Source organism: Pseudomonas sp. HAR-UPW-AIA-41, from assembly GCF_002304225.1.
Taxonomy (GTDB): domain Bacteria; phylum Pseudomonadota; class Gammaproteobacteria; order Pseudomonadales; family Pseudomonadaceae; genus Aquipseudomonas.
In genome coordinates this window covers 280,893-335,762 of sequence record NZ_NSLB01000004.1, presented here as the reverse complement: position 1 = coordinate 335,762, position 54,870 = coordinate 280,893, and the positions used below count along the sequence as shown (strand labels likewise).

Below are 54,870 nucleotides of genomic sequence, written 5' to 3'. Positions count from 1 at the left end.
GCCGAAGCTGCCGCCAAGGCAGAGAAAGCCGCCGCTGCCGGTCGCGAGTATCTGGCCGAGAATGCCAAACGTGACGGCGTGACCGTGCTCGCCTCCGGCCTGCAGTACGAAGTGCTGGTTGCTGGCGAGGGCGCCAAGCCGTCGGCCGACGATCAGGTGCGCACTCACTACCACGGCACGCTGATCGACGGCACCGTGTTTGACAGCTCCTACGATCGTGGCCAGCCGGCCGAGTTTCCGGTCGGCGGCGTGATTCCGGGTTGGGTTGAAGCTCTGCAACTGATGGGTGCCGGCAGCAAGTGGCGTCTGCATGTACCGAGCGAGCTGGCCTACGGCGCTCAGGCGGTTGGCAGCATTCCGCCGCACAGCGTGCTGGTGTTTGATGTCGAGCTGCTCGACATCCTGTAAGTCACGGCTGTTGTACACAACGGGGCGCTCTGGCGCCCCGTTGTCATTTCAGCCTTCCAGTGTCGGACGCAGGGCGCGGGCGTAACAGTAGAGAAAGAGGTTGCGCACCAGCTCCTTGAGCAGGCCGGGCTCGGTGCAGCTGAGGTCGGCCATGTCCAGTTCACCCTGTTCACGCAGCTCCTCCAGCGCATCTTCGTGGAGCATGGCGCAGACCTCGCCGGTGTCGCTGTTGAGGATGCGCAGATAGGGGTGCGGACGATCCAGCCAGGCATCGATCAGATAGGTCATGTCTCATCTCCTTGAAAAGGTTTAGATGAGAATAATTCCTATTCAAATAATAGCAAGTCGCAATTGGACTTTTCTTCGCCTCAATAAAAAGCCCATCGCGTGGATGGGCTCTTCATGGCTGGCCGGGGCTAGTGCGTGCGTGCGACAGCGAACCGGGTCAGTTCGATCAGTGCGTCGCGGAACTCGTTGTCCGGCAGAACCTGCAGACTGTCGATGGCGCGCTCGGCGTAGTCACGGGCGAGGCGGGCGGTGTAGTCCAGTGCGCCGGCAGCTTCAACGGCGGCGCGAATGCCTTCCAGATCCTGACTGCCGCCTTGCTGGATGGCCTTGCGCACCAGATCGGCCTGCTCGGCAGTACCGTCGCGCATGGTGACGATCAGCGGTAGGGTTGGTTTGCCTTCGGCCAGGTCGTCGCCGACATTCTTGCCGAGGGTGGCAGCATCGCCGCGGTAGTCGAGCAGATCGTCGACCAGCTGGAAGGCGATGCCCAAGTGGTCGCCAAAGGTCTGCAGCGCAGCCTTCTGCTCATCACTGGCCTCACACAGAGCAGCAGCGCTGTGGGTGGAGGCCTCGAAGAGCATGGCGGTCTTGCCGCGGATGACTTCCATGTAGGTTTCTTCGGTGGTGCTGGCATCGCGCACCTTGGACAGCTGCAGCACTTCGCCTTCGGCAATCACCCGGGTGGCCTGGGAGAGAATCTGCATGACCGGCATGGAGCCGAGCTCGACCATCATCTCGAAGGCGCGGGAGTAGAGAAAGTCACCGACCAGTACGCTGGGCGCGTTGCCCCACTGAGCATTGGCGGTGGCACGGCCACGGCGCATGCCGGACATGTCGACCACGTCGTCGTGCAGCAGGGTGGCGGTGTGCAGGAATTCGATGGTGGCGGACAGCAGGTTGAGGTCGTCGCCCTGCTTGCCCAGTGCGCGGCCGACAAGCAGCACCAGCAGCGGGCGCAGGCGTTTGCCGCCGGCGGAGATGATGTAGTCGCCGATCTTTTCCACCAGAGGCACGCGGGATACCAGCTGTTTGCGGATGATGCCGTCAACGGCGGTGAAATCATCTGCCACTACGCGATAAAAGGCCTGGGGTTGCATCGACGCCGGGTACTCCGTTCAAGTTGCGCGGCATGCTAGGTGGCAGGGGGGGAGGTGTCAAGGTAAAGCCCGGTCAGGCTTGCGTTGCAGGCGGCTTTTCCGTAATATCGCGACCCCGAACTTCCCAGGGCAATCCCTGACTTACGCAATTGCCTCGGAGCCCTCCGGCCCCGGGCAGCCATGCCGGCCAATACCTCTTCTTATAAAGAGCCGGGTGAGCAGGCTTAACGGAGATACATCCATGTACGCAGTAATTGTTACCGGCGGCAAGCAATACAAAGTCGCTGAAGGCGAATTCCTCAAGATCGAAAAGCTGGACATCGCCACTGGCGAAGCCGTCACTTTCGATCGCGTTCTGCTGGTTGCCAGCGGTGACGACGTTAAAATCGGTGCTCCGGTTGTTGCTGGCGCCAAAGTGACTGCCGAAGTAATCGCTCAAGGCCGCCACGACAAAGTGACCATCATCAAGTTCCGCCGTCGTAAGCACCACATGAAGCGTCAGGGCCACCGTCAGTGGTACACCGAAGTTAAAATCACCGGCATCCAGGCCTAATTCTTTTTCAGGAGAATTGACTCATGGCACACAAAAAAGCTGGCGGTAGTACCCGCAACGGCCGCGACTCAGAAAGTAAACGCCTTGGCGTGAAGATGTATGGCAGCCAGGCAATCAAAGCCGGCAACATCATCGTTCGCCAGCGCGGCACCCAGTTCCACGCCGGTGTTGGCGTTGGCATGGGCAAAGACCACACCCTGTTCGCGAAAGTGGACGGTGTCGTCAAGTTCGAAGTAAAGGGTGCCTTCGGTCGCCGTTACGTGAGCGTTGTCGCAGCCTAATTGCGACCATGCTGGAAAAGCCCTGTCGCAAGACGGGGCTTTTTTGTTTGTGCGGCTGACGCGGATGCTCCGTGTCTGCCTGTATCCTATGATTCTGTTTTTTCAACCCGCCGCGCTGCGGGAGGCGTCCAGATGAAATTCGTCGATGAAGTATCCATTCACGTCAAAGCCGGTGACGGCGGTAACGGCATGATGAGTTTCCGCCGTGAGAAGTTCATCGAGAAGGGCGGTCCCAATGGCGGTGATGGCGGTGACGGTGGCTCCATCTATATGGAAGCCGATGAGAACCTTAATACGCTGGTGGACTACCGCTATACCCGTCGCTTCACGGCGCAGAATGGTGAAAAGGGCGGTAGCACCGACTGTACGGGTGCCAAGGGCGAAGATCTGATTCTGCCGGTGCCGGTCGGTACCACGGTGATCGATGCGGCTACTCAGGAGGTTATCGGTGATCTGGTCAAGCCGGGTCAGCGACTGATGGTGGCGCATGGCGGCTGGCATGGTCTGGGTAATGCCCGTTTCAAGTCCAGCACCAACCGGGCGCCGCGTCAGACTACGCCGGGTAAGCCGGGTGAGGCGCGGGATCTCAAGCTGGAACTGAAGGTGCTGGCCGATGTCGGGCTGCTGGGTCTGCCCAATGCTGGAAAAAGTACCTTTATCCGTGCGGTTTCCGCCGCCAAGCCGAAGGTGGCGGATTACCCGTTCACCACGCTGGTTCCCAACCTGGGTGTGGTCAGTGTCGGGCGCTACAAGAGCTTTGTTGTTGCCGATATCCCGGGGCTGATCGAGGGTGCCTCGGAGGGTGCGGGGCTGGGGATTCGCTTCCTCAAGCACCTGGCGCGCACGCGTCTGTTGCTGCATCTGGTTGATATGGCGCCGCTGGATGAATCCGATCCGGCGGTGGCGGCCGAGACCATCATTCATGAGCTGAGCAAGTTCAGTCCAGCGCTGGCGGATCGTGATCGCTGGCTGGTGCTGAACAAGGCCGACCAGTTGCTCGATGATGAGCGTGAAGAGCGTCTGCAGGATGTGATCAAGCGTCTGAACTGGACCGGTCCGGTGTTTGTCATCTCTGCGCTGGAGCGTGAGGGGACCGAGGCGCTGAGTCAGGAAATCATGCGTTATCTCGACGAGCGTACCCTGCGCATGGCCGAAGATCCTGAGTATGCTGAGGCGCTGGCCGAGCTGGATCGGCGGATCGAGGACGAGGCGCGTGCCCGTCTGCAGGCGCTGGATGACCGTCGTGCGCTGCGTCGCGCTGGTCTGCGCAGCGTCGATGACGTGGGCGATGACGACTGGGATGATGATTTCGAGGATGATGAAGATGGTCCGGAGATCATCTACGTCCGTGATTGATAGCTGCACACTGGCTGAGGTGCGGCGCGCCGGCGCCGCTTGTCTGAGCGCCGCATGGGCGGCGGCTAAGGTTGAAGAGCATGCGGGATAAGGTAACTGGCGCGCAGCGCTGGGTGGTGAAGATTGGTAGTGCGCTGCTGACCGCCGATGGTCGCGGGCTGGATCGTGGTGCCATGGCGGTATGGGTCGAGCAGATGGTGGCCCTTCGCCGTGCTGGCGTCGAGCTGGTGCTGGTGTCTTCCGGTGCGGTGGCGGCGGGCATGAGTCGTCTGGGCTGGGCCACTCGGCCGAGTGCTATTCATGAGCTGCAGGCGGCTGCGGCTGTGGGACAGATGGGGCTGGTGCAGGCCTGGGAGTCGAGCTTTGGTGAGCATGGTCTGCACACTGCGCAGGTCCTGTTGACCCATGAGGACCTCTCCGACCGCAAGCGCTACCTGAATGCCCGTACCACCCTGCGTACCCTGGTCGAACTCGGTGCCATCCCGGTGATCAACGAGAACGACACGGTTGCGACCGATGAAATCCGTTTCGGTGACAACGATACCTTGGCGGCTCTGGTGGCCAACCTGGTTGAGGCTGACCTGCTGGTGATTCTCACGGATCGCGACGGCATGTTTGATGCGGATCCGCGCAACAACCCTGATGCGCAGCTGATTTTCGAGGCGCGCGCCGATGATCCTGCGCTGGATGCGGTTGCCGGCGGTACTGGTGGTGCGCTGGGTCGTGGGGGTATGCAGACCAAGCTGCGGGCTGCACGTCTGGCGGCGCGCTCCGGTGCTTACACCATGGTCGTGGGTGGGCGTATCGAGCGAGTGCTGGATCGGCTCAAGGCGGGTGAGCGTCTGGGTACGCTGCTGTCGCCTGAGCGTGGTCTGCTGGCGGCGCGCAAGCAGTGGCTGGCCGGGCATCTGCAGATGCGTGGCACTCTGACTCTGGATGCAGGAGCGGTGAAGGCCCTGACCGTGGATGGCAAGAGTCTGCTGCCGGTTGGTGTGCGTGCGGTCGAGGGCAGCTTCCGCCGCGGCGAGATGGTCGCCTGCGTCGGTCCGGATGGTCAGGAAGTCGCGCGCGGGCTGGCCAACTATTCGGCTGCCGAGGCACAAAAGATCGTCGGTCTGCCGACCGACCGTATCGAGGCGGTGCTGGGCTATATCGATGAGCCTGAGCTGGTGCACCGCGACAATCTGGTGCTGGTCTAGCAAGTTGTTGAAAAACTACCTGCGTTGCCATCGCGGCGTTAAAAACAGGCTCAAAATGCTCATTTACCGCTCGTAAACTGCGCTTTTTCGCCTGTTTTTGCCTTGCGCTGGCGGCCTCGCCAACATTTTTCAACAGCCTGCTAGCGCCTGATTCTTGGCTGGGTGCGGTGGCGTTCTGCGGTCGCGCCATTGCCTTCTCTGTCTGACTGGGTGACTCTCTGTGCGGAATGATTCTGCAAGGAGAAGCCTGTGTTCAGTGTTCGTTGCGCCGTTCTGGCGCTCAGTCTTTTGCCTGTGATGGCCTCTGCCGAGGTGATTGGCGAAGTTTCGACCGTATTCAAATGGGTTGGGCCAAACGACAAGATCGTGGTTGAGGCATTTGACGATCCCAAGGTTGAGGGGGTGACCTGTTATCTGTCGCGTGCCAAGACGGGTGGGGTCAAAGGTGGTTTGGGGTTGGCCGAGGATCGTGCCGAGGCGTCGATTGCCTGTCGTCAGGTCGGGCCGGTGCGTTTCGTCGGTCAGCTCAAGGATGGCGAGGAAGTGTTTAAGGAGCGCACTTCGCTGGTGTTCAAGACCATGCAGGTAGTGCGGTTCTTCGATCAGAAGCGCAATACGCTGATCTATCTGGTCTACAGCGACCGGGTGATCGAGGGAAGTCCGCAGAATGCGGTAACCGCGATTCCGATTCTGCCTTGGGTGCACTGAGTGCGGCTGAGGTTTTCTACAGGCACAAAAAAACCGGCTCAAGAGCCGGTTTTTCTGCATCATCGCATCAGGCGGCGGTAGCCATTGCCTTGATGTGAGCGTTCAGACGGCTCTTGTGACGAGCTGCCTTGTTCTTGTCGATGATGCCTTTATCAGCCATGCGGTCGATAACCGGAACAGCCAGAGTGTAAGCGCTCTGAGCTTTTTCCAGGTCTTTAGCGTCGATCGCTTTGACAACGTTCTTGATGTAGGTGCGCACCATGGAGCGCAGGCTGGCGTTGTGGCTGCGACGCTTCTCAGCCTGTTTGGCGCGTTTTTTGGCGGAAGGTGAGTTGGCCACCGTCGAGCTCCTCAAAATCTTGGGAATAGCGAACAAATTAAGGTCGCGAATTATTCCCTTGCGGTTGGGTAGTGTCAAGCGAATTAGCAGCGGCGTTTGCTGGCCTGACCAGCGGCTGCCCGGCTAAACTCGCTGTCTTTGCAAGCGGTGCGCTGCCTGTGGGCAGATGAACGATCACCGCGGTGGCGCATTCTATCCGGTCAGGCTCAATGAATCTGCTGAAATCGCTGGCGGCTGTCAGCTCAATGACTCTTCTGTCGCGGGTGCTGGGCTTTGTGCGCGACACCATTGTGGCGCGCGCCTTCGGTGCCGGCATGGCGACTGACGCCTTTTTCGTGGCGTTCAAGCTGCCCAACCTGCTGCGGCGGATTTTCGCCGAAGGGGCATTTTCGCAGGCTTTTGTGCCGATTCTGGCGGAATACAAGGCGCAGCAGGGCGAGGAGGCGACGCGCACCTTCATTGCCTATATTTCGGGCCTGCTGACGCTGGTACTGGCTCTGGTGACCTTGCTCGGCATTCTGGCAGCGCCGGCCATCATCTGGGCGACGGCACCGGGTTTTGTCGCCGATCCCGAGAAGTTCGCCCTGACCACCGATCTGTTGCGGGTGACCTTTCCTTATATCCTGCTGATTTCCCTGGCTTCACTGGCAGGGGCCATTCTCAACACCTGGAACCGCTTCTCGGTGCCGGCCTTTGTGCCGACGTTGCTGAATATCAGCATGATCGTTTTTGCTCTGTTTCTGGTGCCGTACTTCGATCCGCCTGTAATGGCGCTGGGCTGGGCGGTGCTGGTGGGTGGCCTGCTGCAGTTCGTTTTCCAGCTGCCTGCATTGAAGAGGATCGGCATGCTGGTTCTGCCGCGCCTGAATCTTCGAGATACGGGCGTGTGGCGGGTCATGAAGCAGATGGGGCCGGCGATTCTCGGGGTGTCGGTCAGCCAGATCTCGCTGATCCTCAACACCATCTTTGCCTCCTTTCTGGTGGCCGGTTCGGTGTCCTGGATGTATTACGCCGATCGCCTGATGGAGTTGCCGGCCGGTGTGCTGGGCGTGGCGCTGGGCACCATTCTGCTGCCATCGCTGGCGCGTACCCATGCTCTGGATGACCGCACCAGCTATTCGCAGCTGCTCGACTGGGGGCTGCGGCTCTGTCTGTTGTTGGCGCTTCCGGCCTCTCTGGCGCTGATCGTGCTGGCCAAGCCGCTGGTGGTGACCCTGTTCCAGTACGGCGCCTTCACTGCGCTGGATGCCGACATGACCTGCAGGGCGCTGGTGGCCTATGCCGTCGGTCTGGTCGGGATCATTCTGGTCAAGGTGCTGGCGCCTGGCTTCTATGCCCGGCAGAACATCAAGACGCCGGTGCGTATCGCCATTTTCAGTCTGGTGGCGACGCAGCTGATGAATCTGCTGTTTCTCTTCGTGATTCCGCTGGCCCATGCCGGTCTGGCGCTGTCGATCAGTCTGGCGGCCTGCCTGAATGCCGCGCTGCTCTTCTGGCAGTTGCGCCGTCAGCAGCTGTACCAGGCGCAGGCTGGCTGGCCCGTATTCTTTTTCAAGCTGTTGCTGGCGCTGGCGGTGATGGTCGGTGTGCTGTTGCTGGGCATGCGTTATGTACCGGCTTGGGAGTTGGGTGGCATGCCGCAGCGCATGCTCTGGTTGGGCGTTCTGGTGGTTGCCGGCGCCGGCAGTTATTTCGCTGTGCTGTTCGCTCTGGGTTTTCGTCCCCGCGACTTTGCCCGGCGCGCAGTGTCCTAATGGCTGCGCGCCTGTTGTCGGCGCGTGGCTGTGGGTATAATCGACCACTTTTTAAGCAAGTAGCCTGATATGCAGCTGGTCAGAGGTTTGCACAATCTGAAGCCCGCGCTCCGCGGCTGTGTGGCCACCATCGGTAATTTCGATGGGGTGCACCGTGGGCATCAGGCTATTTTGCAGCGTCTGCGCGAGCGCGCTGCCGAGCTGCAGCTGCCCAGTTGTGTGGTGATTTTCGAACCGCAGCCGCGCGAATTCTTTGCCCCTGACAATGCGCCGGTGCGCCTTTCTCGCTTGCGCGACAAGCTTGAGCTGCTGGCCGCTGCCGGTGTCGACCGGGTGCTGTGTCTGGCCTTCAATCGTCGCCTGCGTGAGCTCTCGGCTGCCGACTTTGTGCGTACCGTGCTGGTCGAGGGGTTGGGTGTGCAGCATCTGGAAGTCGGCGATGACTTCCGTTTTGGCTGTGACCGCGCCGGTGATTTCTCCTTTCTGGAGCAGGCCGGGCGGCAATTCGGCTTCAGTGTCGAGGATGCCATCACCATCGAGCTGGATGGTGAACGGGTCAGTAGCACGCGGGTGCGTAATGCCGCGCAGGTGGCTGACTTTGCCCTGGCTGAGCAGTTGCTGGGGCGGCCGTTCAGCATCAGCGGACGGGTTCTGCATGGCCAGAAGCTGGGCCGTCAGCTCGGTACCCCGACTGCCAATGTGCAGCTCAAGCGCCGCCGTGCTCCGCTCAACGGGGTCTATCTGGTCAGCGTCGAGCTGGATGGGCGTGTGCAGCCGGGCGTGGCCAATATCGGCATGCGTCCGACCGTAGCCGGCGACGGCCGCGCGCACCTGGAAGTGCATTTGCTGGATTTTGCCGGTGACCTCTATGGTCGCCGGTTGACGGTGGTCTTCCACCAGAAGCTGCGGGATGAGCAGCGCTTTGCCTCGCTGGAGGCTCTCAAAGCGGCGATTGATGCCGATATCGCCAGTGCCCGCGCCTATTGGCAGCGCGCCAATTCCTGATCATGAGCCGGACCTAAGATGACCGATTACAAAGCGACCCTGAACCTGCCGGAAACGGCGTTCCCGATGAAGGCCGGCCTGCCACAGCGCGAGCCGGAAGCCCTCAAGCGCTGGGACGGCCTGGGCCTGTACCAGAAGCTGCGGCAGATTGGCGAGGGTCGCCCGAAGTTCGTCCTGCATGACGGCCCGCCCTATGCCAATGGCAACATCCACATCGGTCATGCGGTCAACAAGATCATCAAGGACATCATCATCCGCTCCAAGACCCTGTCCGGCTTCGATGCGCCCTATGTGCCGGGCTGGGACTGTCACGGTCTGCCGATCGAGCACAAGGTCGAAGTGACCCATGGCAAGCATCTACCGGCCGACAAGACCCGCGAACTGTGCCGCGCCTATGCCGCCGAGCAGGTTGAAGGACAGAAAGCCGACTTCATGCGTCTGGGTGTGCTGGGCGACTGGAGCAACCCCTACAAGACCATGGACTTTGCCAACGAGGCCGGTGAAATCCGTGCGCTGGCCGAGATGGTCAAGCAGGGCTTCGTGTTCAAGGGCCTTAAGCCGGTGAACTGGTGCTTCGACTGTGGCTCGGCGCTGGCCGAGGCCGAGGTGGAGTATCAGGACAAGAAGTCCGATGCCATTGATGTCGCCTTCACCGTCGAAGACGCCGACAAGCTGGCCGCTGCCTTCGGCATGAGCGCGCTGAGCAAGCCGGCCGCCATTGTCATCTGGACCACCACGCCCTGGACCATTCCGGCCAACCAGGCGCTGAACGTTCATCCCGAGTTCACCTATGCCCTGGTCGACACCGGTGAGCGCCTGCTGGTGCTGGCCGAGGAGCTGGTCGAGAGCTGCCTGCAGCGCTATGGCCTGAGCGGCGAGATCGTCGCCCGCGCCGAAGGCCGCGCGCTGGAGCTGATCCGCTTCTGCCATCCGTTCTATGAGCGCTTCTCGCCGGTCTATCTGGCTGAGTACGTCGAGTTGGGCGCGGGTACCGGTATCGTTCACTCGGCACCGGCCTATGGTGAGGATGACTTCCGTTCCTGCAAGCACTACGGCATGAGCAACGACGACATCCTCAGCCCGGTGCAGAGCAATGGCGTGTATGTGCCGGATCTGCCGTTCTTCGGCGGTCAGTTCATCTGGAAGGCCAATCCGCAGATCGTCGAGAAGCTGCGTGAAGTCGGCGCGCTGCTCAAGCACGAAGGCATCCAGCACAGCTACATGCACTGCTGGCGCCACAAGACGCCGCTGATCTACCGCGCCACCGCGCAGTGGTTCGTCGGCATGGACAAGCAGCCAGAGTCCGGAGCGAGCCTGCGCGAGCGTTCGCTGGCCGCCATCGAGCAGACCGAGTTCGTTCCCGCCTGGGGGCAGGCGCGTCTGCACGGCATGATCGCCGGTCGTCCGGACTGGTGCATCTCCCGTCAGCGCACCTGGGGTGTGCCGATTCCGTTCTTCCTGCACAAGCAGAGTGGCGAGCTGCACCCGCGCACCGTCGAGCTGATGGAGCAGGTCGCTCTGCGCGTGGAAGAGCAGGGCATCGAGGCCTGGTTCAAGCTCGATGCAGTCGAGCTGCTCGGCGCTGAAGCAGCCGACTATGACAAGATCAGCGACACCTTGGATGTCTGGTTCGACTCCGGTACTACGCACTGGCATGTGATGCGTGGCTCGCACCCGATGGGGCATGAGCAAGGCCCGCGCGCGGACCTTTATCTGGAAGGCTCCGACCAGCACCGTGGCTGGTTCCATTCCTCCCTGCTGACCGGTGCGGCGATTGATGGTCATGCCCCGTACAAGGCGCTGCTGACCCACGGTTTTGTCGTCGACGAAAGCGGTCGCAAGATGTCCAAGTCGCTGGGCAACGTGATCGCTCCGCAGGAAGTGAACGACAGCCTGGGCGCCGATATTCTGCGTCTGTGGGTTTCGGCCACCGACTATTCCGGCGAGATGGCCGTTTCCAAACAGATTCTGGAGCGCAGCGCCGACGCCTACCGGCGTATCCGCAATACCGCACGCTTCCTGCTGGCCAACCTCAATGGCTTCAATCCGGCGACCGACCTGCTGGCCGATGAGCAGATGCTGGCTCTGGACCGCTGGGCAGTGGATCGCGCCCTGCTGCTGCAGCGCGAGATCGAAGAGGCCTACAGCAGCTACCGCTTCTGGAATGTGTACTCCAAGGTGCACAACTTCTGCGTACAGGAACTTGGCGGTTTCTACCTCGACATCATCAAGGACCGCCAGTACACCACGGCGGCCAACAGCGTGGCGCGTCGCTCCTGTCAGACCGCGCTGTACCACATTGCCGAGGCGCTGGTGCGCTGGGTTGCGCCGATCCTGGCGTTCACTGCTGAAGAAATCTGGCAGTTCCTGCCGGGCGAGCGCAACGAATCGGTGATGCTCAATACCTGGTATGCCGGGCTCAGCGAGCTGCCGGCCGACTGCGAGCTGGATCGCGCCTTCTGGGACGACGTGATGGTGGTCAAGGCGGCGGTGAACAAGGAGCTGGAGAATCTGCGCGCGGCCAAGGCTATTGGCGGCAACCTGCAGGCCGAAGTGACCCTGTTCGTGGATGATGAGCTGTCAGCCAAACTGACCAAGCTGGGGGATGAGTTGCGCTTCGTGCTGATTACTTCCGCCGCCCAGGTCGCTCCGCTGAGCGCGGCCGATGCCGATGCGGTGGCCACCGACAATGCCGGCCTGAAGCTGAAGATCGTCAAGTCCGCACATGCCAAGTGCGGTCGCTGCTGGCATCACCGTGCCGATGTGGGCGCGCATGCGGCTCACCCGGAACTTTGTGGCCGCTGCATCGAGAATATCGATGGTGCCGGCGAGGTGCGTCAGCATGCCTGATACCGCCCGTTTCGGCCGGCTGAAGTGGTTGTGGCTCAGTCTCCTGGTGTTCGTGCTGGATCAGGCGAGCAAGCTGTTCTTCGAGAACAGCCTGAGTCTGTACCAGCAGATTGTGATCATCCCTGACTACTTCAGCTGGACCCTGGCCTACAACAAGGGGGCGGCGTTCAGCTTCCTCGCTAGCGAGAGTGGCTGGCAGCGCTGGTTCTTTGCCGCTGTTGCTGTGGTGGTGAGTGTCGTACTGGTGGTGTGGCTGAAGCGCCTGAAAGCCAACGAAACCTGGCTGGCACTGGCTTTGGCGCTGGTGCTGGGTGGTGCCATCGGCAACCTGTTTGACCGCGTGGTGTATGGCCACGTTATCGACTTTATTCTGGTGCACTGGCAGAACCGCTGGTATTTCCCGGCGTTCAACCTGGCGGATAGTGCAATCACCCTGGGTGCGATTCTGCTGGCGCTGGATATGTTCAAACCGCAGAAATCCGGAGAGCCGGCGCATGACTGAGCAACGTATTGGTGCGGCCACGCAGGTAACCCTGCATTTCGCCATCAAGCTGGATAACGGTGATGTGGTCGACAGCACCTTCGACAAGCAACCGGCGACCTTCACGGTTGGCGATGGCAGCCTGCTGCCGGGCTTTGAACAGGCGCTCTACGGGCTCAAGGCCGGTGACAAGCGCAGCCTGCCGATTGGGCCCGAACAGGGCTTCGGTCAGGGCAATCCGCAGAATATTCAGGTCATGCCGCGCGCTCAGTTTGCCGACATGGAGCTGTCCGAAGGTCTGCTGATCATCTTCAATGACGCGGCCAGTGCCGAGCTGCCGGGCGTGGTCAAGGCGTTTGACGCCAATCAGGTGACCATCGACTTCAATCACCCGCTGGCGGGCAAGGACCTGACCTTTGACGTCGAAATCATCGACGTCAAAGCCGCCTGAGTCTGTTGCCCCCGGCGCCTGTCGGGGGCACTCTAATTTCCTCCTGTTTGCGCCTGTCCGAGACTTCCATGCACATCAAACTCGCCAACCCCCGTGGTTTCTGCGCCGGCGTCGACCGGGCTATCGAGATCGTCAACCGTGCCCTGGAAGTATTCGGGCCGCCGATCTATGTGCGTCACGAAGTGGTGCACAACAAGTTCGTGGTCGAAGACCTGCGCGCCCGCGGCGCCGTGTTCGTCGAAGAGCTGGATCAGGTGCCGGACAACGTTATCGTTATCTTCAGTGCCCATGGCGTTTCCCAGGCGGTACGTCAGGAAGCCGAGCGGCGTGGGCTAAAGGTGTTCGATGCCACCTGCCCGCTGGTGACCAAGGTGCATATGGAGGTGGCCCGTTACAGTCGTGACGGCCGCGAATGCATACTGATCGGCCATGAGGGGCACCCGGAAGTAGAAGGCACCATGGGCCAGTATGACCGGAGCAATGGTGGCGATATCTACTTGGTCGAGGACGAGGAGGACGTCGCCAATCTGGTGGTGCGTAATCCTCAGGAGCTGGCCTTCGTCACCCAGACAACCCTGTCCATGGACGATACCAGCAAGGTCATTGATGCCCTGCGCGCCAAATTCCCGAGCATCGGCGGTCCGCGCAAGGATGACATTTGCTACGCCACGCAGAACCGCCAGGATGCGGTCAAACAACTGGCCGCCGAGTGCGATGTGGTGCTGGTGGTGGGCAGCCCGAACAGCTCCAACTCCAACCGCCTTCGCGAACTGGCCGAGCGCCTGAATACCCCGGCCTATCTGATCGACGGTGCAGAGGATCTACATCAGGAGTGGTTCGAGGGTAAGGCGCGGATCGGCATCACGGCAGGCGCCTCGGCCCCGGAAGTGCTGGTTCAGGGTGTCATTAACCGTCTGCGTGAGTGGGGCGGGGATGTGGCGATTGAGCTGGAAGGGCGGCCGGAGAATGTGACGTTCTCGATGCCGAAGGAGCTGCGGGTGCAGATGCTTTAGGGCTCTACTGCGTATCAATACTTAAGCAGTTGCTTAAAAGGCATTGCTGAAAGGGTCGCACGGAGAGAAAAGGACCTAGCGTTAACTGCCAAGCCATTCTGGCCCAAATAATGGTGTCCACCAAATATTGAGTAGACACCATTAACCTCTGTGCTGTTAATGCAAAACGATACTACATCACTTCCAGCAATCGGCCAGTGTTCCGCTGCCAGATTCTCCTTTAGTGCCTGCTTGATTTAGTGTCAGGTTGCCACACTTACTGTCGGTTTGGGCTGGAGTGGCGGTCAGGGTATAGGTGGTTGCTGAAACGTTACTTATTGCCAGTGTGTACTTGCTGCTACTGGAGTTGTTATTCGCATAACCAAGTTTCGCAGCTGTGTCGGCATAGGTGTTGTTTTGGGCGTAATAGCGCTCCTGGCGTGCGGCGGCATCGTTCAGGAAGGCCTGTCCTTCGCTGCGATTACCGCGCAACACGTATTCTTGGTAGCTCGGATAGGCGATAGCCGAAATAATTCCGATGATGGCCACGACTATCATCAGTTCTATCAGGGTAAAGCCCGCCATATGGCGTTTAAACGGGCTGCTGTGCATCCTCAACCTCTTCTGGTGGTTAATCTTCGGGAATAACTCGCCAGCTTTGACGACCGGAGCTTCCCGGGCCTCCGCTGTACTTGACACCACCGCCCTGGCTTGGCGCGGTGAAAATATCGCCGGTATTGGTAGTAAAGCCGCCGGAGCCGGGTTTTTTATAGCTGGATACCACTGTATTGGTGCCGCCAACCGAGGCCATGTCTTGGTTGCTGATTGTCTTGTCATTATTCAGATCGAATACGTTGTAACGGGTGCGCCCGCCAGTTGTTGCATCCAGTCCGTAAAGCCAAGACTCCACGCCTTCCTGGCAGGGGTTGGAGTTGGGTGTAAGGGTGCTCAGTAGTAGTGTTTTGCCACGGGCCGCCATGGGGTTGATCATCATTTCGCCGGCTCGTGTGCTACCAACCTTGAGATCCAGGTACCACCCCTTCTTGGTTGTCCAGTCCACCGCGTTGTCGCTGACAATTCGAATGCCCTGTACGGCATTGTTGCTGCTGAAGGGGTTGCTAGGCTGCGAAGTGATGGTTTGTTGTTGAAGATTACTGCGGTTCAGCGCTGAGCTTGGAGCAGATGTAGGCTGTCTGCGGGTTTTTTCATCCCAGATGCCATACAGGGTCATGGCGCGGGTGCTGTCCACATTGGCGTCGGTACTTTCGAAATACTTGCCGGTGCCGAATGCCACAATGTAGCCCGTGCCGCTGGGGTGGCGTACCAGGGACGGCGGTGCTGTGATGGCCTGGCTAGTCGCGCCGGAAGTGCGATCGTCGAGTGCTGTGTACAGCGGCCGGCCACCGTAGGCGACTGCGAAGCTGCTTGCGTTGATGTTGCCAATCAGAGTTTTGTTGAAGGGATCACCATTGATTGCTGTGCTCAGGGTTGGTACCAGATCAAAGCGCCACAAGTTGCCCTGAAGGTCGCCGGCATATGCATAATCTGCAATGCCGTCACTGTTGTTGTCGGCCAAGCGTGGCGAGGAAAGGCCATTTGCCACAGTGCTATCACCAGTGACGACCATTTCTTTCTCCATCGCGCCGGTCTCTATGTCCAGCACCATCAGCGAAGCAACATCGGCGGTTGCACCATCCTGATTGCCATAGCCATTTCCGGTGACCACTGCCCACTTGCCGGTATGCAGGCGGGCTATGACCGGCTGTGCGAAGGTGTAGCCAAGGTTGGCAAAGCCTGCATCGCTCGAGCTCTTTTCCCAAAGCAGCTTGATACTGCTTGGGTTAGTGATATCCAGTGCAAAGATCGAGCGTCCGCCCGCCCGCAGTGTGCCGACCAGAACCGTGTGCCAGGCATCGTCGTAATACACGTCGGCCACAGTGGGGGTACCGTCGACGAAGAAGTTGTGCTGACCACCTGTGTATCGTTGAGAAGTCAATTTGTACAGGTTGGGCATTACTGCCCTCGGTACGAATGCGAATGCCTCCTGGCCGGTGTTGACATTAAAGCCGTGTAGCATGCCATCGTTAGAACCTACATAGACCATCGGCGTGCGGCTGGCATTGGCGGTTTTGAACGCCTCATAGTCGCCTGCGCTGCCATCAATCTTGTCAGCCAGATAGCTGATGTATTTGGGGGCGGCCACAATTACTGGGGATGAGTTGACAATGTCTCCGAGTACACTGCTGCGGATACGGAAGGCACCGCTGGCAGAGCCTTCTTGGCTTTGATCGCCGCGAATGTACGCAACCCGCTCGCTGCCACGAGTGTCGGCAGGCGAGGTGCTTGAGTCGAAGTTGCGGTTGAGCATTGCTTGCTCAGCGCTGGAGAGGTTATCCCAGCTAAAGTCCTGCAGGTTATTGGTAGCTGTAGCGCTGTAGAACTTGATATTTCGACTGCTTGGCGTTTGCGCATCCACTTGTGTCTGAGCGCTCCACCTTGCTGTGCGCACACCTGCTTCGCTGATGTTGAATTTGGTCAGATCGCCTGACCAGTCCTCGCTGTTGAATTTGGTTTCGTACACTTCGCGGTTGAGGGCATCCTGAACGATGGATGCGGTCACGCCTGGCGCGCCGGCCGAAGTGGTACGGTTGCTGATGCGGCTGATGATGTCTTGGAAGGCTGTCACAATGGCGTCAGGAGTGTCTGCACTAAAAAACTCCCCGCGGCTGTTCAGGGCCGCATGCCACAAGTCATAGACATTGTTGTCGCTGCCGTCGCCTGCTGCAGGCCATGCTGTGCCTGACATAAGAGCTGAATAGCCGCTACCGCCGTGGGTCTCTCCAGTCCACGGGATACTGGCGTTGTTAAGACTGGCGTTTAGCCCGAGTCCAACCGCAAAAGTTGTCAGGTGTTGCCAGGTGGCTGGGTCATTGCGAGGATCCCAGTATTGAGTGCTGGCTGTAGCATTAGGCGCCTGAATAATCGGCTTCAGGTCGTTAGCTAGGCCAGTACGCGCATCTGTTGCCCAGTAGTGAAAAGCCAAGTCTGCAACAGTGTTGTTTGTAGCGTCGTTATAGGGGGCTAACGGGGTATATGTTGTGTTATCTGGAAGTGTTACAGATGTCTGATCTGGTCTGAAGGATGAAGGGGCACTTGCAGCGTTGTTCCAAATACCATCCGTCATCAGGATGTGATAGTTGGCGCGGCAAGAGTACTCGGGCGTTTGTACCGTGCCGCCGCTTTTGTTTGGGTCATATGCCCATGGGTCGTTGCTGGTGGAGATGTAGTCGCCTGCGCGTTTCATCGCTGCGTGCAGGAATGTTCCGCCGGAGTCGAAGGTGATTGTGGGCAGCCAGTTAAAGTAGTTTCCTCTGTGGGTCTGCGAGAATTTACGAAGCTGATTGCTGTTGCATTCGCTATCTGAACCATCAAATGATGAGCAGGAGTTTCTTAGTGTTTGCCAAGTTAAACGAATGCTGCTGGGAAGCCCGATGAAGGAGATGTTGGCAGCGGTTAGCGTTGCCAGATTGCGTGAACGGTAAAAGGAATACCAGCGAGCAAAATTGGTCTGCTCAGAGCTGCTTACTAATTGCAATCTGTAGCAGTTGTCATTGTTCTTTTGCTGTGATGTATTTGTTGGGCAGTTGTTAAGTGTAGTGTCAAAAACATAGTAGTAGGCTGGGACGCCGGCTTGGCGGGCGTCGCTTGTTACTGTGTAGTTGCTGCCGTCTTTGCTACAGGTCGGAGCTGGCATGTAGCTGGGGGCTGAGATAGTCGCCGTACATGTAGAGCTGTTGATGCGGGTTACTGTGAATGTGAAGTTTCCTTCAGTGAAATCCCGTGAGCCTCCATTGCTCAAGCTTATGTTTTTAGTGGTGTTAAGATAAAAGTCGGAGTCCGGGTTTTCAGCAAGTCGGCTTGAGGTAAAGCTTTCGCCGTAATTTGATCCGCGGCCGGCGGCAGTGTTATATGACCAGGAAACCTTATAGTCGTTGCTGAGGTTTACAAAGCCGGTAGTGGTGTTTGCTAGAAAACCATTATTTGGCGCATTCGTAAAAGTGCTCGTGTACTGAGAGTTACTTGCTGCGCGACTGCCGTCGGTATTGAACTTTACCGGCAAGGTATAGGTAACGTTCGGATTGTAATACATGGGGTTGTAATACGAAGATTTAACTCTGCGTGAGGAGCGCAGGGCCGTTCTATTTGCGTCGCTTTCGCTAATACCTTCAGGGTCATCCGGGACGCGTGCGTAAAACATGCTCCCTGAATTGTCGAGGGTTAATATCAGGTTTGGTGCCACGCTTTCGGAGAGAATCAGGGGGGTCTGCGACGGAGTCAGCAGGGTCGCCTGAGCTGACTGCATGGATACGGCCAGCAATGTTGTGCTGATGGTCAGGCTCAGGGCGGTTTTGCAAGTAAAGAGCATGCCGTTCATGGTTACAGTCCTGCGTCAAAAAGTTTGGCCGTAGTGGAGCGCATCAGCAGCTTTGCACCGGTGTCCGTATGCGTGGCTTGGCTGTTGAGCTCGTAACGGAATACGCCGGTGCCCACCAGCATGCTGCCGTATTCCGGGTTTTCCGATTCGCCATCCTCGCTGCCGGATGGGGCAGGCATGGCGTACCAGCTTATCGTGGTGCCGGGGTTGGCGACTGTGCCATTGGCCGGTTTGTAGGGGCGGGATTTGTTTGCGGTGCCAAACAGCATCGCGTAGCTGTACGCGCCGCCAGTCAGATTAAGCAGGCAGGGGGGCGGGTTCGTGCCGCCTGTGCAGTCGGTTGTGGCGGTCAGTGGAGTGATTGGCTTGGTCACTGAGCTCTCACCATCACGCAGGCCCATTTCGGCACTGGCGCTGACATTCTGTTGCAGGGTGTAGGCGCTCACCAGGCGTGTTTCCAGCGTGGCCTCGCGTGTGCTGGACAGGGCTAGCAGTGTCACCACCAGAAGCATAATCAGGGCGATGAATAGCGCTGCGCCATGTTGTTGTGTGCGCATAGTTGTTTTTTTCATGGCATGAGGTTCCTCAGCATCACGGTGTTTTGCGCTACCTGATACAGGTTGCCCTTGTCAGCTGTTTTCATTGCGGTTACTTGTGCTGTTGTGGCACCGGTCAGGGCAATCCAGTTGGCCAGCGCCGTGTCGGCACTGGTAGCGTCGCGCTGAGTTCCGGCCGTGCTGCGGAAAAGGGTGGTGTAGCGCACGGCCAAAACCGGGGCGGTGGTGCTGGCCTTGACGAAGCTGGTGATGGTTTGCGGGTTGCCTGCACTGCCCACGCCCAGTTCAAAGCGCAGATCTGTCAGGTTGTTGACAACCTCTGCGGCATTGCAGGTCAGGGTCTGGTTAGTGCTGTTGAACTGCAATCGTTCCACCTGCACTGTGTTGGTTTTGGTGTAGGGGGTTGTCAGAGTGTTGTCGATCACATTGCCTTGGCAGTTGCGCTCGGTATGGTCGCGGGGCTGGTAGCGGATGCAGATCTCGCTGGTCGAGACAAAAAGCACGCTCTGCCCTGCTGTTGTGAATGTGCAGCCGCCTGCAGTTACGGCCTTGAATACGTCGTCACTGGATTCATCTGGGCGCCGTTTGTAGCCAGCCTTGGCGATGGTTTGTTGAAGGAATATCTGTGCGTAACGTGCGCTTTCCTGATTGCCGCTGAGATTTTGCTGAAATGCGTAGGACCGCTTGTTGTCGATGTAAATCTGAGTCACGCCAAGGATCAGAAAGGTGCTCAGCAGCAGGGCAATCATTAGTTCGACCAGAGACAGTCCGCGTTGTCTGTTTGGGAGCATGGCAGGCCTCAGATTTCCGAGCGCAGTCGGTAGGTGCATTTGGTGTTGGCGTTGCTGCTGTTGTCGGTGCTTTCAAGGCACTCACCGGCCTTGGTGGTCCAGGCCACCTGAATTTCTATCGCCGAGCCGTTGTTGGCACAGGTGCCGGGTGTCGCAGTACGGCAAATGTAGAAATCACTGGTGAGCAAGCCGCTGGCTCCCGGCAACAGGCGGCTGGCGCGATCCGCCCAGCATGCCAATTGTTCGCTGGTGGTAGTGCTGGTGCTGGCGCAGCCGCCACTTGGCAGTCCCGGGAATGCCGTGCCGCTGGCTTTGTAGAAGCCTGAACTAGCAGGCAGGCCTGCCGGATTGGCGCGGATCAACTCCATCAGGTCATTGGCCAGAGCTGCTGCCGTATTGCGCTGAACGCTGTCCTGCGTATAGCTGAGAGTTTTGCCCTGAAGGGCAACCATGCCGAGTATCCCGACAGTAATGAGTAGCAGGGTTACCAGGATCTCGATCATGCTGAATCCGTTGGCTTTGTTCATGGTCAACCTCATGGTGTGCAGGAAGCTAGGGCGTTGCCTGCTACATCTGTTTTACCTTTGGCCAGCAGGCGGATGTTTCCGCTGGCTTCAACGGTCAATTTGTAACCGTTGGCAGCATCGCTGCCTTTGCAGATGATCAAAGTTCTGATGCTGCCCGCAGTGCCTGTCGAAGTGAAGGTGATAGGCAGGGCGCTACTGCTGCTTCTCAGGGTCAGGTCGGTTGGTATCACGAAGTTGCGAAGTTCTGTGCCGGCACAGACATCGCTGCTTGTGCTTTTGCTGCGAACTGTCCATGTGCCAGAGCTCTCGCAGACAACGACGGAGGAGCTTTTCTCTGCTGCCAGGCTGCGCGCGAACTGCAGCAGGCCGGCCAATTCGTTGCTGGCGCCTTGAAGTTTGTTGCTCTGCATGAATGAGCTGAAACTCGGAATGGCCACGGTGACAAAGATGCCGAGTACTGCCAGTGCAATCATTAGCTCGACGAGGGTCAGTCCTCGCTGGTGGTTTGCTTCGTGCATGGTGAAACCTCACTTTTCTTAGTTGCATCATGCCCAGATATCCTCGCGTTGTCGTGACGGGGTGGATAATTGGATGGGAATGCAGGATAACCGGTCAGCGGCAGCGAATATCGGCCGTTTGGGTGGGCTCCATTCCGTTGACAATGCGTGCGCGTCCCTGGCGATTGATGACTAACTGATGTAGTACCTCATCATTGTTGGAACAGATCAGAAAGCGCCCGTTACCCAAGGGGGTAGTGCCATCCGGGTGAAAGCGAATGCGTTGGGTGGCGCCTTGCCACAAGAGGTTGGTTTTCGCTGGCAGGCGTTCAGCAAGAAAGGGTAGGGTGGCTCCCGGATAACGTAGCACCCAGCCGCTGTGCCATTGGTTGTCACAGTTAACTCCGTCGGATGAACCGCAGATTTCCACGTCCCTCTGATGCAGAGCGCTGTGCATTCGAGCCTGTGTTAGGTGTCCGGCAATCAGTTGAGTGAGAGCCAGGCTGCGTTGTGCTTGTAGAAATGCAGCGAAATTGGGCGCTGCCCACATGCCAAGCAAGCTGATAAGACTCAGGGCGATGAGTAGTTCGTTAAGGCTGAAAGCGGCGGAGTTTCGTAGTTTTCTCATGGTAAATAATCCCTTTTGAAGTGGCCGTCCTGGCTGCTCTTGGTGTAGCTGGCGGTGTAAATCTGTCAATTGTTTTGCGGATGAGTGAGCAGATGTCTTGGGATGTGTTGGTGGTGGGTGGTGGAGTCAATGGTTTGCTTACCGCATTGGGGTTGGCTAGGGCAGGGCGGCGGGTTTGTCTGTTGGAGCGTCAGGCGCTCGGACGGGAGTCCTCTTGGGCTGGTGGTGGGATCGTTTCGCCGCTGTATCCGTGGCGTTACCCTCCAGCTATATCGGCTCTTGCAAGCTGGGGGCAGCACTATTACCCGCGCCTGGCTGAGCAGTTGCTGAGGTTGACTGCCGTTGACGCTGAGGTTTTTGTCAGCGGTCTGTACTGGTTGGATTTGCCCGATGAGGCGGAACTCAAAGGTTGGGCCTGCGAGCAGGGAGTGGAGCTGGAACTCTTTGCCGGTGGCGAGCTTAGAAATAGACTGCCTGCCTTGGCCCATGATTACCTCCAGGCGCTGTACTGCCCTGCGTTAGCCAATGTGCGAAATCCTAGGTTGCTAAAGGCCCTGAAGCTGGCAGTCCTGAAGCAACCAAGTTTGGTTGTGCAGGAAAACACTTCGGTAAACAGGTTTTTGCTGGGTTGTTCCGGCATCCGTGGAGTTGAGACTCAAGCAGGACCTTTGCTGGCTGATAAAGTTGTCCTAACCGCCGGCGCCTGGAGTGGCGAGCTGCTGGCAAAGCTCGGTCTGTATCTGCCCGTCGAACCGGTCAAGGGGCAGATGATCCTGTACAAGTGCGAGCCGGATTACCTTCCTGCCATGGTGCTAGCCGAGGGGCGTTATGCCATTCCTCGGCGCGATGGCCACGTGCTGGTGGGCAGCACGCTGGAGCATGTCGGGTTTGATAAAACGCCGACCGGGGACGCGCTGGCTAGCCTCAAGGCGTCTGCCGAGAGAATGCTGCCGGGCTTGGCGCAGCGCGAGGTGGTCGGCCATTGGGCTGGGTTGCGGCCTGGCTCGCCGGATGGGATTCCCTTTATCGGTGAGGTGCCTGAGTTGCCCGGGCTGTGGCTCAACTGCGGGCACTACCGCAATGGTCTGGTGCTGGCGCCGGCATCCTGTGAGCTGTTGAAGAATCTCATGCTGGGCGAGACGCCGATCGTTGATTCGGCGCCTTACTCGCCGGCGGGGCGACTCAGGGCTTTGTGACGGGCAGCGATCAGTCGATGCCCAGTTTCTTCAGGCGGTAGCGCATTGAGCGGAAGGTCAGGCCGAGGCGCTCGGCTGCGGCGGTGCGGTTCCAGCGCGTTTCTTCCAGGGCCTGCATGATCAGCTTGCGCTCGACTTCTTCGAGGTAGTCTTCTAGGTTGTCGATCTGTGCCAGCGAGGCCTCGCCGGAGGCGGCGCTGCAGCTGGCCTCACTCAGGCGCAGGTCATGCGGCTGGATCAGGTCGTTTTCGCACAGGGTGTAGGCACGCTCGAGCATGTTTTCCAGCTCGCGCACGTTGCCGGGAAAGCGATAGCTCTTGAGCTTTTCCAGGGCTTCGGGGGTCAGTCGGGCGGGGCTGAGTCCGCAGGCGTCGGCCAGTCGCTTGAGGGTGACTTCTGTCAGCAGCGGGATGTCTTCGCGGCGTTCGCGGAGTGGCGGTACGCTGAGTTCGATGACGTTCAGGCGGTAGTAGAGGTCCTGACGGAAGCGTCCGGCGGCGACCTCTGCGGCCAGGTCCTTGTGGGTGGCGCTGAGGATGCGCACATCAACCACCACCTCCTGCTGACCGCCAACGGCGCGCACGGCCTTTTCCTGAATGGCCCGTAGCAGCTTGACCTGCATCGGCAGTGGCAGGTCGGCGACTTCGTCGAGGAATAGAGTGCCGCCATTGGCAGCCTGGAACAGGCCCTGCTTGTCCTCGACGGCGCCGGTGAAGCTGCCTTTCTTGTGGCCGAAGAATTCGCTTTCCATCAGCTCGGAAGGAATGGCGCCGCAGTTGACAGGAACGAAGGGGTGCTCGCTGCGCGGGCCCTGTTCGTGGATCAGGCGGGCCACCAGCTCCTTGCCGCTACCCGACTCGCCGGAGATGTACACCGGTGCCTGGCTGCGGGCCAGCTTGGCGATTTGGTTGCGCAGGGTGCGCATGGGCGGAGCGTCGCCGAGCAGACGGTGGTCTACCGGTGCGTCTTCGCTGCTCGGATTGCCCAGGCGCAGAGCTGTGCCGACCAGTTCGCGTAGGCGGGTGAGGTCGACCGGCTTGGTCAGGAAGTCGAAGGCTCCGGCCTTGAGGGCGTTGACGGCGGTGTCAAGGCTGCCGTAAGCGGTGATCATGGCGACCGGCAACTGGGGGTGGCGCTGCTGGATGAACTGCACCAGCTCCAGGCCGGTGCCGTCGGGCAGGCGCATGTCGGTCAGGCACAGATCGAACGGCTCGCGGGCCAGCCATTCGGCGGCTTCCTTGAGATTGCGGGCGCTGCGGGTGTCGAGCTTCATGCGCCCGAGGGTAATTTCCAGCAGTTCGCGAATATCGGGCTCGTCGTCGACGATCAGGGCTCTCTGGCGACTCATGTTCAGCTCAGTCTGCGCGGGTGGGCGAAGGTGATGCGGAAGCAGCTGCCGCCACCTTCGCGAGGTTTGTAGTCGAGGCGTGCCTGGTTGCTTTCGCACAGTTCACGGGAAATATACAGGCCCAGGCCGGTGCCTTTGTTCTCGGTGGTATAGAACGGCTCGAAGATATGCTGTTCCTGCTCCGGAGGGACGCCCGGGCCGTCGTCAAGCACCTCGAGTACCGGCAGGTCGCTTTCCGTGTCGCGGAACAGTTTCATCCATACCTGACCATTACGGTTTTTCTGCGCACTGTAGCGCAGACCGTTCTGCACCAGGTTGCTGAGCACTTGGGTCAGTTGATGCGGGTCCATGCGGGTCTGCAGGCTGCCGCCTTCGGCTTGAATGTGCAGTTGCTGATTGGCCCTGGCGGACTGGCGGAACTCGCTGGCGAAGCGGTGCAGCCAGTACTTGAGGTCAAGCAGCTGGGGTTCGGCCTGGCGGCGGCGTGACAGTTGCAGAATGTTCTCGATGATCAGGTTCATTCGTCGCGACTGATCCTGGATGATCTGTGCCAGGCGCTTGTCGGCCTCCGGTAGCTCATCGGACTCCTGCAGCAGTTGTGCGGCGTGGCTGATGGCGCCGAGAGGGTTGCGGATCTCGTGGGCGATGCCGGCTGTCAGGCGCCCGAGTGAGGCCAGCTTGAGCTGCTGGGCCTGCTGCGCGATAGGGGAAATGTCTTCGAGAAAGATAAGAGTGTTGTTCTGGCCGCCGTCATGCAGGTTGACGAAGCTCGGCTGCAGTACCGGGCCATCCGTGACGGCCTGCAGGCTGTCGGGGCGTAGCGTCGGGTTGCCTTGCCAGTGTTGCAGGCGCTGCACCAGTTCGGGAGTCAGCAGGTCAAGGCGCCGGCCAATCAACTGCGGTTTGCCGAGCAGGCTGAGTGCGCTCTGGTTGGCTTGCAGAACCAAGTGGTTGGCGTCCATGACCAGGATGCCGGTGCGCATACGTTCAAGAATCTGCGCGTTGATGGCCTCCAGGTTGGCAACCTCGGCAGCCCGTTCGGCGGCCAGTTGCTCGCTCTGGCGCAGCTTCTTGCTCAGCCCTTGGACAAACAGGGCTGCGGCAAAGCACAGGGCGCCCAGGGCGCCGACCTGAACGAACTGTCCAGCGGCCGCGGGGCGGCTGAGGCTAAGGTAAAACGTCAGGTAGATCAGTGCCGAAGCGGCAAAGGCGGCAAGCACCAGGCCGATACGGCCGCGTAGCATGAAATTGGCAATCGCTACCGCGACGATCAGCAGGTTGCCGATGCCGCTGGGTGCTCCGCCCGCTGAATAGAACAGCGTCGCCAGCAGGGCGATGTCGCTCAGGGCCAGGGCGAAGGTTTGCGCCAGGCGATCTGGCTGTCGTACCAGCAGGGCGGCGACGGCATTGAAGATCAGGTAGACCCAGCAGCCAATCTCGAACAGTGAGGAGTTGGCCAGGTCGAGCAACTGATCGTGCAGGCTGAGGGAAACCAGTACGGCGAGGACCAGGCCAACAATGATGCGATAGGCATGGTAGAGCCTGAGGATGCGCAGGCTCTGGCTGCTCTCAATGCTGCTGAGCTCAGTCATGCTTGCCCAGGCGTTGGTGCTCCAGGCTGCAGAACCACTGCTCGCCTGTGCTCAGAGCACGGTCCTTGGGCAGATGTGCGTCACAATGAGCGCAGCGCACCGTTGGAGTGGCTTCAGGTTCGGCAGCTGTTTCCTTTCGCGGGGAGGGCTGCTGGAAACGGCGCCACAGCCAGTAGGCCGTTGCAATCAGGGCTATCCAGAAGAGCAGTCGCAGCATGGCAGTTCGTCATGATCGGAGTCGAAGCGGCAGTGTAGCGAAGCGCTTGGGGGGAGCCCAGAGGTCGGGCGTGAAGGCAACAAAAAAGGAGGCCTTGGCCTCCTTTTTGTGCGTCACTCGTCTATCAGTCGAACAGACCGAAGGTCATGTAGCTGAACCAGGAACGATCATCGTTGTTGCCTTCGGCTTCGGCGCCCAGATCTTCTTTGGCTTCGTCGCTTTCATCCTGGTTTTCCGGCTGCAGCTCCTCGGGAATGGCTTCGACAGCATCTTCATACTGCTTGATCACATCCTGGCTGGCGCGGGTCTGGCCCGGCGGCAGCGGTGCATCCGTGTCGATCAGGCCGAGCGTCGCGGTGGCCAGCCAGGAGCGGTTGTCGGCTTCTTCTTCGCGCGGCACAAATGCGCCATCGACCAGGCTCGGGTGGTCCGGATAGTTCTGCTTCAGGGCTTCCAGGCTGGTGGCTGCCAGGTCGTCGAGATGCAGGCGCTGGTAGGCTTCGGTCATGATCGCCAGGCCATCGCCAACGGCAGGGGTTTCCTGGAAGTTTTCCACCACGTAGCGGCCGCGGTTGGCGGCGGCGACATAGGCCTGACGCTTGAGGTAGTAGTTGCCGGCGTGCACTTCATAGGCGGCCAGCAGATTGCGCAGGTAGACCATGCGCGCCTTGGCGTCCGGGGCGTAGCGGCTGTTGGGGTAGCGGCTGGTCAGTTGGGCGAACTCGTTGAACGAGTCGCGGGCGGCACCCGGGTCACGCTTGGTCATGTCCAGCGGCAGGAAGCGCGCCAGCAGGCCGCGGTCCTGATCGAAAGAGGCCAGACCCTTGAGGTAGTAGGCGTAGTCGACGTTGGCGTGCTGCGGGTGCAGGCGGATGAAGCGCTCGGCTGCCGATTTGGCGGCTTCCGGCTCGATGTTCTTGTAGTAGGCGTAGATCAGTTCCAGCTGCGCCTGTTCGGCATAACGGCCGAACGGATAACGCGATTCCAGCGCCTTGAGCTTGGCAATGGCGCTGGAATAGGTCTTATTGTCCAGATCTTCCTGGGCCTGCTGATAGAGCTGCGACTCACTGAGGTTCTCGTCGACCACCTCGTTCGACGAACAGGCAGCGGTAAGTGCCATGAAGGCGATCAGCAGCAGGTGTTTCACTGACATAGCGGCTTGCATCCCTGTGACGGCCGGCTGTCTAGGGGGCCGTCGTCCTGTTATGATGAGCGCCCCAGGTTTCCCGGGGACAAAGACGCCGTATTTAACCACAGCGCACGGCGGTTTCCAAAAGCCGTGCCTCGCCCAGATGTGCCCATGTCCGAGATAATCCAACTACGTGCCGAAGTGCCTTTCGAGATGGGCGGTCAGCGCCTTGACCAGATCGCCGCACAACTCTTTGCTGAACACTCGCGTTCGCGCCTGGCCGGTTGGATCAAGGAAGGGCGCCTGACCGTCGATGGTGCGGTGCTGCGTCCGCGCGATGTGGTGCACTTCGGCTCGGTACTGGAGTTGGAAACCGAGCAGGAGGCCCAGGGTGAGTGGGTGGCGCAGGACATCCCGCTGAACATCGTCTACGAGGACGATGATCTGCTGGTGATCGACAAGCCGGCGGGGCTTGTGGTCCATCCGGCTGCCGGGCATGCCGATGGCACCCTGCTCAATGCCCTGCTGCATCATGTGCCGGACATCATCAATGTGCCGCGCGCCGGTATCGTGCATCGTCTGGACAAGGACACCACAGGTCTCATGGTGGTGGCCAAGACGCTGGAAGCGCACACCCAACTGGTGGCCCAGCTGCAGGCACGCACCGTCAGCCGGATCTACGAATGCATCGTGATCGGCGTGGTCACTTCCGGTGGCACCGTCGATGCCCCCATCGGCCGTAGCTCGGCCAATCGCCAGCGCATGGCGGTGATCGAGGGCGGCAAGCCGGCCGTCAGTCATTACCGCGTGCTTGAGCGCTTCCGCTCGCACACCCATGTGCGGGTCAAGCTGGAAACCGGGCGTACTCACCAGATTCGCGTGCACATGACCTACGCCGGTTTCCCGCTGGTCGGCGATCCGGTATATGCCGGGCGCTTCCGTATTCCGCCGGCGGCCAGCCCGACGCTGGTGCAGACGCTCAGGGAGTTCCCGCGCCAGGCTCTGCACGCCCGTTTCCTGGAACTGAAGCATCCGACCACCGGCAAGCGCATGAAATGGGAATCGCCGTTGCCGGAAGATCTGGTCTGGCTGCTTTCCCTGCTGCGTCAGGATCATGAATCCTTCGTGTGAGCCGCTGAGCCTGGCCGACTGCCTGCTGCCTGAGTGGCCGGCCCCGGCCCGTGTGCGCAGCTGCGTCACCACGCGTGCCGGCGGCGTCAGTCTGCCGCCGTTCGACCGTCTCAATCTCGGTACCCATGTTGGTGACGATGCCGATGCCGTCGCGCAGAACCGCTCCCGGCTGCAGACGTTGCTGGGTTGTCAGCCGACCTGGCTGAATCAGGTGCACAGCCCGGATGTGGTCGAAGCCACGCCTGCTCAGGTGCTCACCGCGGATGCCAGCTGGACGGCCACGCCCGGGGTCGCGGCGCTGGTGATGACGGCCGACTGTCTGCCGGTGCTGTTCTGTGATCGTGCCGGTACCCGTGTTGCCGCCGCCCATGCCGGCTGGCGCGGGCTGGCTGGTGGCGTGCTGGAAAACACGCTCAGGGCCCTGGCGTTCGATCCGGCCGAGACGCTGGTCTGGCTGGGCCCGGCTATTGGTCCTGCGGCTTTCGAAGTCGGCGCCGAAGTGCGCGAGGCCTTTGTGGTCCAGCATGCCGAGGCCGCCTCGGCTTTTGTGCCGGGCGCTCAGGCGGGCAAGTTCATGGCTGATATCTACCAGCTGGCGCGTATCCGCCTGGCGGCCCAGGGCGTCACGGCCGTCTATGGCGGCGGCTTGTGCACGGTCAGCGACGAGCGTTTCTTCTCCTATCGCCGCGCCGCCCGCACCGGGCGTTTTGCCAGTCTGATCTGGCTGGCCAACTGAGCGCCGGGCTGATCCCGGTCAAGATTGGCGGCCTTGAATCGCTGAAAACTGTCCTCATCTAGACTGCAACCCGGCGGGTTTCTGCTCAGGAGTGTGCTGTTGCTCCGGCCCGCCCTACCTAGAGGAAGGATGAATCCATGCGAATCGATCGTTTGACCAGCAAGCTGCAACTGGCCCTTTCCGATGCCCAGTCGCTGGCCGTCGGCCATGATCACCCGGCCATCGAGCCGGTTCACCTGCTGCATGCCCTGCTGGAACAGCAGGGCGGCTCCATCAAGCCGTTGCTGATGCAGGTCGGTTTCGACGTCAATGCCCTGCGTCAGGGGCTGACCAAGGAGCTCGACCAGCTGCCGAAGATCCAGAACCCGACTGGCGACGTGAACCTGTCCCAGGATCTGGCGCGCCTGCTCAACCAGGCAGATCGTCTGGCTCAGCAGAAGGGCGATCAGTTCATTTCCAGCGAGCTGGTGCTGCTCGCCGCGCTGGATGAAAACACCAAGCTGGGCAAGCTGCTGCTGGCTCAGGGCGTGAGCAAGAAAGCCCTGGAAAACGCCATCGCCAACCTGCGCGGCGGTGAGGCGGTGAATGATCCGAACGCCGAGGAGTCGCGCCAGGCGCTGGACAAGTACACCGTCGACCTGACCAAGCGCGCCGAAGACGGCAAGCTCGACCCGGTGATCGGCCGTGATGATGAAATCCGCCGCACCATCCAGGTTCTGCAACGCCGCACCAAGAACAACCCGGTGCTGATCGGCGAGCCCGGCGTCGGCAAGACCGCCATCGTCGAAGGGCTGGCCCAGCGCATCGTCAATGGTGAGGTGCCCGACGGCCTCAAGGATAAGCGTCTGCTGTCGCTGGACATGGGCGCGCTGATTGCCGGTGCCAAGTTCCGCGGCGAATTCGAGGAGCGCCTCAAGGCGGTGCTCAACGAGCTGGGCAAGCAGGAAGGGCGGGTCATTCTGTTCATCGACGAGCTGCACACCATGGTCGGCGCCGGCAAGGCCGAGGGCGCCATGGACGCAGGCAACATGCTCAAGCCTGCGCTGGCCCGTGGCGAGCTGCACTGCGTGGGCGCCACCACGCTGGACGAGTACCGCCAGTACATCGAGAAGGATGCTGCGCTGGAGCGCCGTTTCCAGAAGGTGCTGGTCGATGAGCCGAGCGAAGAAGATACCATCGCCATCCTCCGTGGCCTCAAGGAACGCTACGAGGTGCACCACAAGGTGACCATTACCGACGGTGCCATCATCGCGGCGGCGAAACTGTCGCACCGCTATATCACCGACCGCCAGCTGCCTGACAAGGCCATCGACCTGATCGACGAGGCGGCCAGCCGTATCCGCATGGAGATCGATTCCAAGCCCGAGGAGCTGGATCGTCTGGAGCGTCGTCTGATTCAGTTCAAGGTCGAGCGCGAAGCGCTGAAGAAGGAAGACGATGAGGCTGCCCTCAAGCGTCTGGAAAAACTCAAGGAAGATATTGCCCGCCTGGAGCAGGAGTACGCCGATCTCGAGGAAATCTGGAAGTCGGAGAAGGCCGAGGTGCAAGGCTCGGCGCAGATTCAGCAGCGTATCGAGCAGGCCAAGGCCGAGCTGGAGACCGCCCGACGCAAGGGCGATCTCAACCGCATGGCCGAGCTGCAGTACGGCGTGATTCCCGATCTGGAGCGCAGCCTGCAGATGGTCGACCAGCACGGCAAGAGCGAGAACCAGCTGCTGCGCAACAAGGTCACCGACGAAGAGATTGCCGAGGTGGTGTCCAAGTGGACCGGCATTCCGGTGAGCAAGATGCTCGAAGGGGAGCGCGAGAAGCTGCTGCGCATGGAAGACGACCTGCACAAGCGCGTGATCGGTCAGCACGAGGCGGTGGTGGCGGTGGCCAATGCGGTGCGTCGTTCGCGCGCCGGCCTGTCCGATCCCAACCGGCCCAGCGGCTCCTTCCTCTTCCTCGGCCCGACCGGGGTGGGCAAGACCGAGCTGTGCAAGGCGCTGGCCGAGTTCCTCTTCGATACCGAGGAGGCGCTGGTGCGCATCGACATGTCCGAGTTCATGGAGAAGCACTCGGTGGCTCGCCTGATCGGTGCGCCGCCCGGCTATGTGGGCTACGAGGAGGGTGGTTACCTGACCGAGGCGGTACGCCGCAAACCTTACTCGGTGATCCTCATGGACGAGGTGGAGAAGGCTCACCCGGATGTGTTCAACGTGCTGTTGCAGGTGCTCGAAGATGGTCGCCTGACCGACAGCCAGGGCCGTACCGTGGACTTCAAGAACTGCGTGGTGGTGATGACCTCCAACCTGGGCTCGGCGCAGATCCAGGAGCTGGTCGGTGATCCGGAGGCCCAGCGTGCCGCGGTGATGGATGCCGTCAGCCAGCACTTCCGTCCGGAGTTCATCAACCGCATCGACGAGGTGGTGGTATTCGAGCCGCTGGGGCGTGAGCAGATCGCCGGTATCGCGACTATCCAGATGGCGCGCCTGCGTGCCCGGCTGGCCGAGCGCGAGCTGTCGCTGGAGCTGACCGACGAGGCGCTGGACAAGCTGGTGGCTGTTGGCTTCGACCCGGTCTACGGCGCGCGTCCGCTCAAGCGCGGGATTCAGCGCTGGATCGAGAACCCGCTGGCACAGCAGATCCTGGCCGGCAAGTTCGTTCCCGGCACCGTGATCAAGGCCAAGGTCGACGGCGAGGAGATTGTATTCGCCTGACGCCGCCCGTTAAGCAAAAAGCCCCGCACTGCGGGGCTTTTTTGTGTCTGCAGCTTCAGCTGCGACGGGCGACGATGAACTCCGCCAGTTGCCGCAGCGGCTCGGCGCGCTCATCGAAATCGCGCAGCGCGGCGAGAGCCTGATCGCGCAGTTCGAGGGCATAGGCCTTGGCCGCTTCAAGGCCAAGCAAGGCCGGGTAGGTCGGCTTGTCGTTGGCTTCGTCCTTGCCCTGGGTTTTGCCCAGTGTGGCGGTATCGCTTTCCACATCGAGGATGTCGTCCTGCACCTGGAAAGCCAGGCCGATGGACTGGGCATACTGCTGCAGGGCGTTCAGTTGAATGGCACTGGCCTTGCCGCTGGCCATGGCGCCAAGCACTACGCTGGCTTCGATCAGGGCGCCGGTCTTGTGCCGGTGCATGCGCTCGAGAGCCTGCTGGTCGATCTTGATACCGACGGCGGCGAGGTCGATGGCCTGGCCACCCACCATGCCGGCCGGTCCTGCCGCGCGACTGAGGGTGGCGAGCATGCGCAGGCGCAGGGCGGCATCGGCCGGATTGCCGGCATCACTGCCGAGCACTTCGAAGGCCAGGCTCTGCAATGCATCGCCGGCCAGAATCGCGCAGGCCTCGTCGAAGGCGATATGAGTGGTTGGCTGGCCGCGGCGCAGGTCATCGTCGTCCATGGCGGGCAGGTCGTCATGCACCAGCGAGTAAGCGTGGATCAGCTCCACCGCGCAGGCGGCACCATCGGCCTGTGCCAGATCGCCGCCGAGGGATTCGCAGGCGGCGTAGACCAGTAGCGGGCGCACGCGCTTGCCACCATTGATCACGCTGTAGCGCATGGCGGCATAGAGTCGCTCAAGGTCGCTGGCGGGTGCCTGGAACAGGCGTTCGAGGGCGGCGTCGACGCGCTGCTGGCTGCGTTGCTGGTAGGCGGCGAACATCAGGCGTCTCCGGCCTCGAAGGGGGCTTCCTCCAGCTCGCCATCGCGTTCCAGCAGGATCTGCACCTTCTGTTCGGCCTGGGTCAGGGCGCTCTGGCAGTCCCGGGTCAGGCGGATGCCCTGCTCGAAAGCGCTCAGCGACTCTTCCAGCGGCAGCTCGCTGCTTTCCAGGCGCTCAACCAGTGCTTGCAGTTCGCTCAGGGATTGCTCGAAATCGAGCGTGGCTTTCTTGCGGGCCATGGGGGACTACTTCTCGTGGGCTGTCGGAACCGGCGCGACACTAGCAGAGGGCGGCGCAGCGGGCAAATCAGGCCAGGCTGGCCGCATTGAGCTGCGTAGCCGGTTGCGGGCGACCGTAGTAATAGCCCTGCAGCCGCTGGCAGCCGTTGAGCTGGAGGAAGGCTGCCTGCCGTTCGTTTTCCACGCCTTCGGCTATCACTTCCACGCCCAGTTGCGCGGCCATGGTCAGGATGCCGCGCACCAGTGCTACCGACTGGGTGCTGTCTGGCAGGTCGGCGACGAACTGACGGTCGATCTTGATACCGTCGAAGTGGAATTGCTGCAGGTAGGTCAGCGAGGCGTAGCCGGTACCGAAGTCGTCCAACAGCAGCGGTAGACCGGCCTGCTTCAGGCGTGCCAGGCTGTCACGCACCGCCGGTCCGTCGCTGAGCAGGGCGCTTTCGGTGACCTCCAGCTCGAGCCAGTCGGGGTTGACCTGTTCTTCGGCGAGAATCGCCAGCAGCCGCCCGGCCAGATCGTCCTGGCTGAAATCCAGTGGCGACAGGTTGATGGCCACGCGCCAGTCGAGGCCGGCCAAGTGCCACTGGCGCACCTGACGACAGGCCATGCGCACGATCTTGGGTGTGGTTTCGAGAATCAGGCCGCTGTCCTCCAGAACCGGAATGAATTCGTTCGGCGCGACCAAGCCGCGGCTGGGCGAGTGCCATCGAAGCAGTGCTTCCATCGCCAATGGCTGGCCGGAGGGTGAAACCTGAGGCTGGTAGAACAGTTCGAACTCGTCGCGCTGGATGGCGAGTCGTAGTTCGGCTTCAAGCATCTGTCGAAGCTCGGTGGCTTCGCTCAGTCTCGGACTGTAAAGCGCCATGTTGTTACGCCCGCTGTCTTTGGCTGCATAAAGCGCAAGGTCTGCCTGCTTGAGCAGTTCGCTGGCATTGCTCGGCTGGCCACCGTGCAGCGTCAGGCCAATGCTGGGGGTGATGTTGAAATGGTACTGGCGAACCTGAAAGGGAGCTTTGAAGGCGGCGAGCAGGGCTTCACCAAGGGCTTGAGCGCTGCTGCGTTCGGCACCTTCGAGCAGGCAGACAAATTCGTCTCCACCACTGCGGCCAAGCAGGCAGTGGGGGGGCATGAGTGGCTTGAGTCGCTCGGCGATTTCTACCAGCAGGCGGTCACCCAGCTCGTGGCCATGGATGTCGTTAATGCGCTTGAAGTGGTCGATATCGAGGAACAGCAGGGCCAGGCGGCTGCCGGCGGCGAGCAGTTGCTCCAGACGCTGCTGCAGCTGGTGGCGGTTGGCCAGTTGAGTCAGTGGATCGAAGTGGGCCAGAAAGCGCAGGCGCTGTTCGGCCAGTTTGCGATCGCTGATATCACGTAGCAGTACCAGATAATGCTTTTCTCCTTCGCGCAGGAAGGGCGTCATGGAGATTTCCAGGGAGGTTTCGTGGCCATTGCGCAGCGTGGTGAATTCAAGATTACTGCTGGCCGGAGCCTGGATCAGCCGCTCCCAGCAGCCACCCCCGAGCAGTCGATCCTGTGGCAAGTTGCCTTGCAGGTCCCTAGGCGTACAGGCGAACAGCTTGGCTGCCGCCGGATTAGCCTGCTCTACCCGTAGTTCGTGATCGACCACCATCATGCCGATCGGTGCGGTGTCGATCAGCGTGCTCAGCAGTTTCTGGCTCTCGCGCAGCGTGTGCTGCTGGCGCTGCAGTTGCTCGAACATGAGGTTGAAGCTGCTGGCCAGCTGGCTGATCTCATCGTTGCCAGAGATTTCGGCGTGGGCATCCTCTGCGCCGAGAGCAAAACGCTGGGTCGCCTGCTCGATAGCTGCCAGGCGGCGAGTCACCAGCAGGTGGTACAGGGCGTTGAGTACCAGCCCGAGGGTCAGTAGCAGGAGCAGAACTTGCCCTATGAACAGCCAGGTGTTGTGACTGGTTAGTCGCAGTTGTTCGGCAAAGTCGAAACTGACCAGTAATACATGACTGCCCTGGCGGTCGAGCGGGTAGATTGCGAGAAAACGCTCGTCACTTTGGGCAATCCAGTGGGCCTTGGTGCTGGCGCCATGGCGGGCCAGGTCGGCGTGGCTGAGGCCGGTCAGACTGGTCAGCTCAAGGCCTAGACGGGTTGCCGCGACAATCTGTTGCTCGGCATCGATTACCATGGCCCAGCGGACATTGGCCAGGCTGCCCAGGTCAGCTAGCTCGGTTTGCAGCTCTTCACTGCGACCTTGGCGCAAGTGATCGGCCAGGCTGCTCTGCAGCAAGGCCAGGGTCTGTTCGCTGTGTTGGCGCCAGTTGCGCATTTCGGCACTGCTGCGTAACGGCAATTCGATACTCAATAGCAGCAGGCTGAACATCAGGGCAAAAAGGCCGAGCAGCAGGGGTAAAGAGCGACGCAGCGATAGTTGAGTCAGCATGCATCACCCTGACAGCTGTTGGGGAGCATCTGGCGGATATTCGCCGGTTTGCTCTGAAGTTGGCGGCTGAAGAGGTACTGGTTGAGGCGCTGCATGCTGCGCTGTAACTCGCCGTCCTTGACCAGTTGCTGATTGAGGGTGGCATCTCCCATCTGCAGGCCTGAGAGCGTCACTTCCAACTCATTCTGACTAAGGCCCAGACGACGCTCCAGGCGTTGATCATGGCTGGCCCGTTGGTGCTGCCACTCCTTGAGACTGGTGAACCACAGTGCGCGCAGCCGTTTTGCCTGCTCAGAGGTGATGGTATGTGGGTTGATCACCAGTACATCGACGATTTCGTTTGGTAGCGCGCGACTATCCAGCAGTCGGTGGGCATTCAGCTCCGCGAAATCCAGACTGGCCGAGGCAAAGTTGATTGCTGCATCAATCTGGTCATTCTGCAAGGCAGTCAGATGTTCGTTGATCGGCATGTCCAGTACCCGCACATCCGTGCGGTTTAGCTTGGCCAGATCCAGAGTGCGGGAGAGGAAGTAGGCACCCAATGCACTATTTTCCACGCCGATCTGCTTGCCGCGTAGTTCACTCAGCTGCGTGATAGAGCGTTTGGCGAACAGCACATCGGCGCCGGTCGAGACGTCTGCTACTAGAAGTATTTCTACGGGCTGACCGCTGCTTTGCAGGATCAAGGCTTCGTCGAGGGTCAGCAGAGCGGCATCCAGCATGCCATTTCGGTAGCCGCGAAGTACGCCTGTGGCGTGGGGATATTCGACTAGGCGTAAGTGACCTTGCTGCATCCAGCCGAGATCATCAGCCAGATACAGTGGCGCATAGCCGAGCCAGCGATTGGCGCCTATGCGCACGGTATCTTTCGGCTCGCTACAGCCTGCCAGCAGACCAAGGATCAGGGCGATGGCAACAAAACGAGGCATCCTGCCGCTCCGCGGAGATCAGCCTGCACCTTAACCCATGAAGTTAGTGGGGGGAACATCCATAACAACCGCGAGCCTCAGATTTTTCGGCTAGAGCCGGTTAATGCTGATGTTATCCAGGAACAGCGATTGGTCTGAGCGAGTTCCAAGCACAAGCAGTTCCATGCGTCGATAAGTACCAGCCGGCACCTGGAAACTCTGCTGCAACTGACTCCAGACCCCGCCCTTGGTATTCACCACGCCGAGTGACAGCGTACGAGCATTGCCGGACGTATCTTCAAGGTAGAGGTAGGCATAGGACAGCGCCGTGACGCTGGCAGTGCGGCTTACCATCACGTCAGCACTAAAGCGATACGACAAGCCTGGCTGCACCTTGCCGGCTAGCAACAGGCTGGCTCCAGTACCGTCGGCCTTACGCGCATAAACCTCCAGCGACTTGCCCGTTGCCGCCAGCGCAGTGAGCCGATTGCTGCCGTAGAATCCGGTCCATTCCCCCATCACGCTGTCGAACGTCCAGATAAATGCCGCTGGTGTCACTGGCTTGATTGCGGTGGTGGGCGTTATTTCGTCGAGCTGGACTTCATCCAGAAGTACACCCAGGCGGTTCATGCTTAGTAGGCCCAGGTAGGTGTTACGGATGACTGTTGGTGGCGGCTGGTAGATAAAGGTCATCTCGATGGGCGTGAACTCGCTACTGGTCACCGACTTGATCGTACCGTTGGCGCTGTTGTAGCTGATGCCGGCATTATCTTCGTGGACCATGCCCAGGAAAACATTGCCGCGCACGTTGGTGCCCTTGAGCATGACCTTGGCTTTCAACCGGTAGGTGGCGCCAACCTTGAGCACGCCGACAGAGGTGGCGAGCATGTCGTCGCGACCAGCCGGAAGGTCGAATTGCAACGCGTCGTCACGACAATTTTTACCTACGTTTAGTTGGCTCAGCTTGGCCACATTAAGCAAGGTTTTCCAACCATCCAGAGTGCGAAATTCGCTGTTGGTTACCAAGCCGGTGAGGGTTGGTTTGGTACACCAGGCCGTTATCGGCGGTGTTACGGGCGTGGCCGGTGTGGTTGGTTTAGTGGGTGTGGTCGGCGTGCTGGTCGGGTTGATCGTTTCGGGTACTTTGGTCGGACGCAGTGAGGCGATCTGTGTGGCCATATCGTTGAGCGCGCGAGCGGCGTCAGCAAAGCTGGCGCGGCCACATGCCTGGTTGGCACAGGTACTGTCGCTCAGGGCGGGAGTGGAAAATAACGGCGCTTGCACCGGAGCATTAAACGCTTGAGGGTAGGCCATGATGGTCGCGAAGCGACCCTGTATACCGTAGCCGCGCCCCCATTCAAAGGTTCCTTGGTGAATGCCACGGGCCAGGTAGGTGTAGTAACCCTCGGTTTGATCCTGCTCGTACGAGTGACGCAATCCCAGATTGTGGCCGATCTCGTGAGCCATGGTGCTAAGACTGCAATCCACGCCGGTAATGCCGTAGGCACTTGCCCAGGCGCCACTCTGGAACGTGCTGCTGTTCTTCGGCCCGGAGAGCACGTAGCCGATGCCGCACACGCCATAGCCCTGACCCACTTGGGTGCGGCTGATCAGTTGTACTACGTCGGCACCGTAGGTTTCACGAAGTTGCTGTACCCGTGGGTCGGCAGCGAACGCAGACAGATCTTTCGCAGAGATGGTCGGGTAACTGGCCCAGGTTAGCTGTTGCCGGTTGACCAAGCGCAGACGCAGGTTGACGTTGCTCTTCTTGAATGCGTTGTTGGCGAATTCGATGTAGCTGGCGATGCGGGCGTCAATGTCGCGTCCATTAGGCAGGGCTTGCGCCTCTTTGGTGTAGAGCACCAGCAGATCGACGGTGCGCAATTCGGTGGCAGCTTGAGTGGCTGGGGTCAGCAAGAGCATGGCCAGGCAGGCGAATAGTTTTTTCATGGTTTCTAATCCTGTAGCGCTCAGCCGCGGGTTGGCGGTGGGAGTGGCTGCAACGGCGTGGATTCAGGGGTAATGAGGGCGTCTGGGGTGGCGCGCAGCAGTAGCTCGTTCTGGTCAGTCATCAGCGTGCTGCCCGTGGCGTTGTCCACTACAAATGACAGGGTCTTATCGCGTGTGGCGACGGTGATATGGGTCTCAACCTGACCGCGTACGACGGTCAGCGAGTCCTCTGGCTGCCCCCCTTGTACCGATCCACTCCAAACTGCGACGCCGGTGTTGTGGGTCTCGTCCAGTTTGGCTCGCAGCGGCTCTTTGCGACCTGGAACGGCCAGCTGCAAGGTCTTGCCGACGGCCAACATGCCAAGGACGGAAACCGGCATGCGGGTGTGGTACAGGGTCATTTCATCTTGCTGCTCGGGTACCAGCGAGCTGCTGTCCCAAAGCTCAATCACATCGTCGGTCTGTGCGGCCGCGCTTGACGTTACTTCTTGGAATGATGTGCTCGCGAGCGACTCCGCTGCGCCAGCCGATGGCATGACTAGCGGTTTGGATGGCGGTAAACCGGTTGCTGACGCATTGGTCTGGGCTGGTGGTAGCCGATCAGGGGAAACAGCAGCGACGTTGGTCGCAGAAGAATCGTGCAGTAAGAGTGCAACCGTTGCAGTTGAGGCAAGCACGGCTACCGCTAGATAGAGCAGGGTTCGAGGCATGGGCCACCTTCCTACGTTCAGCCCGCTGTAGCGGGTTGGAGCGAAACCACGGAAGAGCATCTCTGACAACCGCGGAACAGGTTAAACCGTCATACAACAACGGTTGGCTGTTCATTTTATTGACGCCAAAATATTGATAGCACAATGCCTTCATTGCTAATAAAGATGAATTCGCTATAGGAGAGCCCTTGCAGCGAGATCTATAAGCTTATAAGGCTGTATGTCACTTCGTATCCGCTCTAGATTGAGTGCCAGCAAGGCCTTGAGCATGGGCAAGGGCAGCCCTCCTGCGTGTGTCGACTGCGCAGATCATTGGGTATGCGGTCGGTAGCCAGGACATGAAAGCGCACCATCCAGATTCTTTAGTCGGCTGCTGTAAACATTGATGCTCTGGATGTGAAATCCACCCTGCCGCCCCTTCGCGACGTACCGCCAGCCCTTCGGTCAGTGCTTCGCTGCAGTTCGCTCAGTGATGAGTCTTGCGCAACTAGGTTCATCACTGTCTGTCAGCGGGATGCTGCTACGAAAACGTGCTCGGTAGCGCAGCCCGCGTAGTTCATGACTCCAGACTCAAGGGCAGCTGTCGTGCTTTCGTCTGGAAATGTGGCCACTGGCACAGTGCAGGAAGGGGGCGTTTAGGCAGTTTGGTGGTCCCGGCTTCGGGAAGTGCTGGCGGAGCAGTGCACTTTGGCGAGACGTTAAGTGGCTCGGTTAAGCCTGCTGGTGGCAAAGGCTTGTCCATCGCAGGCTGTCTTGCGAGATGCCTGCTGGCTTCAATAACTGGCAAAGTCATAGGCATAAAAAAGCCGGCTTGTGGCCGGCTTTTAGGGGGTGGTTCAGGCTTATTTTTGGTAAGCCGCAACCGCCTTGGTAATTGCTGTGCGGGCTTCTTCGGCGTTGCCCCAGCCTTCGACCTTGACCCACTTGCCCTTCTCGAGATCCTTGTAGTTCTCGAAGAAGTGCTTGATCTGCTCCAGCAGCAGCGGAGGCAGGTCGGTGTATTCCTGTACGTCTTTGTAGATCTGAGTCAGCTTGTCGTGCGGTACGGCGATCAGCTTGGCATCACCGCCTGCTTCGTCGGTCATGTTCAGCACGCCGACCGGACGGCAGCGGATGACCGAGCCCGGGGCAACCGGATACGGGGTTACGACCAGCACGTCGAGGGGATCACCGTCGTCGGCCAGGGTGTGCGGGATGAAACCGTAGTTGGCCGGGTAGAACATCGGGGTGGCCATGAAACGATCGACGAACAGGCAGTCGGTGTCGTGATCGATTTCGTATTTGATCGGCGCGTGGTTGGCCGGAATTTCGATGGCCACGTAGATGTCGTTCGGCAGGTCTTTGCCGGCCGGGATCTTGCTGAAGCTCATGGGGCGTCTCCTGAGAGGCTGGCCAAAAAAGTGGCGGGATTATAGGCACATTGCCTTGGGGCGGCTAGTCAGACTTTCGTGGGCTGGCGTAGGCCGGATGGCTGGCCTGCAGTTGCTGCAACCGCTGCAGCGGGTCCTGACGATAGAACAGGCTGAGCTGCTGGTAGACCTCGGCGAAAGCCTGGTGCAGCAGGTCGGGGGCGCTGAAGAAATACTCGCTGGTGACGGCGAAGAACTCCGCCGGGTCTTCCGCGGCATAGGGGTCGATGGCCGTGTGGGCATGCGGGTTTGCGTCGAGCTGGGCATTGAGTCGGTCATAAGCGTGCTGCATGGCACCGGCCCAGTCGCTGATGCGCATATCGGCGTGCAGCGGGGGCAGGCCGTTGGGCGAGCCGTTGAGCATGTCCAGCTTGTGCGCCAGTTCGTGGATCACCAGGTTGTAGGCATCCCAGCCGCCGCTGCCGGTGACACCCGGCCAGGCCAGGATCACCGGCCCCTGCAGCCAGGCTTCGCCGCTGTGTTCGGCGTCCCACTGGTGTTCGACGCCGCTGGCATCGCGATGACGCTGCGGGCTGACGAAGTCGTCCGGGTACAGGACGATTTCGTGAAAGCCCTGATACCAGTCCAGCTCCGGCAACTCCAGGATCGGCAACTGGGCCATGGCTGCCAGGCACAGGCGGTCGGTCGGGTCGAGCTGCAGGCCGCCGAGGCAGGTCAGGTGTTTATCCAGCAGGAACAGCGCGCTGCGCTCGCGCAGGCGCTGCAGGGCGTCCGGCGTCAGCCCGTCGAGTATCGGCAGGCGCTGCAGGACAGCCTGCCAGTCGGCATCGCTGACCGGGTAGCGGCGCAGGCGCCGCTGCCGCCACCACTGGCGCAGCGCGTGGAGCATCTCAGGCCGCCTTGGCCTGCTGGCGACGGTGCTGCAGCCAGCCGATCAGCATGGGCAGCAGGGAAAAGCCGATCACGCCGATGATCATCAGGGTCAGGTTGTCGCGGATGATCGGCAGGTTGCCGAAGAAGTAGCCCAGGGTGCACAGGCCGCCGACCCACAGCAGCGTGCCGGCCACGCTGAAGAACACGAAGCGGCGATAGGGCATGTGGCCCAGACCGGCGACGAAGGGGGCGAAGGTGCGCACGATCGGCAGGAAGCGGGCGATGGTCACTGTCTTACCGCCGTGGCGGGCATAAAAGGCCTCGGTGTAGACCAGGTACTCGCGGCGGAAGATTTTCGAGTCGGGGTTGGCGAACAGGCGCTTGCCCAGCTTGCGGCCGACCCAGTAGTTGGTGCTGTCGCCAAGGATGGCGGCGACGCACAGGCTGCCAATCAGGATATTGATGTCCAGACCGCCCATGGCACCCAGTGCGCCAGCGAGGAACAGCAGCGAATCGCCGGGGAGGAAGGGCATGACCACCAGACCGGTTTCACAGAAGATCACTGCGAAGAGGATGAAATAGATCCAGGTACCGTACTGGGTGACCAGCATCTCCAGGTAGGTGTCCAGGTGCAGGATCAGGTCGATGGGGTTGAATTCCATGTGTTTTCCAAGCGTGAAGTCGGCGCGACAAAGCGCGCGAGTATAGCGGCTGTTAAGGGCTGAGCGGCTAGGCACAAAGGATGCAAAGTTTTACCTGCATCGCTGAGCTGGAGGGCATGCCATGACGATTCACTGCCTGGAACATTCGGCCTTGCACTCGGCTGTAGGGCACGGCCCAGACCTGCCTGAGCAGGCTGCGCGTATTGAAGCGCGATGGCTGGCTGGACGAAGCGGACGGCCTGCCGTGCTGCTGCTGGCGCTGCTGTGGGGACGTCGTTGCCCTGAAGTGGTGCATTTTCTTGAGCGGAGCCTATCAGCGCTATTTGCCGATTATCAGGCGACCCCGCAGGCGTGGAGTGAAACCCAGGCATTGCGCCAGGTGTTGTCCGCGCTCAATCAGCAGCTGTTCACTCAGCGTGGCAGCGGTGCCCTGCTGCCGGAGGTCAGTGCCGGCGTGTTGTTGCTGCAGGGCGATGAGGCCACCTTTATGCAGGTGGGCGATTGCGGCCTGTTGCGCTGGCGCGAGGGGGTGTTGCAGAGCCTGAATGGGCGCGAGAGCGCGCCGCTGGGTGTGCAGGCCGAGCTGGGCCTGATCCAGCACAGCCTGCCGCTCAGTTCGGGTGAGTTTCTCCTGCTGGCGCCACAGCCCTTGCTAGCGGTGGCCGATCTGGAACTGTTCAGTGCCGGCTGCCGGACGGCTACCCCGGCCGGTCTGACGGCGCTGCTGCAACCCCTGCTGGTGGCCCCCGGTGCTGCCGCGGTGGTGCGTACCGGTTCGCTGGCTCCCGTCCAGTTGCCGGCTCCGGTTGAGCCTCTGCCGGTGCTGGCGCCGCTTGCGCCGGGCGAGTCGGTTGAAGGCTGGACGGTACTGGCGCCGGTAGAGTCCGGCCCTTCTGGGCGCCTCTGGTGGGCGGAGCAGGAGGGCGAACGTGTCTGGCTGTGGCTGGCCGAGCAGCCGGTGGACGAGCTGTTTCGTCAGCGCGAGTGGGTGCTGCGGCGTGCGCCCTGTCCCGGCCTGCCCGTGTTACTGCCGCGGGCCGAGCCGCGCCGTCATGCCCTGCAGGTGCTGCGGCCGTTGCCCGGGCGGGTGTTGTCGCTGGCGCAGTGGCGCCGAGAGCATGCCCGCCCGTCGGCAGCGCAGGTGCTGGCTCTGCTGCGTCCCCTACTCACGGCGGTGCGTGCATTGCAGCGGCGTGGCGTGCTCGGGCTGGTGCTGGACCCGCAGCTGATCCTGCTCAATGAGCAGGGGCGGGTATGTCTGCTGCCGGAGCAGGCGGCCTGCTGGCCCGGGGTGCCTCGGCAGAGTGTGGCGTCTACGCCATTGCCGTTGGCGCCCGAGGTGCGTAACGGACAGCCGCTGGACGGGCGTTGCGACCAGTTTGCTCTGGCCGCCCTGTGCTATTGGCTGCTGGGTGGCGAGTGGCCGTCTCTGGCGCTGGTAGATACACCTCAGCAGGTTCGCTATGAGCCGCTGGCGGAGGCTGGGCGGCAGTTGCCCAATGGCTGGGATGGCGTGCTGGCGCGTGCTCTGGCGCCACAGCCGCGGGCGCGCTTTGATGCCTTGTCGGAGTTCTTGCAGGCGCTGGAGCGACCGCTTAACGATGCGGGCCGGAGCGAGCCGCAGGTATGGCCGCAACCATGGCGCTTTGCTCTGCTCGGGGTGCTGATGGCGCAGCTGCTGTTGGCCCTGCTGGTGACGCTGATATGAGGCGGATATGAAAAAGGCGGGGCATCAGCCCCGCCTTTGGTGTTAACCGCTCAGGTTCAGTCGCCCAGTTCCAGGGTGTAGTTCTTGAATACCGTGTCTTCGCGGAAGCCGATCGACTCGTAGGTCTTCTGCGCAGCCAGGTTGTTCTGGCTGGTGGCAACGCGCAGACGGATGGCGTTGGTGTCCTTGGCCATCTTCTTGGCGGTCTGCAGCAGGCGGTCGGCTACCAGCTGGCGGCGGGCATCTTCGGCCACATAGATATCGTTGAGAATCCACACGCGCTTGAGCGACAGCGAGGAGAAGCTCGGGTAGAGCTGGCAGTAGCCGAGCAGGCGGTCTTCCTCGTCGGCCAGGGCCATGTAGATCACCGACTCCTTACGCTTGAGGCGGTTCTCCAGAAACTTGCGCGAGGAGTCCGGCAGGGCCAGCTCGCCATAGAACTCGCGGTACTTGATGAACATCGGTGTGAGCAGGTCCAGATGTTCCAGGGTGGCTTGGACTATGCGCATGGCTACCTCGTTGTAGTGTTATCCGCTTCAGATGAAGCATGGCTTATGCCAGCTTTGGCGCAATTGAGCGTGCTAGATACTTGCTGGAAAAGACAATCCAAGCAAGCGTTTGATTCATGGAGCGCCCGCGTCTTTCACTGCAGACCCTGTGATAACCTGCCGCGAGCATCTGGGGCCACGGCGGCCCGCCCTGCGAGGACATTCATGCATATCCATATTCTCGGCATCTGCGGCACCTTCATGGGCTCGCTGGCGGTGCTGGCCAAAGAACTCGGTCACCGTGTCACCGGCTCCGACGCCAATGTCTACCCGCCCATGAGCACCCAGCTCGAAGCTCAGGGTATCGAACTGATGCAGGGCTATGAGCCGGCGCACCTGCAGCCCGCGCCGGATCTGGTGGTGGTCGGCAATGCCCTGAGTCGCGGCAACCCGGCGGTGGAGTACGTACTCAATCAGGGCCTGCCCTATGTGTCCGGCCCGCAGTGGCTGGCCGACCATGTGCTGCAGGGCCGCTGGGTGCTGGGCGTGGCCGGCACCCACGGCAAGACCACCACCACCAGCATGCTGGCCTGGGTGCTGGAGCATGCCGGCATGAGTCCTGGCTTTCTGATCGGCGGCGTGCCGCAGAACTTCGGTGTATCGGCCCGGCTGGGCGGCACGCCGTTCTTCGTGGTCGAGGCCGACGAGTACGACAGCGCCTTCTTCGACAAGCGCAGCAAGTTTGTCCACTACCGCCCGCGCACGGCCATCCTCAACAACCTGGAGTTCGATCACGCGGATATCTTCCCCGATCTGGCCGCCATCGAGCGGCAGTTCCACCACCTGGTGCGCACCGTGCCGGGCGATGGCCTGATCATCCATCCTCAGACCGAAGAGGCGCTGGCGCGGGTGATCGGCATGGGCTGCTGGACACCGGTGCAGACCACCGGCACCGCCGGCCAGTGGCAGGCGCGTCTGCTCAGCGAGGACGGCTCGCGTTTCGAGGTGTACATCGATGAGGCCCTGCTGGGCGTGGTCGAGTGGTCGCTGACCGGCCAGCACAACGTCGCCAACGCCCTGGCCACGATGGCCGCCGCCCGCCATGTGGGAGTGGTGCCGGAGGTGGCGATTGCCGGACTGTCCGGTTTCAAGAGTGTCAAGCGGCGCATGGAGAAGGTCGCCGAGGTGAAGGGCGTGACCATCTATGACGACTTCGCTCACCATCCGACGGCGATTGCCACCACCCTGGATGGCCTGCGCAAGCAGATCGGAGATGCGCCGCTGATTGCGGTGATCGAGCCGCGCTCCAATTCGATGAAGCTCGGCGCCCACCGCGACGGCCTGCCCGGCTCGGTGACTCAGGCCGACCGCGTGTTCTGGTACGCTCCGGCCAATCTGGGCTGGGACCTGGCCGCCACGGTGGCCTCGTCCAGCGTGCCGACCGAGGTCTGTGATTCGCTGGAGGCCATCATCGCGGGGGTCAAGGCGCATGCTGTGCCCGGTACTCAGGTGGTGGTCATGAGTAATGGCGGTTTCGGCGGCCTGCACGGCAAGCTGGCGAAGGCACTGGAAGAATAGACAGCGGAAAATTCGCTCTCAATGCGTCGTGAGCGCAGGTTAGGCAAGGCGGAAACCTGCGAAAAAGCGCAGTTTACTGCGCGTAAATGAGCATTTTGAGCAGGGTTCCAACGCGGCATAACCCAGCGCAACAGCAGTGAGAGTGAATTTATGGTTGGACCAGAACGCATCACCTTGGCCATGACCGGCGCCTCCGGCGCGCAGTATGGCCTGCGTCTGCTCGACTGCCTGGTGCAGGAGGACCGCGAGGTGCACTTCCTCATCTCCAAGGCGGCGCAACTGGTGATGGCCACCGAGACCGATGTGGCTCTGCCGGCCAAGCCGCAGGCCATGCAGGCCTTCCTCAGTGAATACACCGGCGCTGCGCCGGGGCAGATCCGCGTGTACGGCAAGGAAGACTGGATGGCGCCGCCGGCTTCCGGCTCGGGCGCGCCGAGCGCCATGGTGGTGGTGCCGTGCTCGACCGGCACCCTGTCGGCCATTGCCACCGGAGCCTGCAACAACCTGATCGAGCGTGCCGCCGATGTGGTGCTCAAGGAACGTCGTCAGCTGATTCTGGTGCCGCGCGAGGCGCCGTTCTCCAGCATCCATCTGGAGAACATGCTCAAGCTGTCCAATCTGGGCGTGACCATCCTGCCGGCGGCGCCGGGCTTCTACCATCAGCCGCAGACGATCGATGATCTGGTCGACTTCGTGGTCGCGCGCATCCTCAACTGCCTGAACATTCCCCAGGACATGCTGCCGCGCTGGGGCGAGTATCACCTGGCCAGCGATGACTAGTAGGCTGTTGAAAAGCGTTGGCGAGGCAGCCAGCGCAAGGCAAAAACAGGCGAAGAAGCGGAGTTTACGAGTGGTAAATGAGCATTCTGAGTCTGTTTTTAACACTGCGATGGCAACGCAGGTAGTTTTTCAAAAGCCTGCTAAGGCGCTGCCAGCCCTGCTGCTGGCCTGCAGCATGCTGCAGGGGTGCGCCAGCATCAGCACGCTGAATGCGGCCAAGGCCGATGCTCCGGTGATCTATGCCGGCACGCGGCTGGACTGGTACGCCATCAATGGCGGCTGCTGCCCGACCGAGCGCTTCGGCACGCCGGCGCCGGCTTACCCGCAGGCTGATCTGCCGTTCAGTGCGCTGCTCGATACCCTGCTGCTGCCGTTTGCCGTGGCTGCCGAGCTGGGCGTGACGCTGGGCGTAAGCGGTGGCCTCTGATACTCAGTTGGCCCAGCCGCGGTAGACCCAGGTCATCGGGCGCGGGCCCTTGAGGTAGCTGGTTTCCAGCTGTCCGATGGTGAAACCGCCGGCTTCGAGCAGTGCCGGAATATCGCGGTTGAGGTGGCAGCCGCCGGCTAGGGGCTTCCACAGCGGGGTGAGGCGGTTCTGCCAGCGTACCACCGGCGCATCGGGGGCCAGGCCATGTTCGCTGAACAGCAGCTTGCCGCCGGGCTTGAGCACCCGACGCATCTCGCGCAGGGCGGCGACAGCGTCGGGGATGGTGCACAGGGTAAAGGTGCAGACGATGCTGTCGAAGCGGGCATCCTCTGCCTGAATCTGTCCGAGCTCCAGGGCAATCATCTCCACCGGGATGCTGATCTGCTCGGCGCGCTGGCGGGCCAGCTTCTGCATGTCGGCGGAGGGGTCGACGCCGACGATGCGGCGGACTTTGGCCGGGTCATAGAAACTCAGGTTGAGACCGCTGCCGATGCCGATTTCCAGCACCTCGCCTTCGGCCAGTGGAACAACCTGGGCGCGGGTTTTCATTACCGCGCCCATGCCACAGGCGTAGTCGATCAGGTGCGGCAGCACATGGCGCTCGTACAGGGCCTTCATCTCAGCGTCCCAGGTGGCGCAGCTCGGCGGATTCGACGATGCGCACGCCTTTGCCTTCCTCCAGGGCCAGGCGCCACAGGGCGCGGGCCAGGGTGCAGGCTTCGATGGCGCGGTAGTTGCCGGGGATCAGGCGCATCAGTGGGGCGGCCAGGCCTTCGCCGGCGCGTGGCTGGCTGCGGTTGCCCAGCAGCAGCGAGGGGCGGGCGATGGTCAGCTGCTCGAAGCCGAGGGTTTGCAGGGCCTGCTCCAGCTCGCCCTTGACCCGGTTGTAGAACACCAGCGAGCGGGCATTGGCGCCCAGCGCGCTGATCACCAGCAGATGGCGCACGCCGAGGGCTTTGGCACGCTCGGCAAAGGCCAGCACCAGTTCATAGTCGACCGCGCGGAAGGCTTCCTGCGAGCCGGCCTGCTTGATCGTGGTGCCCAGGCAGCAGAAGGCAGTGTCCAGCGGGCCTTGCAGCTTTGGCAGCAGGTCGGCCAGTTCACCGACGGGGTTTTCCAGATGCAGGTGTTCGGCCAGCGGCCGGCGGCTGGGGGCAAGCACGCGCTCGACGGTGCGCTCGTTGAGCAGACGGTCGAGCAGGTGTTCGCCGGTCAGGCCGGTGGCGCCGGCAAGCAGAATGCGTTGTGGCGTCAGATACATGGTGAACTCCCTGGTGCCTGTTCTGAAGGCTTATGTGGGCTCATGGCGCGCTCTCCTGGCGGCTGTTCTGGGCCAGCGCGGCGCGTTGCTGCTGGCGCAAGGTATTCCAGGCTTTCTGCACGGCGGGGGCGTCGGCCAGTTGCGGCTCGGAGGCCTCGAAGTCCTCGGCTTTTTCACGCTCGCTCACGTAGCGCTTGGCCAGCGCGAAGGCCTCACCGAGGTTGTCGGTTTGCTGCAGGGCCTGCTCGAACAGAGCGCGGCCGAAGTAGGTGAAGTCGTTTTCTTCGGAGCAGCCGAAGGAGACCCGGTCGGCACGGGCAGCCGTCATGATCAGGGTCTTGTCGTCCTGCAGCGGGGCAATGAAACCGCCGGAGAAGCAGGCGGAAATCACCAGCACCTTGTGCCGTTCGCGCAAGGGCTTGAGCAGCTCGGCCAGCTCGGCGGCCGGCAGGTTGTTGAGTTCCAGACCGGGCTGTTGCAGCACCAGCTGGTGGTCGTGCGAGCCGTGGCTGGTCAGGTAGAGGAAGATCAGGTCTTCGTTTCCGCTGCGTTCGGCCAGTGTCTGGATGGCCTGGCGCAGGCTTTCGCGGCTGGCCAGCGGGCGTCTGGTGAACTGCTCGCGGTGGTTGATCAGGGTGATGTTGCCCCGCGCGCCGAAGCGCTCGCGCAGCAGCCGGCTGACGTAGTCGGCCTCGCGCAGGAAGACGCTCTGCTGGCCGTCGCCGGCCAGGGTCAGGCTGTACAGCTCGCTGGCCGGGGTGGAGGCAGGCACCGCCGCGAGGGCCTCCTGCAGCAGTTGCCCCTGCCTGAGGATGCCCTGCTCCAGCGGGTCGGCCAGTGATTGGCCATCAGCATCACGCAGACGCACGCCGTTCAGCCAGTGGCCGGCCTCGATCTGGCCATCGGCCAGGGTCAGGTGACCCTCGCCCTGATACTGGCCGTGGGCGAACTGGCCCTGATAGCGGCTGCCGTCGGTCAGGCGCAAGTCACCCGGTCCGTGGTACTGCCAGTTGCGCAGCTCACCGACGTAGTGTTCACCGTCGGCGCTGCGGAACTCGCCCTGGCCGCGCAGTTCGCCGTGGCGGAAATGGCCGCTCCACACATCGCCCTCGGCGCTTTCATAGCGGCCCTGGCCGTGAAAGCGCTGATCCTTGAACTGGCCGCTGTAACGGCTGCCGTCACTGCCGACAAAGCTGCCTTCGCCGTTCAGGCGGCCGCGCTTGAACAGGCCGCTGAACTGATTGCCATCGCCGTCCACCAGCACGCCCTGGCCGGTCGCTTCGCCCCTGACGAACTGTCCCTGATGGCGGCTGCCGTCGGCTAGTTCGAGGGTGCCGTAACCGTGGAAACGATCGTTGCGAAAGCCACCGCTGTAGCTCAGCTCGCCCTGGGTCAGGCGCCCCTCGCCGTGCATGCGCCCGTGCTTGAAAGCGCCTACATACTCGCTGCCGTCGGCATAGGTCAGGCGACCCTGGCCGGAAAATTCGCCCTCGACGAATTCGCCCTGATAGTTCGCCCCCTTGGGATCGCGCCATTCACCCGGGCCGTTGAGCTGGCCGTTGACGAAGCGGCCGCTGAGCCAGCTGCCGTTGGGGTAGTCGAGACGGCCCTGGCCTTGCAAGAGCCCGTCGACGACTGCGCCGCGGTAACGCGCGCCGTCTGGCAGGCGGGCATCGGGCGGTGTCAGCGGCTCACCGTCGCCGCAGGCGGCGAGCAGAAGCGCAAGGCTCAGTGGTAGTAGGCGGTGCATGGCAGGTCCTTGGCGGTATTGCTTCCATTCTGGCGCAAAAAAGCCCGCCGGAGCGGGCTTTTCGGAGCGGCCGGACTCAGACGAAGCAGAGAGTCAGCGGCTCGGCGATGTAGGCCGGTTTTTCCTGACCTTCGATCTCCAGCACCGCCTTGGCTTTGAGCAGCCATTGGCCGGGGTTCTTCTCGTTGGCGTCGGTCAGGGTGACGACCAGGCGCACCTTGGAATTGACCTTGACCGGTTGGATGAAGCGCACGCTGTCCAGACCATAGTTGACGGCCATTTTCAGACCCTCGGGCATGATCATGATTTTTTCCATGAGCATGGGCACCAGCGACAGCGAGAGGAAGCCGTGGGCAATGGTGCCGCCGAACGGGGTCAGCTTGGCTTTCTCGGGGTCAACGTGGATGAACTGATGGTCGCCGGTGCACTCGGCGAACTGGTTGATGCGTTCCTGATCGATGGTCAGCCACTCCGAGCGGCCGAGTTCCTTACCGATATAGTTCTTGATGTCTGCAACTGCTACGAACGGCATACGTCCTCCATGAGGGGCGGGTTGTTATTCTTATTGGCCCCGGTCTGCCAGCTTGGCTGTGCGGTCCTGCTCAGCCTCGGGTGCTGGATCGCCCGGTGCGCTATGGCCCTAGATCATCACGCGGCTGCGCCTTGGTCAAGCGCATCAGTGCGCGAAATCATCGTTTATCCACCCGGCGACGAACTGCCATAATGCCGCGGCATGCTTGCAGGAGATTTCCATGCTGCTCCGTGGCCTGACCGCGCTGGTGCTGTTCCAGTTGCTCGGCACTCTGCTCAATGTGCTGTGGCTGAGTTTTCTGCCCGGGCCGATCATCGGCCTGGTGCTGCTGTTCATCTTCCTGCTCTGGCGCGGTGAGGTGGACGAACCGCTGGCCGTGGCCTCGACCAGCCTGTTGCGCTACCTGCCCTTGCTGCTGGTTCCTGCGGCGGCCGGGGTGATGCTGTATGGCCCGGTGCTGAAGGCCAATTTCTGGGCGCTGGCAGCGGCGCTGTTGCTGTCGCTGGTGCTGGCCCTGCTGTTTACCGGCTGGCTGATGCAGCGCCTGATCGAGCGTCAGCAGCGCCGGGAGGCACCATGAGCGCCGACTGGCAGGCGGCCTGGCAGGCTGTCATCCACCACCCGCTGTTTGCCTTCGGCCTGACCCTGGGTAGTTACCAACTGGCCATGGCCGCCTACGAGCGCACGCGCTGGGTGTTCCTGCAGCCGGTACTGGTGTCCATGGCGCTGGTGATCGGCAGCCTGTGGCTGCTGGATATCGGCTTTGAGGAATACCGTCGCCATAGCGAGCTGCTGACCCTGTTTCTGGGACCGGCCACGGTGGCTTTGGCTGTGCCGCTGTTCATGAACCTCAAGCGCATCCGCCTGCTGTTCTGGCCGGTGTTGATCACCCTGGTGCTGGCCGGCGTGGTTGCCACCGTACTGGGTGTCGGTCTGGGCTGGCTGTTCGGTGTCGACCAGCAGATGCTCATGACCCTGGCACCCAAGTCGGTGACCTCGCCCATCGCCATGCTGGTGGCCGCCGAGATCGGCGGCGTGGCTGCGCTGGCGGCGGTGTTCGTGCTGCTTACCGGGGTGCTGGGTGCGATGTTCGGTCCCGAGCTGCTGCGTTTGGTTGGCGTCCGCCATCCGGCGGCGCAGGGCATGGCTCTGGGCCTGGCCGCCCATGCGGTGGGCACGGCGCGGGCGCTGCAGGAGGGCGAGGAGTGCGGCGCCTTTGCTGCGCTGTCGATGAGTCTGATGGGGGTGGCCACCGCGGTGCTGTTGCCGTTGGTCGTGGCACTGATTGTGTGAGGAGCCTTCTGTGAGCCTGCCGTTGTTTCCTCTCAATACCGTGCTGTTTCCCGGCTGCCGTCTCGATCTGCAGATTTTCGAGGCGCGCTATCTGGATATGGTGTCCGCATGTATGAAGCGCGGCGAAGGTTTTGGCGTGGTCGGCATCCTTGAGGGGCGCGAGGTGGGCGAGGCTCCCGGGCGTTTCGCCTGGCATGGCTGCGAAGCGCTGATCCGCGACTTTCACCAGCAGGGCAATGGTCTGCTCGGCATACGGGTTGAGGGTGGGCGGCGTTTTACCGTGCAGTCCTCCCGGGTGCAGCCTGATCAGTTGCTGCTGGCCGAGGTGCAGTGGCTGGACGAAGGCGAGGACCGCCCGCTGCTGGCCGAGCATGTCGACCTGGCAGCCCTGCTGTTGGCGCTGGCCGAGCATCCCATGGTGGCGGCGCTGGGCATGGGGGGTGTGGTCGAGGGCCAACAGGCGCTGGCGCATCAACTGGCCTATCTGCTGCCGCTGAGTCAGGAGCAGAAGCTGGAGCTGCTTGAGGAGGCGGATGCCGCGCAGCGCCTGGCGCGCATACAGACCTTTCTCAGTGCCCTGCAGGGCGAACTGATTGCCTGAAGGCGCTCAGCGGTAGCGGTACAGCTCGATGGCTGCCGGCAGGGCCCAGGTGGCGAAGGCACCAAACAGCGCCAGCAGGGCTGGTAGCAGCAGCCACCAGACTTTGGCCGGCAATGCCGGCATCACCTGATGACGCTGCATGAGCGCCAGGCTGAAGGCGCACCAGGTGCTGGCCAGCAGGCCGCCAGCCAGCAGATCGCTGGGCCAGTGCACGCCGAGATACAGGCGCGATACGGCAATGGCCAGGGCCGGCAGGCAGGCGAGCAGCAGCCAGGCCAGGCGTGAGCGTCCCGGCAGGCCACGTCCGGCGAGAATCCCCAGTACCAGAAAGAAAGCAAAGGCAGCAGAGCTGTGCCCGCTAGGCAGGCTGAAGGTGTGCAGTGGCTCCAGCAGCACCTCGGGGCGTGCCCGCTCAATCAACTCCTTGAGCAGGCCGTTGCTGACGGCTGTGCCGAGCAGTGCAATGGCAGCAAACATCAGGGCACGCCACTGCCGGGCCAGCGCCAGCAGTGCGATCAGCAGCGTGCCGGCGGCAACCTGGGTGGTCAGGTCGCCGAGGCGGGTGATCACCACCATCAGACCATCCAGTGTTTCATGGCGTTGCTCCTGCACCAGGCTGAGCAGGCCCTGATCCAGATCGGCCAGGCCGCGCCAGCCAATCAGCAGGGCGATCAGCAGGGCGAGGCTGAGCAGGGCGCTCATTGGCGTGGTCCGGCGCTGTTCGCGCAGGGTACCGTGGATCGTCAGGCCCAGCAGCAGTGCCAGGCCGCCGGCGACCAGCGCGGCGTTCTGCCAGAAGTCTTCCGGCAGCGGCAGGCGCAGGGCGGCACCGGTGGCCCAGCCGGGCAGCAGGTAGGCAACGGCCCAGCCGCTGCCGGCCAGCAGGCTGACGGCAGTGAAACGCCCGAATGGCATGTCGAGCATGCCGGCGACCATGGGCAGCATCGGGCGCAGCGGGCCGATGAAGCGCCCCGCCAGCAGGCTGATCACGCCGTAGCGCTCAAAGTGCTGTTCGGCGCTGGCCAGCCATTGTGGATGGTCGCGCAGTACCGGCAGCCCGCGAATGTTCTGGTGGAAGCGGCGTCCCAGTGCGTAGCTGCACAGGTCGCCGAGCATGCCGCCGACAAAGCCCAGCAGCAGGGTTTCCCACAATGGCAGGGCGCCATTGCCGGCCAGCACGGCGACGGCAAACAGCAACACGGTGCCGGGAATCAGCAAGCCAACAATGGCCAGGCATTCGCCGAAGGCGAGCAGGAACACGGCCAGACCCAGCCAGTGCGGATGGGCCGCCAGCCAGGCGGTGAGTGTGTCGAGCCAGGCCATCAGTGGGCAATCTCCAGTGAGTCGGGGTTGTTCAGGCAATGGTAGTCGCGCCCGGCCACCTGCCCGCGGCGCAGCGGATTGCGGGTGCAGTGACGGGCGTACTCGGCTTCGACCAGACGGTAGGGCAGATGTTCGTCTCGCCCGGTCGGGATGCCCAGGCGGGTGGTCTGGATGATGGAGGCCGGGCGCGCGCCGATGTCGTCGACAAACAGCCGTTGCGGGTCGAAGCTACGGGCATCCCAGTCCGGCACCTTGAGGCCAAGGGCGCGACAGAGCAGGGTCTGGCCGCTGCACAGCGTCTGCAGTGAGCGTGGCCGGCCCTGGCGGTCGGGATTGTTGTGCAGCATGCGGGCAATGGCGTCAGCAGTGCAGCGGGTGTCCGGCCAGACCAACGCCGATTTGATCAGTACGGCATTGCCCGGGCCGGCGGCACTGAAGTTCAGCGAGTCGCCACCGCGGGCGTAATACATATAAATGTGGCCGCCCTCGAGGAAAAGGGCGCGCCGCTTGTGGGTGTAGCCGAGTGAGGCATGGCTGCCTTTTTCCGCGCCGTAGTAAGCCTCGGTTTCTATGATGCGGGCGCTCAGCCAGAGTCCGTCGACACGGTGGCGGATCACCTTGCCCAGCAGGTCGGCGGCGACTCGTAGCGCATCGCGCTGAAAGAAAGCACCCTCCAGTGGGCGCGCTTCCGGCCAGGGCAAACTTAGGGTGGGTTCATCGCGCATGGGGCTGTCGTTGGGCTCGCTGGCGGCATAGGCTGGCCGATTATAGGGGGAGCGCCGGGCCTGCCGGGGCTGCCGACAAACACAGAAAAACAATAAGAGCCGCCCATGCCTCGCACCGATAGCGCCCATATCAGTCCCAGCGCGCATTACACCGGCTATGTCTGGTACCGCCATCAGTTGTCCAATCCGGCCTTCGTCACCGATTTCGGGCGCTTTGCCCATGCTGTGCTGAGCCCAATCACCTGGGCAGCGCGGCGCTTCGATATCGATCTGGAGCGCCTGCTGCTGCAGCGTCATCTGCTGATCGACGCCTTGCTGACGGAGGCCATCGAGCAGCGTGGCGTGACCCAGGTGGTGGAAATTGCCTGCGGTCTGTCGCCTCGTGGACGGCGCTTCTGTCAGCGTTACCCGCAGTTGCATTACGTTGAGGCTGATCTGCCGCCAATGGCCGCCCGCAAGCGCCGTCTGCTGGCCAGTCAGGGCTGGCTGGGCGAACAGCATCAGGTGCAGGCGGTGGACATCCTCGCTGAGGGTGGCGAGCACAGTCTGGCGGCCCTGTTCGCGCGGCTGGACCCGGCGCAGCCGGTGCTGGTGATTACCGAGGGGCTGGTCAACTACTTCGAGCTGGCGGTGATTGAAGGGTTCTGGGCGCGCCTGGCTGAGCAGCTCAAAGGCTTTGTCCGGGGCAGCTACCTGACCGATCTGTACCCCGATCTGCAGGAGCATCCCAGCTATCGGCAGTTGCGCTGGGGAGTGGGGCTGGTGGGGCTGCTGACCCGCGGCAAGTATCCGCTGCATTACCGCGATCAGGCGGCCATCGAGGCTGGCTTCGCCCGCTGCGGATTCAGTCAGGTCGCCGTGCTCGACCCGCATGAGGAAAGTCTGCGCCGTCAGTTGCCGCGCGGGCGTCTGCCGGGGCTGGTGCGGGTGATCGACGCCCGCGTCTGATCAGGCGCAGGCGGACAGTGGCGCAGGCTGCAGTTGGGCTGCGAGGGCGCCGCTGGCATCGGCATCGCTGTGCAGGGTGACGAAGCTGAAGCCCTGACCGTTGTGCTGCAGGGGCAGAATTTCCAGGGCAGGTCTGTCA

55 protein-coding genes (2 of these 55 running past the window's edge) are annotated in these 54,870 nt (G+C 61.6%); 24 read left to right on the top strand and 31 right to left on the bottom strand.

Features of this window, described 5'->3' with window-relative positions; all coding sequences use genetic code 11:
- Window positions 1-408, top strand: partial view of an FKBP-type peptidyl-prolyl cis-trans isomerase gene (locus CK486_RS10815; RefSeq protein WP_095940300.1) — the 3' portion only. 210 nt of this gene lie to the left of the window's left edge; only the last 408 of its 618 coding nucleotides appear in the window; the start codon falls outside the window, past its left edge; its stop codon occupies window positions 406-408.
- Window positions 409-456: 48 nt separating this feature from the next.
- Here the strand turns inward: CK486_RS10815 and CK486_RS10810 are convergent, their stop codons facing one another.
- Both CK486_RS10810 and CK486_RS10805 read right to left on the bottom strand, forming a co-directional pair.
- Window positions 457-696, bottom strand: coding sequence for a hypothetical protein (locus CK486_RS10810; protein WP_095940299.1), 240 nt, complete (start codon window positions 694-696; stop codon window positions 457-459).
- A 128-nt stretch (window positions 697-824) separates the two neighbouring features.
- Window positions 825-1,793 carry a polyprenyl synthetase family protein gene (locus tag CK486_RS10805; protein WP_095940298.1) on the bottom strand — a complete coding sequence of 323 codons (969 nt, stop codon included), beginning with the start codon at window positions 1,791-1,793 and terminating at the stop codon, window positions 825-827.
- A gap of 241 nt (window positions 1,794-2,034) precedes the next feature.
- Here CK486_RS10805 and rplU point away from each other — a divergent pair, with 241 nt between their 5' ends.
- The 5 genes from rplU to CK486_RS10780 all read left to right on the top strand — a co-directional run bounded on the left by rplU (window position 2,035) and on the right by CK486_RS10780 (window position 5,890).
- The gene (gene rplU / locus CK486_RS10800; protein ID WP_095940297.1) at window positions 2,035-2,346 is read left to right on the top strand and encodes a 50S ribosomal protein L21; all 312 of its coding nucleotides are present in this window, start codon (window positions 2,035-2,037) and stop codon (window positions 2,344-2,346) included.
- A gap of 23 nt (window positions 2,347-2,369) precedes the next feature.
- Window positions 2,370-2,627: a 50S ribosomal protein L27 gene (gene rpmA / locus CK486_RS10795; protein WP_095940296.1), complete on the top strand. Its 258-nt coding sequence runs from the start codon at window positions 2,370-2,372 to the stop codon at window positions 2,625-2,627.
- 132 nt (window positions 2,628-2,759) lie between these two features.
- Window positions 2,760-3,983, top strand: coding sequence for an Obg family GTPase CgtA (gene cgtA / locus CK486_RS10790; protein ID WP_095940295.1), 1,224 nt, complete (start codon window positions 2,760-2,762; stop codon window positions 3,981-3,983).
- An 80-nt stretch (window positions 3,984-4,063) separates the two neighbouring features.
- Window positions 4,064-5,182, top strand: a complete 1,119-nt coding sequence (gene proB, locus CK486_RS10785; protein ID WP_095940294.1) for a glutamate 5-kinase — start codon at window positions 4,064-4,066, stop codon at window positions 5,180-5,182.
- A gap of 297 nt (window positions 5,183-5,479) precedes the next feature.
- Complete coding sequence (locus CK486_RS10780) at window positions 5,480-5,890, top strand: CreA family protein (protein ID WP_095940360.1); 411 nt, start codon at window positions 5,480-5,482, stop codon at window positions 5,888-5,890.
- A gap of 67 nt (window positions 5,891-5,957) precedes the next feature.
- On the opposite strand, the gene rpsT is transcribed toward CK486_RS10780, so the two are convergent.
- A complete protein-coding gene (gene rpsT / locus CK486_RS10775; RefSeq protein ID WP_095940293.1) occupies window positions 5,958-6,230 on the bottom strand; it encodes a 30S ribosomal protein S20 in 273 nt (90 codons plus the stop codon).
- 209 nt (window positions 6,231-6,439) lie between these two features.
- Between rpsT and murJ the strand changes: the two genes are divergently transcribed.
- The 6 genes from murJ to ispH all read left to right on the top strand — a co-directional run bounded on the left by murJ (window position 6,440) and on the right by ispH (window position 13,784).
- Window positions 6,440-7,984: a murein biosynthesis integral membrane protein MurJ gene (murJ, locus tag CK486_RS10770; protein ID WP_095940292.1), complete on the top strand. Its 1,545-nt coding sequence runs from the start codon at window positions 6,440-6,442 to the stop codon at window positions 7,982-7,984.
- A 69-nt stretch (window positions 7,985-8,053) separates the two neighbouring features.
- The gene (gene ribF, locus CK486_RS10765; protein WP_095940291.1) at window positions 8,054-8,989 is read left to right on the top strand and encodes a bifunctional riboflavin kinase/FAD synthetase; all 936 of its coding nucleotides are present in this window, start codon (window positions 8,054-8,056) and stop codon (window positions 8,987-8,989) included.
- A gap of 18 nt (window positions 8,990-9,007) precedes the next feature.
- Window positions 9,008-11,839, top strand: a complete 2,832-nt coding sequence (gene ileS / locus CK486_RS10760; protein ID WP_095940290.1) for an isoleucine--tRNA ligase — start codon at window positions 9,008-9,010, stop codon at window positions 11,837-11,839.
- A complete protein-coding gene (lspA, locus tag CK486_RS10755; RefSeq protein WP_095940289.1) occupies window positions 11,832-12,341 on the top strand; it encodes a signal peptidase II in 510 nt (169 codons plus the stop codon). Before ileS ends, lspA begins: the two co-directional genes overlap by 8 nt.
- Complete coding sequence (gene fkpB, locus CK486_RS10750) at window positions 12,334-12,771, top strand: FKBP-type peptidyl-prolyl cis-trans isomerase (RefSeq protein ID WP_095940288.1); 438 nt, start codon at window positions 12,334-12,336, stop codon at window positions 12,769-12,771. Before lspA ends, fkpB begins: the two co-directional genes overlap by 8 nt.
- 68 nt (window positions 12,772-12,839) lie before the next feature.
- Complete coding sequence (gene ispH / locus CK486_RS10745; protein WP_095940287.1) at window positions 12,840-13,784, top strand: 4-hydroxy-3-methylbut-2-enyl diphosphate reductase; 945 nt, start codon at window positions 12,840-12,842, stop codon at window positions 13,782-13,784.
- Window positions 13,785-13,961: 177 nt separating this feature from the next.
- Here ispH and CK486_RS10740 read toward each other — a convergent pair whose 3' ends face one another.
- The 7 genes from CK486_RS10740 to CK486_RS10710 all read right to left on the bottom strand — a co-directional run bounded on the left by CK486_RS10740 (window position 13,962) and on the right by CK486_RS10710 (window position 21,198).
- Window positions 13,962-14,375, bottom strand: a complete 414-nt coding sequence (locus CK486_RS10740; RefSeq protein ID WP_095940286.1) for a type IV pilin protein — start codon at window positions 14,373-14,375, stop codon at window positions 13,962-13,964.
- 19 nt (window positions 14,376-14,394) lie between these two features.
- Window positions 14,395-18,198 carry a pilus assembly protein gene (locus tag CK486_RS10735; protein WP_218192099.1) on the bottom strand — a complete coding sequence of 1,268 codons (3,804 nt, stop codon included), beginning with the start codon at window positions 18,196-18,198 and terminating at the stop codon, window positions 14,395-14,397.
- A 2-nt stretch (window positions 18,199-18,200) separates the two neighbouring features.
- The gene (locus CK486_RS10730) at window positions 18,201-18,770 is read right to left on the bottom strand and encodes a PilX N-terminal domain-containing pilus assembly protein (RefSeq protein ID WP_256574404.1); all 570 of its coding nucleotides are present in this window, start codon (window positions 18,768-18,770) and stop codon (window positions 18,201-18,203) included.
- On the bottom strand, window positions 18,767-19,546 hold the full coding sequence (locus CK486_RS10725; RefSeq protein ID WP_095940284.1) for a PilW family protein: 780 nt from the start codon (window positions 19,544-19,546) through the stop codon (window positions 18,767-18,769). Before CK486_RS10725 ends, CK486_RS10730 begins: the two co-directional genes overlap by 4 nt.
- A gap of 8 nt (window positions 19,547-19,554) precedes the next feature.
- Window positions 19,555-20,073 (bottom strand): type IV pilus modification protein PilV, encoded by a 519-nt coding sequence (pilV, locus tag CK486_RS10720; protein WP_095940283.1) that lies wholly within the window; start codon window positions 20,071-20,073, stop codon window positions 19,555-19,557.
- Between the two features lie 8 nt (window positions 20,074-20,081).
- Window positions 20,082-20,591, bottom strand: a complete 510-nt coding sequence (locus CK486_RS10715) for a GspH/FimT family pseudopilin (RefSeq protein ID WP_095940358.1) — start codon at window positions 20,589-20,591, stop codon at window positions 20,082-20,084.
- A gap of 94 nt (window positions 20,592-20,685) precedes the next feature.
- A complete protein-coding gene (locus tag CK486_RS10710) occupies window positions 20,686-21,198 on the bottom strand; it encodes a GspH/FimT family pseudopilin (protein ID WP_095940282.1) in 513 nt (170 codons plus the stop codon).
- 92 nt (window positions 21,199-21,290) lie between these two features.
- Here CK486_RS10710 and CK486_RS10705 point away from each other — a divergent pair, with 92 nt between their 5' ends.
- Window positions 21,291-22,394 carry an NAD(P)/FAD-dependent oxidoreductase gene (locus tag CK486_RS10705; RefSeq protein ID WP_371915496.1) on the top strand — a complete coding sequence of 368 codons (1,104 nt, stop codon included), beginning with the start codon at window positions 21,291-21,293 and terminating at the stop codon, window positions 22,392-22,394.
- Between the two features lie 10 nt (window positions 22,395-22,404).
- Here the strand turns inward: CK486_RS10705 and CK486_RS10700 are convergent, their stop codons facing one another.
- The 4 genes from CK486_RS10700 to CK486_RS10685 form a co-directional block, all read right to left on the bottom strand.
- On the bottom strand, window positions 22,405-23,742 hold the full coding sequence (locus tag CK486_RS10700) for a sigma-54 dependent transcriptional regulator (protein WP_095940280.1): 1,338 nt from the start codon (window positions 23,740-23,742) through the stop codon (window positions 22,405-22,407).
- Window positions 23,743-23,744: 2 nt separating this feature from the next.
- Window positions 23,745-25,334 (bottom strand): PAS domain-containing sensor histidine kinase, encoded by a 1,590-nt coding sequence (locus CK486_RS10695; protein WP_095940279.1) that lies wholly within the window; start codon window positions 25,332-25,334, stop codon window positions 23,745-23,747.
- The gene (locus tag CK486_RS10690; protein ID WP_095940278.1) at window positions 25,327-25,551 is read right to left on the bottom strand and encodes a PP0621 family protein; all 225 of its coding nucleotides are present in this window, start codon (window positions 25,549-25,551) and stop codon (window positions 25,327-25,329) included. Before CK486_RS10690 ends, CK486_RS10695 begins: the two co-directional genes overlap by 8 nt.
- Before the next feature lie 124 nt (window positions 25,552-25,675).
- Entirely contained in the window at window positions 25,676-26,704 is a 1,029-nt protein-coding gene (locus tag CK486_RS10685) for an outer membrane protein assembly factor BamD (RefSeq protein WP_095940277.1), read from the bottom strand.
- 147 nt (window positions 26,705-26,851) lie between these two features.
- Between CK486_RS10685 and rluD the strand changes: the two genes are divergently transcribed.
- The 3 genes from rluD to clpB all read left to right on the top strand — a co-directional run bounded on the left by rluD (window position 26,852) and on the right by clpB (window position 31,249).
- Window positions 26,852-27,811 (top strand): 23S rRNA pseudouridine(1911/1915/1917) synthase RluD, encoded by a 960-nt coding sequence (rluD, locus tag CK486_RS10680; RefSeq protein ID WP_095940276.1) that lies wholly within the window; start codon window positions 26,852-26,854, stop codon window positions 27,809-27,811.
- Complete coding sequence (gene pgeF / locus CK486_RS10675; RefSeq protein ID WP_095940275.1) at window positions 27,795-28,547, top strand: peptidoglycan editing factor PgeF; 753 nt, start codon at window positions 27,795-27,797, stop codon at window positions 28,545-28,547. The genes rluD and pgeF overlap by 17 nt, the downstream gene beginning before the upstream one ends.
- 137 nt (window positions 28,548-28,684) lie before the next feature.
- Complete coding sequence (gene clpB, locus CK486_RS10670; RefSeq protein ID WP_095940274.1) at window positions 28,685-31,249, top strand: ATP-dependent chaperone ClpB; 2,565 nt, start codon at window positions 28,685-28,687, stop codon at window positions 31,247-31,249.
- A 55-nt stretch (window positions 31,250-31,304) separates the two neighbouring features.
- Here the strand turns inward: clpB and ispA are convergent, their stop codons facing one another.
- The 9 genes from ispA to CK486_RS10625 form a co-directional block, all read right to left on the bottom strand.
- The gene (gene ispA, locus CK486_RS10665; protein WP_095940273.1) at window positions 31,305-32,192 is read right to left on the bottom strand and encodes a (2E,6E)-farnesyl diphosphate synthase; all 888 of its coding nucleotides are present in this window, start codon (window positions 32,190-32,192) and stop codon (window positions 31,305-31,307) included.
- A complete protein-coding gene (locus CK486_RS10660; protein ID WP_095940272.1) occupies window positions 32,192-32,431 on the bottom strand; it encodes an exodeoxyribonuclease VII small subunit in 240 nt (79 codons plus the stop codon). The genes ispA and CK486_RS10660 overlap by 1 nt, the downstream gene beginning before the upstream one ends.
- Window positions 32,432-32,498: 67 nt before the next feature.
- On the bottom strand, window positions 32,499-34,844 hold the full coding sequence (locus CK486_RS10655; RefSeq protein WP_095940271.1) for a bifunctional diguanylate cyclase/phosphodiesterase: 2,346 nt from the start codon (window positions 34,842-34,844) through the stop codon (window positions 32,499-32,501).
- Window positions 34,838-35,773: an ABC transporter substrate-binding protein gene (locus CK486_RS10650; RefSeq protein WP_095940270.1), complete on the bottom strand. Its 936-nt coding sequence runs from the start codon at window positions 35,771-35,773 to the stop codon at window positions 34,838-34,840. Before CK486_RS10650 ends, CK486_RS10655 begins: the two co-directional genes overlap by 7 nt.
- 90 nt (window positions 35,774-35,863) lie before the next feature.
- A complete protein-coding gene (locus CK486_RS10645; RefSeq protein WP_095940269.1) occupies window positions 35,864-37,702 on the bottom strand; it encodes a zinc-dependent metalloprotease family protein in 1,839 nt (612 codons plus the stop codon).
- A 20-nt stretch (window positions 37,703-37,722) separates the two neighbouring features.
- Window positions 37,723-38,412 carry a hypothetical protein gene (locus CK486_RS10640; RefSeq protein ID WP_141248898.1) on the bottom strand — a complete coding sequence of 230 codons (690 nt, stop codon included), beginning with the start codon at window positions 38,410-38,412 and terminating at the stop codon, window positions 37,723-37,725.
- An 842-nt stretch (window positions 38,413-39,254) separates the two neighbouring features.
- On the bottom strand, window positions 39,255-39,782 hold the full coding sequence (ppa, locus tag CK486_RS10635; protein WP_095940267.1) for an inorganic diphosphatase: 528 nt from the start codon (window positions 39,780-39,782) through the stop codon (window positions 39,255-39,257).
- Window positions 39,783-39,846: 64 nt separating this feature from the next.
- A complete protein-coding gene (locus CK486_RS10630; RefSeq protein WP_095940266.1) occupies window positions 39,847-40,671 on the bottom strand; it encodes a zinc-dependent peptidase in 825 nt (274 codons plus the stop codon).
- 1 nt (window position 40,672) lies between these two features.
- Complete coding sequence (locus CK486_RS10625; RefSeq protein WP_095940265.1) at window positions 40,673-41,317, bottom strand: DedA family protein; 645 nt, start codon at window positions 41,315-41,317, stop codon at window positions 40,673-40,675.
- Between the two features lie 121 nt (window positions 41,318-41,438).
- Here CK486_RS10625 and CK486_RS10620 point away from each other — a divergent pair, with 121 nt between their 5' ends.
- Window positions 41,439-43,025, top strand: coding sequence for a protein kinase (locus tag CK486_RS10620; protein WP_095940264.1), 1,587 nt, complete (start codon window positions 41,439-41,441; stop codon window positions 43,023-43,025).
- Between the two features lie 56 nt (window positions 43,026-43,081).
- Here CK486_RS10620 and CK486_RS10615 read toward each other — a convergent pair whose 3' ends face one another.
- Complete coding sequence (locus CK486_RS10615) at window positions 43,082-43,534, bottom strand: N-acetyltransferase (RefSeq protein WP_095940263.1); 453 nt, start codon at window positions 43,532-43,534, stop codon at window positions 43,082-43,084.
- A gap of 204 nt (window positions 43,535-43,738) precedes the next feature.
- Here CK486_RS10615 and mpl point away from each other — a divergent pair, with 204 nt between their 5' ends.
- From mpl to CK486_RS10600, 3 genes are all read left to right on the top strand, one after another.
- The gene (gene mpl / locus CK486_RS10610) at window positions 43,739-45,091 is read left to right on the top strand and encodes a UDP-N-acetylmuramate:L-alanyl-gamma-D-glutamyl-meso-diaminopimelate ligase (RefSeq protein WP_095940262.1); all 1,353 of its coding nucleotides are present in this window, start codon (window positions 43,739-43,741) and stop codon (window positions 45,089-45,091) included.
- A gap of 150 nt (window positions 45,092-45,241) precedes the next feature.
- Window positions 45,242-45,871: a flavin prenyltransferase UbiX gene (gene ubiX / locus CK486_RS10605; protein ID WP_095940261.1), complete on the top strand. Its 630-nt coding sequence runs from the start codon at window positions 45,242-45,244 to the stop codon at window positions 45,869-45,871.
- 175 nt (window positions 45,872-46,046) lie between these two features.
- On the top strand, window positions 46,047-46,298 hold the full coding sequence (locus tag CK486_RS10600) for a YceK/YidQ family lipoprotein (RefSeq protein WP_256574403.1): 252 nt from the start codon (window positions 46,047-46,049) through the stop codon (window positions 46,296-46,298).
- Window positions 46,299-46,301: 3 nt separating this feature from the next.
- Here the strand turns inward: CK486_RS10600 and CK486_RS10595 are convergent, their stop codons facing one another.
- From CK486_RS10595 to CK486_RS10580, 4 genes are all read right to left on the bottom strand, one after another.
- Window positions 46,302-46,916 (bottom strand): class I SAM-dependent methyltransferase, encoded by a 615-nt coding sequence (locus CK486_RS10595; protein WP_095940259.1) that lies wholly within the window; start codon window positions 46,914-46,916, stop codon window positions 46,302-46,304.
- A 1-nt stretch (window position 46,917) separates the two neighbouring features.
- A complete protein-coding gene (locus tag CK486_RS10590; protein WP_095940258.1) occupies window positions 46,918-47,559 on the bottom strand; it encodes an oxidoreductase in 642 nt (213 codons plus the stop codon).
- 40 nt (window positions 47,560-47,599) lie between these two features.
- Window positions 47,600-49,309, bottom strand: coding sequence for a C13 family peptidase (locus CK486_RS10585; protein WP_095940257.1), 1,710 nt, complete (start codon window positions 49,307-49,309; stop codon window positions 47,600-47,602).
- A gap of 76 nt (window positions 49,310-49,385) precedes the next feature.
- Complete coding sequence (locus CK486_RS10580; protein WP_095940256.1) at window positions 49,386-49,841, bottom strand: MaoC family dehydratase; 456 nt, start codon at window positions 49,839-49,841, stop codon at window positions 49,386-49,388.
- 220 nt (window positions 49,842-50,061) lie between these two features.
- Here CK486_RS10580 and CK486_RS10575 point away from each other — a divergent pair, with 220 nt between their 5' ends.
- The 3 genes from CK486_RS10575 to CK486_RS10565 are packed head-to-tail and all read left to right on the top strand — an operon-like array spanning window position 50,062 to window position 51,735.
- Entirely contained in the window at window positions 50,062-50,421 is a 360-nt protein-coding gene (locus tag CK486_RS10575; protein WP_095940255.1) for a CidA/LrgA family protein, read from the top strand.
- Window positions 50,418-51,134: an LrgB family protein gene (locus tag CK486_RS10570; protein WP_095940254.1), complete on the top strand. Its 717-nt coding sequence runs from the start codon at window positions 50,418-50,420 to the stop codon at window positions 51,132-51,134. Before CK486_RS10575 ends, CK486_RS10570 begins: the two co-directional genes overlap by 4 nt.
- Window positions 51,135-51,144: 10 nt before the next feature.
- Window positions 51,145-51,735 carry an LON peptidase substrate-binding domain-containing protein gene (locus tag CK486_RS10565; protein ID WP_095940253.1) on the top strand — a complete coding sequence of 197 codons (591 nt, stop codon included), beginning with the start codon at window positions 51,145-51,147 and terminating at the stop codon, window positions 51,733-51,735.
- Between the two features lie 6 nt (window positions 51,736-51,741).
- Here the strand turns inward: CK486_RS10565 and CK486_RS10560 are convergent, their stop codons facing one another.
- Both CK486_RS10560 and CK486_RS10555 read right to left on the bottom strand, forming a co-directional pair.
- Window positions 51,742-53,061 (bottom strand): bifunctional DedA family/phosphatase PAP2 family protein, encoded by a 1,320-nt coding sequence (locus tag CK486_RS10560; protein WP_095940357.1) that lies wholly within the window; start codon window positions 53,059-53,061, stop codon window positions 51,742-51,744.
- Window positions 53,058-53,783: a DNA-3-methyladenine glycosylase gene (locus CK486_RS10555; RefSeq protein ID WP_095940356.1), complete on the bottom strand. Its 726-nt coding sequence runs from the start codon at window positions 53,781-53,783 to the stop codon at window positions 53,058-53,060. The genes CK486_RS10560 and CK486_RS10555 overlap by 4 nt, the downstream gene beginning before the upstream one ends.
- Window positions 53,784-53,888: 105 nt before the next feature.
- On the opposite strand from CK486_RS10555, the gene CK486_RS10550 reads away from it, so the two are divergent.
- The gene (locus CK486_RS10550) at window positions 53,889-54,731 is read left to right on the top strand and encodes a class I SAM-dependent methyltransferase (protein WP_095940252.1); all 843 of its coding nucleotides are present in this window, start codon (window positions 53,889-53,891) and stop codon (window positions 54,729-54,731) included.
- On the opposite strand, the gene CK486_RS10545 is transcribed toward CK486_RS10550, so the two are convergent.
- Window positions 54,732-54,870, bottom strand: partial view of an alpha/beta fold hydrolase gene (locus CK486_RS10545; RefSeq protein WP_095940251.1) — the 3' end only. 1,085 nt of this gene lie beyond the right edge of the window; only the last 139 of its 1,224 coding nucleotides appear in the window; its start codon lies off the right edge, out of view; it ends in the stop codon at window positions 54,732-54,734.

Excerpts from the sequence above, each read along its gene's own strand:
- CK486_RS10640 (WP_141248898.1), bottom strand. The coding sequence starts at position 38,412 with ATGCCTCGAACCCTGCTCTATCTAGCGGTAGCCGTGCTTGCCTCAACT.
- CK486_RS10630 (WP_095940266.1), bottom strand. The coding sequence starts at position 40,671 with ATGCTCCACGCGCTGCGCCAGTGGTGGCGGCAGCGGCGCCTGCGCCGC.
- CK486_RS10695 (WP_095940279.1), bottom strand. The coding sequence starts at position 25,334 with ATGACTGAGCTCAGCAGCATTGAGAGCAGCCAGAGCCTGCGCATCCTC.
- CK486_RS10660 (WP_095940272.1), bottom strand. The coding sequence starts at position 32,431 with ATGGCCCGCAAGAAAGCCACGCTCGATTTCGAGCAATCCCTGAGCGAA.
- proB (WP_095940294.1), top strand. The coding sequence starts at position 4,064 with ATGCGGGATAAGGTAACTGGCGCGCAGCGCTGGGTGGTGAAGATTGGT.
- CK486_RS10550 (WP_095940252.1), top strand. The coding sequence starts at position 53,889 with ATGCCTCGCACCGATAGCGCCCATATCAGTCCCAGCGCGCATTACACC.
- rluD (WP_095940276.1), top strand. The coding sequence starts at position 26,852 with ATGTCCGAGATAATCCAACTACGTGCCGAAGTGCCTTTCGAGATGGGC.
- ribF (WP_095940291.1), top strand. The coding sequence starts at position 8,054 with ATGCAGCTGGTCAGAGGTTTGCACAATCTGAAGCCCGCGCTCCGCGGC.
- CK486_RS10555 (WP_095940356.1), bottom strand. The coding sequence starts at position 53,783 with ATGCGCGATGAACCCACCCTAAGTTTGCCCTGGCCGGAAGCGCGCCCA.
- CK486_RS10585 (WP_095940257.1), bottom strand. The coding sequence starts at position 49,309 with ATGCACCGCCTACTACCACTGAGCCTTGCGCTTCTGCTCGCCGCCTGC.
- ubiX (WP_095940261.1), top strand. The coding sequence starts at position 45,242 with ATGGTTGGACCAGAACGCATCACCTTGGCCATGACCGGCGCCTCCGGC.
- mpl (WP_095940262.1), top strand. The coding sequence starts at position 43,739 with ATGCATATCCATATTCTCGGCATCTGCGGCACCTTCATGGGCTCGCTG.
- murJ (WP_095940292.1), top strand. The coding sequence starts at position 6,440 with ATGAATCTGCTGAAATCGCTGGCGGCTGTCAGCTCAATGACTCTTCTG.
- CK486_RS10730 (WP_256574404.1), bottom strand. The coding sequence starts at position 18,770 with ATGAAAAAAACAACTATGCGCACACAACAACATGGCGCAGCGCTATTC.
- rplU (WP_095940297.1), top strand. The coding sequence starts at position 2,035 with ATGTACGCAGTAATTGTTACCGGCGGCAAGCAATACAAAGTCGCTGAA.
- CK486_RS10735 (WP_218192099.1), bottom strand. The coding sequence starts at position 18,198 with ATGAACGGCATGCTCTTTACTTGCAAAACCGCCCTGAGCCTGACCATC.
- CK486_RS10575 (WP_095940255.1), top strand. The coding sequence starts at position 50,062 with ATGCTGCTCCGTGGCCTGACCGCGCTGGTGCTGTTCCAGTTGCTCGGC.
- CK486_RS10645 (WP_095940269.1), bottom strand. The coding sequence starts at position 37,702 with ATGAAAAAACTATTCGCCTGCCTGGCCATGCTCTTGCTGACCCCAGCC.
- pilV (WP_095940283.1), bottom strand. The coding sequence starts at position 20,073 with ATGAACAAAGCCAACGGATTCAGCATGATCGAGATCCTGGTAACCCTG.
- CK486_RS10740 (WP_095940286.1), bottom strand. The coding sequence starts at position 14,375 with ATGCACAGCAGCCCGTTTAAACGCCATATGGCGGGCTTTACCCTGATA.
- CK486_RS10710 (WP_095940282.1), bottom strand. The coding sequence starts at position 21,198 with ATGAGAAAACTACGAAACTCCGCCGCTTTCAGCCTTAACGAACTACTC.
- CK486_RS10625 (WP_095940265.1), bottom strand. The coding sequence starts at position 41,317 with ATGGAATTCAACCCCATCGACCTGATCCTGCACCTGGACACCTACCTG.
- CK486_RS10805 (WP_095940298.1), bottom strand. The coding sequence starts at position 1,793 with ATGCAACCCCAGGCCTTTTATCGCGTAGTGGCAGATGATTTCACCGCC.
- fkpB (WP_095940288.1), top strand. The coding sequence starts at position 12,334 with ATGACTGAGCAACGTATTGGTGCGGCCACGCAGGTAACCCTGCATTTC.
- CK486_RS10615 (WP_095940263.1), bottom strand. The coding sequence starts at position 43,534 with ATGCGCATAGTCCAAGCCACCCTGGAACATCTGGACCTGCTCACACCG.
- clpB (WP_095940274.1), top strand. The coding sequence starts at position 28,685 with ATGCGAATCGATCGTTTGACCAGCAAGCTGCAACTGGCCCTTTCCGAT.
- CK486_RS10725 (WP_095940284.1), bottom strand. The coding sequence starts at position 19,546 with ATGCTCCCAAACAGACAACGCGGACTGTCTCTGGTCGAACTAATGATT.
- CK486_RS10620 (WP_095940264.1), top strand. The coding sequence starts at position 41,439 with ATGACGATTCACTGCCTGGAACATTCGGCCTTGCACTCGGCTGTAGGG.
- lspA (WP_095940289.1), top strand. The coding sequence starts at position 11,832 with ATGCCTGATACCGCCCGTTTCGGCCGGCTGAAGTGGTTGTGGCTCAGT.
- rpmA (WP_095940296.1), top strand. The coding sequence starts at position 2,370 with ATGGCACACAAAAAAGCTGGCGGTAGTACCCGCAACGGCCGCGACTCA.
- CK486_RS10600 (WP_256574403.1), top strand. The coding sequence starts at position 46,047 with ATGCTGCAGGGGTGCGCCAGCATCAGCACGCTGAATGCGGCCAAGGCC.
- CK486_RS10685 (WP_095940277.1), bottom strand. The coding sequence starts at position 26,704 with ATGTCAGTGAAACACCTGCTGCTGATCGCCTTCATGGCACTTACCGCT.
- CK486_RS10595 (WP_095940259.1), bottom strand. The coding sequence starts at position 46,916 with ATGAAGGCCCTGTACGAGCGCCATGTGCTGCCGCACCTGATCGACTAC.
- ileS (WP_095940290.1), top strand. The coding sequence starts at position 9,008 with ATGACCGATTACAAAGCGACCCTGAACCTGCCGGAAACGGCGTTCCCG.
- CK486_RS10715 (WP_095940358.1), bottom strand. The coding sequence starts at position 20,591 with ATGCACGAAGCAAACCACCAGCGAGGACTGACCCTCGTCGAGCTAATG.
- pgeF (WP_095940275.1), top strand. The coding sequence starts at position 27,795 with ATGAATCCTTCGTGTGAGCCGCTGAGCCTGGCCGACTGCCTGCTGCCT.
- CK486_RS10700 (WP_095940280.1), bottom strand. The coding sequence starts at position 23,742 with ATGAGTCGCCAGAGAGCCCTGATCGTCGACGACGAGCCCGATATTCGC.
- CK486_RS10810 (WP_095940299.1), bottom strand. The coding sequence starts at position 696 with ATGACCTATCTGATCGATGCCTGGCTGGATCGTCCGCACCCCTATCTG.
- ispA (WP_095940273.1), bottom strand. The coding sequence starts at position 32,192 with ATGTTCGCCGCCTACCAGCAACGCAGCCAGCAGCGCGTCGACGCCGCC.
- CK486_RS10655 (WP_095940271.1), bottom strand. The coding sequence starts at position 34,844 with ATGCTGACTCAACTATCGCTGCGTCGCTCTTTACCCCTGCTGCTCGGC.
- CK486_RS10650 (WP_095940270.1), bottom strand. The coding sequence starts at position 35,773 with ATGCCTCGTTTTGTTGCCATCGCCCTGATCCTTGGTCTGCTGGCAGGC.
- CK486_RS10690 (WP_095940278.1), bottom strand. The coding sequence starts at position 25,551 with ATGCTGCGACTGCTCTTCTGGATAGCCCTGATTGCAACGGCCTACTGG.
- CK486_RS10590 (WP_095940258.1), bottom strand. The coding sequence starts at position 47,559 with ATGTATCTGACGCCACAACGCATTCTGCTTGCCGGCGCCACCGGCCTG.
- CK486_RS10780 (WP_095940360.1), top strand. The coding sequence starts at position 5,480 with ATGGCCTCTGCCGAGGTGATTGGCGAAGTTTCGACCGTATTCAAATGG.
- CK486_RS10705 (WP_371915496.1), top strand. The coding sequence starts at position 21,291 with ATGTCTTGGGATGTGTTGGTGGTGGGTGGTGGAGTCAATGGTTTGCTT.
- CK486_RS10570 (WP_095940254.1), top strand. The coding sequence starts at position 50,418 with ATGAGCGCCGACTGGCAGGCGGCCTGGCAGGCTGTCATCCACCACCCG.
- CK486_RS10580 (WP_095940256.1), bottom strand. The coding sequence starts at position 49,841 with ATGCCGTTCGTAGCAGTTGCAGACATCAAGAACTATATCGGTAAGGAA.
- ispH (WP_095940287.1), top strand. The coding sequence starts at position 12,840 with ATGCACATCAAACTCGCCAACCCCCGTGGTTTCTGCGCCGGCGTCGAC.
- ppa (WP_095940267.1), bottom strand. The coding sequence starts at position 39,782 with ATGAGCTTCAGCAAGATCCCGGCCGGCAAAGACCTGCCGAACGACATC.
- cgtA (WP_095940295.1), top strand. The coding sequence starts at position 2,760 with ATGAAATTCGTCGATGAAGTATCCATTCACGTCAAAGCCGGTGACGGC.